The sequence below is a fragment of the Paenibacillus sp. LC231 genome (assembly GCF_001860525.1).
Lineage (GTDB): Bacteria > Bacillota > Bacilli > Paenibacillales > Paenibacillaceae > Paenibacillus_AQ.
Window position 1 is genome coordinate 288358 of record NZ_JFOM01000053.1, and the last position, 57671, is coordinate 346028.

The 57671-nt window shown below is 49.6% G+C and carries 43 protein-coding genes, 1 riboswitch and 1 other annotated feature (1 of these 45 running past the window's edge); of the genes, 8 read left to right on the forward strand and 35 right to left on the reverse strand.

Features of this window, described 5'->3' with window-relative positions; all coding sequences use genetic code 11:
• Positions 1 to 2079: the 5' portion of a winged helix-turn-helix domain-containing protein gene (locus tag AK95_RS28580; RefSeq protein WP_083397749.1), read on the reverse strand. It extends 759 nt beyond the left edge of the window; only the first 2079 of its 2838 coding nucleotides appear in the window; it begins with the start codon at positions 2077 to 2079; its stop codon lies beyond the left edge, outside the window.
• Between the two features lie 211 nt (positions 2080 to 2290).
• Here AK95_RS28580 and AK95_RS28585 point away from each other — a divergent pair, with 211 nt between their 5' ends.
• Positions 2291 to 3163 (forward strand): helix-turn-helix transcriptional regulator, encoded by an 873-nt coding sequence (locus AK95_RS28585; RefSeq protein WP_071223298.1) that lies wholly within the window; start codon positions 2291 to 2293, stop codon positions 3161 to 3163.
• A 164-nt stretch (positions 3164 to 3327) separates the two neighbouring features.
• Positions 3328 to 4398, forward strand: coding sequence for a right-handed parallel beta-helix repeat-containing protein (locus AK95_RS28590; protein ID WP_235613242.1), 1071 nt, complete (start codon positions 3328 to 3330; stop codon positions 4396 to 4398).
• 105 nt (positions 4399 to 4503) lie between these two features.
• On the opposite strand, the gene AK95_RS28595 is transcribed toward AK95_RS28590, so the two are convergent.
• From AK95_RS28595 to AK95_RS28745, 31 genes are all read right to left on the reverse strand, one after another.
• Positions 4504 to 5589, reverse strand: coding sequence for an NAD(P)H-dependent flavin oxidoreductase (locus AK95_RS28595; RefSeq protein ID WP_071223300.1), 1086 nt, complete (start codon positions 5587 to 5589; stop codon positions 4504 to 4506).
• A 207-nt stretch (positions 5590 to 5796) separates the two neighbouring features.
• A complete protein-coding gene (gene tyrS, locus AK95_RS28600) occupies positions 5797 to 7056 on the reverse strand; it encodes a tyrosine--tRNA ligase (RefSeq protein WP_071223301.1) in 1260 nt (419 codons plus the stop codon).
• 90 nt (positions 7057 to 7146) lie between these two features.
• Positions 7147 to 7377: a binding site (T-box leader), on the reverse strand.
• 117 nt (positions 7378 to 7494) lie between these two features.
• Positions 7495 to 8310 carry a tetracycline efflux ABC transporter Tet(58) subunit B gene (gene tetB(58) / locus AK95_RS28605; RefSeq protein WP_071223302.1) on the reverse strand — a complete coding sequence of 272 codons (816 nt, stop codon included), beginning with the start codon at positions 8308 to 8310 and terminating at the stop codon, positions 7495 to 7497.
• Positions 8307 to 9338, reverse strand: coding sequence for a tetracycline efflux ABC transporter Tet(58) subunit A (tetA(58), locus tag AK95_RS28610; protein ID WP_071223303.1), 1032 nt, complete (start codon positions 9336 to 9338; stop codon positions 8307 to 8309). Before tetA(58) ends, tetB(58) begins: the two co-directional genes overlap by 4 nt.
• A gap of 290 nt (positions 9339 to 9628) precedes the next feature.
• Positions 9629 to 10576 carry an ArsR/SmtB family transcription factor gene (locus tag AK95_RS28615; RefSeq protein ID WP_071223304.1) on the reverse strand — a complete coding sequence of 316 codons (948 nt, stop codon included), beginning with the start codon at positions 10574 to 10576 and terminating at the stop codon, positions 9629 to 9631.
• A 240-nt stretch (positions 10577 to 10816) separates the two neighbouring features.
• On the reverse strand, positions 10817 to 12214 hold the full coding sequence (locus AK95_RS28620; RefSeq protein WP_071223305.1) for a family 43 glycosylhydrolase: 1398 nt from the start codon (positions 12212 to 12214) through the stop codon (positions 10817 to 10819).
• An 89-nt stretch (positions 12215 to 12303) separates the two neighbouring features.
• Positions 12304 to 14046 (reverse strand): glycoside hydrolase family 2 protein, encoded by a 1743-nt coding sequence (locus AK95_RS28625; protein ID WP_071223306.1) that lies wholly within the window; start codon positions 14044 to 14046, stop codon positions 12304 to 12306.
• Positions 14047 to 14113: 67 nt separating this feature from the next.
• Positions 14114 to 15118 carry an aldose 1-epimerase gene (locus AK95_RS28630; protein WP_071223307.1) on the reverse strand — a complete coding sequence of 335 codons (1005 nt, stop codon included), beginning with the start codon at positions 15116 to 15118 and terminating at the stop codon, positions 14114 to 14116.
• A gap of 11 nt (positions 15119 to 15129) precedes the next feature.
• Complete coding sequence (locus AK95_RS28635; protein ID WP_071223308.1) at positions 15130 to 16908, reverse strand: glycoside hydrolase family 2 protein; 1779 nt, start codon at positions 16906 to 16908, stop codon at positions 15130 to 15132.
• Positions 16909 to 16959: 51 nt separating this feature from the next.
• Positions 16960 to 17895 (reverse strand): carbohydrate ABC transporter permease, encoded by a 936-nt coding sequence (locus tag AK95_RS28640; RefSeq protein WP_071223309.1) that lies wholly within the window; start codon positions 17893 to 17895, stop codon positions 16960 to 16962.
• Between the two features lie 15 nt (positions 17896 to 17910).
• On the reverse strand, positions 17911 to 18882 hold the full coding sequence (locus AK95_RS28645) for an ABC transporter permease (protein ID WP_071223310.1): 972 nt from the start codon (positions 18880 to 18882) through the stop codon (positions 17911 to 17913).
• Between the two features lie 29 nt (positions 18883 to 18911).
• Positions 18912 to 20645, reverse strand: coding sequence for an extracellular solute-binding protein (locus AK95_RS28650; protein ID WP_071223311.1), 1734 nt, complete (start codon positions 20643 to 20645; stop codon positions 18912 to 18914).
• A gap of 611 nt (positions 20646 to 21256) precedes the next feature.
• Positions 21257 to 22210 (reverse strand): glycoside hydrolase family 43 protein, encoded by a 954-nt coding sequence (locus AK95_RS28655; protein ID WP_071223312.1) that lies wholly within the window; start codon positions 22208 to 22210, stop codon positions 21257 to 21259.
• A 314-nt stretch (positions 22211 to 22524) separates the two neighbouring features.
• Positions 22525 to 23175 (reverse strand): formylglycine-generating enzyme family protein, encoded by a 651-nt coding sequence (locus AK95_RS28660; protein WP_071223385.1) that lies wholly within the window; start codon positions 23173 to 23175, stop codon positions 22525 to 22527.
• Between the two features lie 61 nt (positions 23176 to 23236).
• Positions 23237 to 23605 (reverse strand): DUF4180 domain-containing protein, encoded by a 369-nt coding sequence (locus AK95_RS28665; protein ID WP_071223313.1) that lies wholly within the window; start codon positions 23603 to 23605, stop codon positions 23237 to 23239.
• Positions 23606 to 23607: 2 nt separating this feature from the next.
• The gene (locus tag AK95_RS28670) at positions 23608 to 24267 is read right to left on the reverse strand and encodes a TetR/AcrR family transcriptional regulator (RefSeq protein WP_071223314.1); all 660 of its coding nucleotides are present in this window, start codon (positions 24265 to 24267) and stop codon (positions 23608 to 23610) included.
• 228 nt (positions 24268 to 24495) lie between these two features.
• The gene (locus tag AK95_RS28675) at positions 24496 to 25920 is read right to left on the reverse strand and encodes a glycoside hydrolase family 32 protein (protein ID WP_071223315.1); all 1425 of its coding nucleotides are present in this window, start codon (positions 25918 to 25920) and stop codon (positions 24496 to 24498) included.
• 2 nt (positions 25921 to 25922) lie between these two features.
• Positions 25923 to 27578, reverse strand: a complete 1656-nt coding sequence (locus AK95_RS28680) for a glycoside hydrolase family 172 protein (RefSeq protein ID WP_071223316.1) — start codon at positions 27576 to 27578, stop codon at positions 25923 to 25925.
• Positions 27579 to 27660: 82 nt separating this feature from the next.
• Positions 27661 to 29910 (reverse strand): GH32 C-terminal domain-containing protein, encoded by a 2250-nt coding sequence (locus AK95_RS28685; RefSeq protein ID WP_481855867.1) that lies wholly within the window; start codon positions 29908 to 29910, stop codon positions 27661 to 27663.
• 26 nt (positions 29911 to 29936) lie between these two features.
• The gene (locus AK95_RS33700; RefSeq protein WP_074961968.1) at positions 29937 to 32402 is read right to left on the reverse strand and encodes a PfkB family carbohydrate kinase; all 2466 of its coding nucleotides are present in this window, start codon (positions 32400 to 32402) and stop codon (positions 29937 to 29939) included.
• A gap of 29 nt (positions 32403 to 32431) precedes the next feature.
• Positions 32432 to 34048, reverse strand: a complete 1617-nt coding sequence (locus AK95_RS28695; RefSeq protein WP_071223318.1) for an ABC transporter substrate-binding protein — start codon at positions 34046 to 34048, stop codon at positions 32432 to 32434.
• A gap of 121 nt (positions 34049 to 34169) precedes the next feature.
• Positions 34170 to 35066, reverse strand: a complete 897-nt coding sequence (locus AK95_RS28700) for a carbohydrate ABC transporter permease (RefSeq protein WP_036663520.1) — start codon at positions 35064 to 35066, stop codon at positions 34170 to 34172.
• Between the two features lie 12 nt (positions 35067 to 35078).
• A complete protein-coding gene (locus AK95_RS28705; RefSeq protein ID WP_071223319.1) occupies positions 35079 to 36035 on the reverse strand; it encodes an ABC transporter permease in 957 nt (318 codons plus the stop codon).
• Between the two features lie 177 nt (positions 36036 to 36212).
• A complete protein-coding gene (locus tag AK95_RS28710; protein WP_071223320.1) occupies positions 36213 to 37181 on the reverse strand; it encodes a LacI family DNA-binding transcriptional regulator in 969 nt (322 codons plus the stop codon).
• 267 nt (positions 37182 to 37448) lie between these two features.
• Positions 37449 to 38906 carry an ABC transporter substrate-binding protein gene (locus AK95_RS28715; RefSeq protein WP_071223321.1) on the reverse strand — a complete coding sequence of 486 codons (1458 nt, stop codon included), beginning with the start codon at positions 38904 to 38906 and terminating at the stop codon, positions 37449 to 37451.
• Between the two features lie 70 nt (positions 38907 to 38976).
• The gene (locus AK95_RS28720; RefSeq protein ID WP_071223322.1) at positions 38977 to 39873 is read right to left on the reverse strand and encodes a carbohydrate ABC transporter permease; all 897 of its coding nucleotides are present in this window, start codon (positions 39871 to 39873) and stop codon (positions 38977 to 38979) included.
• Positions 39873 to 40799, reverse strand: a complete 927-nt coding sequence (locus AK95_RS28725; RefSeq protein ID WP_071223323.1) for an ABC transporter permease — start codon at positions 40797 to 40799, stop codon at positions 39873 to 39875. The genes AK95_RS28720 and AK95_RS28725 overlap by 1 nt, the downstream gene beginning before the upstream one ends.
• Before the next feature lie 32 nt (positions 40800 to 40831).
• A complete protein-coding gene (locus AK95_RS28730; protein ID WP_235613243.1) occupies positions 40832 to 42097 on the reverse strand; it encodes a Gfo/Idh/MocA family protein in 1266 nt (421 codons plus the stop codon).
• Positions 42098 to 42144: 47 nt separating this feature from the next.
• A complete protein-coding gene (locus tag AK95_RS28735; RefSeq protein WP_071223325.1) occupies positions 42145 to 43236 on the reverse strand; it encodes a DUF4832 domain-containing protein in 1092 nt (363 codons plus the stop codon).
• Complete coding sequence (locus AK95_RS28740) at positions 43217 to 44542, reverse strand: acyltransferase domain-containing protein (protein ID WP_071223326.1); 1326 nt, start codon at positions 44540 to 44542, stop codon at positions 43217 to 43219. The genes AK95_RS28735 and AK95_RS28740 overlap by 20 nt, the downstream gene beginning before the upstream one ends.
• Positions 44520 to 45884 carry a DUF4832 domain-containing protein gene (locus AK95_RS28745; RefSeq protein ID WP_071223327.1) on the reverse strand — a complete coding sequence of 455 codons (1365 nt, stop codon included), beginning with the start codon at positions 45882 to 45884 and terminating at the stop codon, positions 44520 to 44522. Before AK95_RS28745 ends, AK95_RS28740 begins: the two co-directional genes overlap by 23 nt.
• 355 nt (positions 45885 to 46239) lie before the next feature.
• On the opposite strand from AK95_RS28745, the gene AK95_RS28750 reads away from it, so the two are divergent.
• The 6 genes from AK95_RS28750 (at position 46240) to AK95_RS28775 (ending at position 55128) form a co-directional block, all read left to right on the forward strand.
• Entirely contained in the window at positions 46240 to 47262 is a 1023-nt protein-coding gene (locus AK95_RS28750; protein WP_071223328.1) for a LacI family DNA-binding transcriptional regulator, read from the forward strand.
• 215 nt (positions 47263 to 47477) lie between these two features.
• Positions 47478 to 49463 (forward strand): DUF4832 domain-containing protein, encoded by a 1986-nt coding sequence (locus AK95_RS28755; protein ID WP_071223329.1) that lies wholly within the window; start codon positions 47478 to 47480, stop codon positions 49461 to 49463.
• Between the two features lie 258 nt (positions 49464 to 49721).
• The gene (locus AK95_RS28760) at positions 49722 to 50429 is read left to right on the forward strand and encodes a response regulator transcription factor (protein WP_071223330.1); all 708 of its coding nucleotides are present in this window, start codon (positions 49722 to 49724) and stop codon (positions 50427 to 50429) included.
• A 5-nt stretch (positions 50430 to 50434) separates the two neighbouring features.
• Entirely contained in the window at positions 50435 to 51880 is a 1446-nt protein-coding gene (locus tag AK95_RS28765; protein WP_071223331.1) for a HAMP domain-containing sensor histidine kinase, read from the forward strand.
• Between the two features lie 95 nt (positions 51881 to 51975).
• On the forward strand, positions 51976 to 52740 hold the full coding sequence (locus AK95_RS28770; protein ID WP_071223332.1) for an ABC transporter ATP-binding protein: 765 nt from the start codon (positions 51976 to 51978) through the stop codon (positions 52738 to 52740).
• Positions 52741 to 52746: 6 nt separating this feature from the next.
• Positions 52747 to 55128, forward strand: a complete 2382-nt coding sequence (locus tag AK95_RS28775) for an ABC transporter permease (RefSeq protein WP_071223333.1) — start codon at positions 52747 to 52749, stop codon at positions 55126 to 55128.
• 322 nt (positions 55129 to 55450) lie between these two features.
• Here the strand turns inward: AK95_RS28775 and AK95_RS28785 are convergent, their stop codons facing one another.
• From AK95_RS28785 to AK95_RS28790, 3 genes are all read right to left on the reverse strand, one after another.
• The gene (locus tag AK95_RS28785; RefSeq protein WP_071223335.1) at positions 55451 to 55642 is read right to left on the reverse strand and encodes a Spo0E family sporulation regulatory protein-aspartic acid phosphatase; all 192 of its coding nucleotides are present in this window, start codon (positions 55640 to 55642) and stop codon (positions 55451 to 55453) included.
• Between the two features lie 164 nt (positions 55643 to 55806).
• On the reverse strand, positions 55807 to 56535 hold the full coding sequence (locus tag AK95_RS33940) for a helix-turn-helix transcriptional regulator (protein WP_162487663.1): 729 nt from the start codon (positions 56533 to 56535) through the stop codon (positions 55807 to 55809).
• Between the two features lie 147 nt (positions 56536 to 56682).
• Positions 56683 to 56778, reverse strand: a riboswitch (cyclic di-GMP riboswitch).
• A gap of 145 nt (positions 56779 to 56923) precedes the next feature.
• Positions 56924 to 57568 carry a YitT family protein gene (locus AK95_RS28790; RefSeq protein WP_074961973.1) on the reverse strand — a complete coding sequence of 215 codons (645 nt, stop codon included), beginning with the start codon at positions 57566 to 57568 and terminating at the stop codon, positions 56924 to 56926.
• Positions 57569 to 57671: the final 103 nt, after the last annotated feature.

Sequence of the window (57671 nt, forward strand, 5' to 3'; positions counted from 1 at the left end):
AAGCTGCAACGCTGAACTGACATCCCCTTGCTGCAGCAGGGCAAGCACCTGTGCCTCGGCAATATGGGGCAGCTGATGCGTGAAATGATGCTGACGGGCGAAGTGATCCGCCTTGGCTAACATGGCAGCCGCTTCGCTCACCGCTCCCCGTGTAAGCTTCAGCCTTGCGAGAAACACCTCGCAGGCCACGCCCCTGTCGATATGCTCGAACTGCCCGGCCAAGCGGAGGGCCTGCTGCCCATGCTGTTCCGCGGCATCCAGATCATTCCACTCGCTGCGTATTCGGGCCAGTCCCAGATACGCTTCGCATGCTGCCGGCAGCGGAGGATCACCCGCCAAATCCAGAACGCGGCGATACGTCTCGGCCGCTGCATATAATTGATTCTCCGCTTCCTGAATCATTCCGAGTCCGAGCGTCGCCATCATGTTAATCATGATGTGCCCAATCTTCTGACTGATGGTCACGGCTTCCTGATACGCCTTGCCAGCCGCGGCCCGATCCCCCTGCAGCTGGTAGGCGTATCCCAGCGTCCATATCGTGGCAGTACGGACGGGCAGATTATGCGGACTCAAGAATTCCAAGGCCCGGCGCGATTCCGCCATGATGGTTTCCGTCTGATGTTTACTGACAGCAATCGTGGCACGAATGGAGGCGATATGCCCTGTAAGATCCCGGGTATAATCGTCCTCCGCAGTTTGCAGATAGGTTTCGGCGGCTTGAAGTTTAGGTTCGATACCGGTCATTTGACCGACCATTAACATGGCGGAAGCATGCATGACATGTAGCGCGGGCCTTGCATCCATCTCCTCCTTAGGCAAGGAATCCAGCCAATGGAGCACAGGTCCAATGGCTCCACGGAAGATCAAAGGTATCCCCTCCCCTTCAATGAGGCGTGCGGCGCGATCCACATCCTGAGCGGCAATCGCATGCTGGAAAGCTTCCAGTAGAAGAGATTGATGTTCATGCCATTCGCTGGCACGACGATGCAATTCGGACACATCCCTCTCTCCGCCAACCGCAGAAGAACCCGTTCGGGTTAGACGCTGCCGAAGCGCATCCGAGAACAAATGGTGATATCGGTACCAGTGCCTCTCCTTGTCCAGCGGAACGATGAACAGGTTGACGCGCTCCAGGTACTCCAGGGTTTCTTGCCCGGAGATGGCGTTCAACGGAGAATCACGAGCTTCGCTCCGCAGAACGTATTCACACAATGGACCACACAACCGCTCAAGAATGGAGGTGTTTAGCAAAAAATCCTGAATACCCTCGGGCAGCTGCTGCAGCACTTCTTCAACCAGATAGTCCAGTACGTCACGGTGCTTGCCGCCGAAGGATCGGATAAAGGTGGCAGCGTCGTGATGGCCCTGCAAGGACAGCGCCGCTAATTGCAGGCCGGCAATCCAGCCCTCCGTGCGCGACTCGAGGAGCGCTGCATCCTCTGCTGACAAATCCAGTCCCATGGAGCGGCGCAGAAATTCAGAGGTTTCATCGGATGTGAAGCGCAAGTCTGATGTCCGCACTTCCGTCAACTGGTCCCGGACACGCAGCCGGGCCAAGGGCAGAGCGAGATCCTGGCGGCTGGCGATAACCACATGCATCTGCGGCGGCATGTGCTCGATGAGAAAATCAAGAGCGCTGTCTATCGGTTTGGAATCCAACACGTGGTAATCGTCAAGAACCAGAATGAACCGATTCGGCAGGGCCGCTATGTGGTTAAGGATGGCCGTGACGATGCCTTCGAGCGGCAGAGAAAGAGGGGACAGCGCTTGGAGTTTGCTCATGACGCCCTCTCCGATTTCAACTCCGACGGTTTGCAGGGCGGCCACAAGATAAGCCAGGAATCTTGCTGGCTCACGATCGCCCTCCTCCAAAGACAGCCAGGCGACGGGCAGCAGGGAGTCTTTGATCCATTGGCTGAGCAGCGTAGTTTTACCGCAGCCTGCAGAGGCGGAAATCATAGTGAGCCTGCGCTGCAGACGCAGCCCCTCGTTCAAACGCTCGATCAGGCGGGGGCGAAGAACAGCCCTCGATCGGGGAGAAGGTATATACAGTTTTGTAGACAAAATAGGCGTGGACATCATAACCCCCGTTATGCCGTCATTGCAGCATTTTTCAACATATATATTATGATAAAGTGTTCGACAGCCTCCCGGTTTTCCCTCTTGTGCGCAATATTCGCTCGCTGAAGTCAATCGCAGAAGCATGTTCTGCAGGGTTAGGCATACGATGTATCCGAAATGCTGGAAGCCCTGTAATTGAACCCATCATTCATATAAAAGGAGGTTTCAGATGAAAATTCACCATTCGATTCCCTGGCGTGACAATCTGTATCTGTTCAACTATCGAAGCGTACATACCGAGCCGGTGGAATATTTTCATTATCATGAAGGGTTGGAGATTCTGTACATTCACGAAGGCGCCGGAAGATATATCGTCGATAATCAAACGTACTCGCTGAAGCCCGGCACCTTGGTGTTGATTAAACCTTTTCAAATTCACCACATTAAAGTCATCGTACCGCCGAATTACATTCGCAGCCTGCTGAAAATCAAAGCCTCCGTCATCGAGCGTTTCCTCACCGCACTACCACAGCTGACAACCGCTGTTTCGCAATTGCTGGAGCATCCGTGGTCCAATCAGGTATTTCATCTGTCGTCCAAGGATGCCTTATATTTGGAAAATCAGTTTCTGCAATTGCATGAAATGCTGGCCAGCGTTCCGCCCAAGGTTCAGAAGGAAGTAGTTGCCTTGTTTTTATTTCATTTCTTCACCTACTTCAATAGCCATATTTACCCGCCGGATCGTAGCGGGGGCTTCAAGTATCCTGCTCCCGCTGCTTCGATCGAGCCTGTCGGCGCCATGGTAAGGTGGATCGGCAAGCACTATCATCTATCCTTCACGATTAACGAAATGGCTGCGGAGCTTCATTTCTCTCCCAGTTATTTGTCCAAGCTGTTCAAAGAGCAGATGGGCATGACCATCATCGAATATACGAACAACAAGCGCTTGGAGGAAGCCAGAACGCTTCTTGGCTTGCCGTCTCTAACAATCGAAGACGTCAGTAAACAGACCGGATTCAACTACCCCTCGTATTTTATCGCCATGTTCAAAAAAAAGTACGGTTTGACGCCTCTTCAGTATCGAATGCAGACGAAATTATGATATTTTCAAGCAGCAATGTGGTATGGGGATTGGATTATAATTAGAGCGCTTAAACAATGATTCTGATCCTTGTTAAGTGAGGTGATGTGTTTCGCACAGAAAGATTTGTAAGGCAATTCATGCGACAGTACGGTGAATCGTGTCCAAAATAGCGAGGAGGTTTCATGATGATCAAGCCATCCATGAAGTTTGGCATCGTATCCTTATTTTGCTTCATGCTTGTATTTGCATTCTACCCTGGTCATATTGTAAAGGCGGCAACCAAAACGGTCCCGGCCGGTGACGTCGCGACGCTGCGGAGCTACCTAGCCAGCGCGAATCCCGGTGACATCATTGAAGTATCCGGGACCTACTCGGTGTCGGATGGAACCATTGCAACCTCCCGGAACGGATCGTCAGGCAATTACATTACGATTCGCGGCACGGGCAGCGGAGCCACCTTTCATTTCACCGCATCGGCAGGCAATGCGGCTTTCCATATCAAGAACAGCTATTATAAGCTGGAGAATGTGACGATCAACTCCAACTCCAAATCAAACAAAGGCCTGCTGATTGAGGCCTCTCACGGCTACGTTACCAATGTAACGGTCAAAAATACGACGGCAGAAGCGTTCAAGATTCGGAAAAACAGCCAGTACTGGCTTGTCTCGAACAGTACCGCCCATAGCGCGGGGCAAGGCGGAAAGTTCGGCGAGGGCTTCTATGTGGGGGATGCCGATCAGAACTGGACCACACTGCCGAATCCGGATCGAAGCGGATATATTACATTCCTGAATTGCAGCGCCATACAGACCAAAAACGACGGCTTTGATTTTAAAGAGGGCACGCATCATATCAAAGTGATCGGCAGCACGGTTGACTTTCAGAATACGGTGCCGGAGTCGACCGTGGGCAACAACGGAATATTCATGCGGGCCAATGACGTACAGATCATCAACACCACCATCAAAAACAATGCGGCCACGGGTCAGGCATTCAGAACAAGCAAAACCACGGCCTCGGACGGAGTGTCCTACGGAAGCAATCTGGAGCTTAAGAACGTAACCGCATCGAATATTTCGGGAGCGATGATTTACACGAACTATACTTCGAACAAATTGTATACCGACTATACCATGACCGGTGTTGCCGGAGGACTCTACGCTTCCGGCTCCAAAACAGCAACTTCTTCCAATCCGTCCTCCTTCGTGGAGATGACGTGGAGCGGCGAAGGCGGAGATACTTACGGCTTCTAGCCAAAAGATATGCAGGCCACCTTAAGGGTTTACTTCAGGTGGCCTGCTGCTTCATGTTTTTCAAAGCGAAATAGCATAATCCGCTCTCATCTCCAATGATCGGATTCACGAAGAAAATGGGCAGATCAACAGCGCTTCCCGGATCGTCTCTGCTACAATATCCGCTGCCGTTTGTCCTGCAGTCAGCCCTCTGGTGCCTTGCCCCGCCCACAATGACATATACTCCGGATTGTCTTGGCGATTAGCCGCGTTTCGGATGTCGCGGGTCACCGTATTCTGCGTAGGAAAAGGCAGCGGCTCTATGCCGCTCTCGTCCCATTGCCGGATGAATGCATTGCGGATTCCCCTTGCAGGCCGTCCCGAGAACGCTTTGGTGATCACCGTGCTCTCTTCCGTACTCTGAAGCAGCGCTTGCTTGTAAACCTCATGCGCTCCCGATTCGACTGCGGTCAGGAATCGCGTCCCCATCTGAACGCCTTGGGCTCCAAGAACAAGCGAAGCTGCGAGCCCGCGTCCATCCATCACGCCTCCGGCGGCAATAACGGGGATCTTGACGCGATCCACGATTTGCGGTACCAAGGCAAACGTTCCGATCTGGGCCCCCATCGGGTGCTCCGAAATATCAAACGTTCCACGGTGTCCGCCCGCTTCGCTACCTTGGGCAACGACGGCATCATACCCTGCCTGCTCAGCCAGCATGGCTTCGCGGACTGTGGTAGCCATCGCAACAACCCGAAGCCTAGCCGCTTTTGCTTGCTGCATATGAGGCTCATCCAGAATCCCGAATGCCGTACTGATGACAGGCACCTTCTCTTCGATCAGAACCGCGAATTGCTGCTCGAACCAATCCGGGGTTGCTACGTGGTCCTTGCCCGCATGGGGAATGCCAAGATCATCGCGCATCCGGTTTAACTCCTGTTGAACCTCTCCGATTCGCTCATGACGATCCCGGGCACCGGGCACAAAAAGGTTGACGGCAAAAGGCTGATCCGTCCGCTTGCGGATTTCCTGAATGCTGTCGCGAATGGCAGCCGGCTCCATATAAGCTGCACCCAACGTGCCAAGTCCGCCTGCGTTGGATACGGCGGCGACCAGTTCTACTGTTGTCGGTCCCCCGGCCATCCCTGCCTGCAAGAGCGGATAACGGATTTGGAACAGCTCGCACAGCTCGGTCTGCAGTTGAATGTTCATGATATCATCTACCTCCTTTAACACTACAGATATTATCCTATTAAATGAGAGAAACTTTCAAATAAAAGAAAAACGTCAATAGGCCAACCAAAAGATTCTGGATAACCTGGTAACATGAAAGCCGCTAAGCACATGAAACGTGTTTAGCGGCTTTTTATGGGTGTTTTCGTCCGGGGAGACCGTTCTCCCCGATGGTTACAACGTCTTCTAGGACATTTTCACCAAGCTGTAGTTTTTCTTGCCTTTGCGAATGATGATGAACCGGCCGCCAATCGCTTGGTCGGCTGTCACCTCGTGACCGACGTCGCTGATACGCTCGCCGTTCATCGAGATGGCGCCTTTGGTAATATCCTCACGAGCTTGCCGCTTGGAAGGCTCGATGCCCAGATCCACGAGCCAGTCCACGATATTCTTCGTTTCCGGCGTAGCTTCAAATGTCGGCATCTCCTTAAATCCCTGCTCGATCTCATCGGCCGTAAGGGATTTAATATCGCCGCTGAACAAAGCCGCCGTAATGCGCTTGGCCTGCTCCAGCATCTCTTCGCCGTGCACAAATCTCGTCATTTCTTCAGCCAGCATTTTTTGCGCTTCGCGTTTATGCGGCTCGCTCTGCACCTTTTCGGCCAATTCGTCAATTTGCTCTTTGGTCAAGAAGGTGAAGTACTTCAGGTATTTCACAACGTCGCGGTCGTCGGTGTTCGCCCAGAACTGGTAGAACTCGAACGGTGTTGTTTTGTTCGGGTCGAGCCAGATCGCGCCGCCGGCCGTTTTGCCGAACTTCGTGCCGTCGGCCTTCAGCATGAGCGGTATGGTCAGGCCGAATGCTTTTGCTTCGGGCCCTTCTTTCTTCCGGATCAGATCCAGGCCGCTTGTAATGTTGCCCCATTGGTCCGATCCGCCGATTTGCAGCTGCACGTCCTCATGCTGGTACAGATGCAGGTAGTCGACCGACTGCAGGATTTGGTATGAGAATTCCGTAAACGAAATCCCGCTGTCAAGCCGGCTCGCAACCACGTCCTTCGCCAGCATCGAGTTAATGCTGAAGTTCTTGCCGTAATCGCGCAGGAATTCGATAATGTTGATTTTATGCGTCCAGTCGTAGTTGTTAACCATGCGGATTTGATTGTCACCCTCGGTTACGAAGAGCTTTTTCATTTGTCCGGTCAGCGCGTCAACGTTAGCCTGAACCTGCTCCAGCGTCTGCAGGGAACGCTCGGTTTGACGTCCGCTTGGATCCCCGATGGTGCCTGTCGCGCCCCCGATCAGAATGACCGGACGATGGCCGGCAAGCTGGAAGCGTTTGAGCATGATGAAGGGAATCAGGTGACCGATATGCATGCTGTCGCCCGTTGGGTCCACGCCGCAGTACAGCGAGATGGATTTTTCATCCGTAAGCTCCCGGAGGCCTTCGGCATCCGTCTGTTGGTTGATCGCATCGCGCCATTCCAGTTCGTCGATAATATTCACAGTGTTAACACTCCTTTTAGTTCAGTAATTTCCTTATAACGAAACGTCCAACTCGTTGAAAAACAAAAAATCGCCCCTTGTCTGTATAGACATAGGGACGATTGTTAACCGTGTTACCACCCTGATTGCACGAATGATCTGCACGCTGCCGCGCGTCATTCATGCCGCTCATTAGACGAGATATCGTTCGTCGTTTCCGCTCGGCATTACCCGAGATACTCCAGAGTGTAATTCGCCGCCTTGGTGTGTACCGGGTTCCATCATCCCCCGGCTTTCTAGAACAGGGACCAAGCTGCTACTGGGCTCTTTCAACGTATGTCGCTTATAAGATTACAGACAGTATAGTGAATTCATAAATCAATGTCAACCTGCGTTTCGGACGGAAGTCCTGCTTTCCCCGACAGGATGGGTAACGCCGTTAGGCGAGCCCCCTTGGTATCAAGTGCGGCGCATGTACGCACGAACCGTAATGGGAGCAAAGATCGCCACGATAACCGCGGCGCCAACCAAGGATATCGTGAGATCCCAGCCCACGGTGCCAGCGTTGGTGAGATCCCGAACGGCTGTCACAAGATGCGAGATCGGATTCATATTGACGAACCACTGCAGCCAGCCCGGCATCGTATCCACCGGCACGAACGCGTTGGAGAGAAACGTGAGCGGAAACAGCACGATCATCGATATCCCCTGCACGCCGGAGGCAGATCTTGCAATCACGCCGCAGAAAGCAAAAATCCAGCTAATGGCCCATGAGCACAAAATGACGACCAACCCCGCAAGAGCAACATAACCCAAGCCGCCCTCGGGCCGATACCCCATAATATATCCCATCGTAAAGGTAAGCACTGTCGCAATGGTATACCGAATCGTGTCTGCCAGCAGGGCACCCGCCAGCGGTGCGATGCGTGCAATCGGCAGCGATTTGAATCGGTCGAATACGCCTTTATCCATATCCTCGCGCAGCTGAACGCCTGTGACGACGGAGGTCGTAATCACGGTCTGGACGAGGATGCCGGGAATGATGACGGGCAAATAACTCGCCACGTCACCCGAGATGGCGCCCCCAAAAATATAGGTGAACATCAGCGTAAAAATAATGGGCTGAAACGTGACGTCAAACAACTGCTCGGGCGTGCGCCGGAGCTTCAGCAGCCCGCGGTAAGCCATCGTCAACGAATTTCGGACCGTCTGACCCAAACTCGTGCGGTTCTTAAGCTGACGTTCCGTCCCAGGCTGAATCATGGAGCTGCTCATACCCGTGCCACCTCCCGATCATTGGATTCATAAGACTCTTGGGCAGCGTCTTCCTTCACGCCGTGGCCGGTGATCGTTAGGAACACCTCATCCAGGGTCGGCTTCTGCACGCTCATCTCGGACAAGCCGATTCCTGCTGTTCGCAGCTCGATCAGCAGGTCTGTAACAAGACCCGCATTAGCCATCGGCGCCGTTATCTTTCCGGCTTCCGGCGATACATTGGCATGGACGCCTAACACTTGTTCCACGGTATGGCAGGCGCGATCCATGTCAACCGAATCCTCGACAGTCAAATGCAGCGAGGAAGTGCCCACCGACATCTTCAGTTCATCGGCCGTCCCCTCGGCCACAACCCGGCCGTAATCGATAACGGCGATGCGGTCTGCCAGCTGGTCGGCCTCCTCGAGATACTGCGTGGTCAGCAATACCGTTGAACCGGTATTCACCAATCGGCGGATCGTATCCCACATCTGGGAACGCGTCCTTGGATCCAGCCCCGTCGTCGGTTCATCCAGGAAGATAAGCGGCGGCTGGGCAATCAGGCTTGCCGCCAGATCCAGCCTTCTCCGCATGCCGCCCGAGAAATTTTTTAGCGGCCGCTTCGCGGCTTCCGACAAACCGAATTCCTCGAGCAGCTCTTCCGCCTTGCGCCTTGCCTCCTTACGCCCCAAACCAAGCAAACGTGAGAATATAATCAGATTCTCCGTAGCGCTGAGCGATTCGTCCACCGACGCGTATTGGCCGGTTACCCCGATCAACTGACGGACAATCTGCGATTCCGCCTGCACATCATGTCCGAAGATTCGGGCCGAACCCGCATCCGGTCTTAGCAAGGTCGCCAGCATTCGGATGGTGGTCGTCTTGCCTGCCCCATTCGGGCCAAGTACACCGTAGATCGTTCCGGTACGTACGTTCAGATCCACCCCATCCACGGCGCGGTTATCTCCGAATGTTTTGATCAGTCCGTAAGCCTCAACGGCCAAGTCGCCAGGTTTTGGTTCTATTTTCTTTTTGTATGCATGCTCCATTATGATTTCCTCCTCTTCGCTAATGGATGATGATTGAATCGTAGCACCCCTATTTAAACGGAATGTAAACCGGGAAAAGAATGGGCTCTTTTTATGAAAATGATCCCCATTCGATAAGGATTCGCGTGTTACTCCGAATACTTCTGACGGCAAACAAAAAAAAGCGACAGCACAGAAACACCTTCTGCACTGCCACTTTATCCTTTATCTAAACGGGAAACCTCTCCGCCAACAAGCTGCCGTTGGAATTTCGTCAACAGCTAAGCCTTCAGCCACTTATACAAGCGTGATTAAAGGTCTTCCCCATCCTGATCCATCGTATATTTCAACTGCATGATGATATTCTGTTCGTGATCTCCAAACTGGCGACCGAACAGATTCAGCCCTCCTTGATTGACGGCATCGGGCTTAATGCCGATACGCAACCGCAATTTGGGACTCTCGGAAAGATTTAGCTCAGCCAATGTAACACCCGACACTTTCTCCATATCCAGCGTCGTCTTCTCATGATCGACCCGCCAAGTCTTGAGAAACCCGTACTGCGTTGCCCAATCATACCACCAATTCGGGTTCAGCTTGCCGCGCCGATCCCCGAAATCGCCGGGGCTTGTCCACATGCCGATTTCCACGCCATTGACCCACACGGAAATATTCGAAGGCCAGTTATGATCATAATTGGGCGCCTCGGAACACATCTCCATGGACAATTCAAGCGATTCGATGCGAGCTCCGGCCGGAATATCCATCGGCATCAAATATTCCAGATATCCCTTGCGCAGCCAGATGATCTGGGCATTAACATGCTTGGGATGGTAAAAGCTCGCCGGCTCGTCTTCCTTTATGATATACCCGTCGGCATTCGCCATTCCGCATGTCGGCGATACTTCGCAATCGCTGTAATGGCCAATCGGCATCTCTACTTCATAGACATGCGTTACTCCTTTGGGTACCGAGTTTCTCAAATTCAACGCAATATGAATATCATCATAATTCCGGCTGCAGACCTTCATGGCCCCACGTGACGCCGGAAGCAATTCCGTATTAATTAACTCAGCCGCTTCCAACACTTTGATATTGCTCGCTACCGTCGAAACGGGGAGTTTGAGCTTCTCGGCAATTTCAATGATATTCAAGTTCTTGGAATTCAAGAGCCTTAGAATATCAACCCGAGAACGTGTTGACAAGGCATGGGCTACCGTGACCAATCTTTCCGGGTCGTTAAAACCAAGTTCCAGCACAAATCTGCTCTCCTTTAAACATATTCATTACAATAATTTTACTTCTTAATGAAATGAAAAACAATCACACTGGAAAGGCTTACACCAGCCATTTTCCTGCCTCTTGCCATAAGGCATCATCTAGCCGGACATAGCAAACCATGACTTTCATAGCCAGAAATGGCCTCCGGGAGAACCGGAAGCCATCCATGATCAAGCTAACAACTCTTTATTTATCGGCCCACTTGCCATCGGTGTGTCCTAATTCGCAGGCTTGATGTCAAAAAAGTCGATTTCTCCGTATCCCTCGCCTTTTGAAAAACGTATCGTGTTCACGCCGGCCTTCAACTGAATCCGCGCCGTGGACAGTCCCCAGTTCTCCCATCCTTTATTCGTGATATGGAACTTGCTTGCCGTACCGGCATTTACGCTGAGCATGAGATGGGACCAATTCCCCCCGGCTGTTCCGTTCGCCGTGCGGGCGAGCAGAATGTATTCGCCTGCCGACGCGGCATGAACCGTGAATTCCACATAACTCTCCGGCGTATCAATATGCCCGGCCTTCATGCCTCCCGAGCCGTTAGGGCTCTGAGATGCATAGGCGATACCGCCGAATGTCCCTTCCTCACCTTCGTAACGGATATGCGCTGCATCGCCGGAAGGCAAGGTTATCGGGGAATTCGGATTCACCGGGACGCCGAGATTTGGCGTGTTGTCGGCATGCCACGTGAATTTCTGCATTCGAACCTCGCGGTTCCACCCGGCATTATTATATTTGGCGACATGATAGAGTATCCAGTCCTCCGAACCGTCGGGCGACTTGGTGAACGAATGATGACCCGGTCCGTACAAACCGTTACCGGACTTGAATATAGGCTGGCTGCGTTTGCTCCATGATGCCGGATTCAGCAGATCGCTGGTTGCGCTGGCCGTGATGAGGCCCAGGCAATAGTCGTTCGTCCAGCTCCCGCTTGCCGAGTATACCAGATTGATGAGACCGTTTCGCACAATCACCTGAGGCCCTTCGTTTACGTGCGGGGAATGGTTCGTTTCCCAGCTGTGGGTTGGCCTTGCGATTTCAACGCGATTCGAATCGATCGTCCAGGGATTGCTCATGCGGGCGATATACAAATTCTGCCGGACATTGGTGTCGCCTTCCCAGCCGGACCATATAAAATACAGCTGACCGCCTGTTTGCAGCACCGTGCCGTCAATGGCCCATTTGTTCGTCGGGTCCGTAATCTGACCTTTGTACTGCCAGGTTCCCTGCGTCGGGTCCGCCGACGTGTTCTCCATGACATACATGCGGTGGTTGACGTTATCCCCGTCATCCTTGGCATAGTAGATATACCAGGCGCCATTGATGTAATGCAATTCCGGAGCCCAGATGCTGCAGCAGCCCGTTTCCACGACCCTCGTCGGAGCTGCATCAATGGTCGTAAGCTGTGCGGACTTCCATATGGTCACATTTCCGCCGGTCGTTTTTGTGAAGTAGTAAAAGCCGTCGGTGTGTTTATATACCCATGGATCCGCGCCCTCCTGCATGACCACGTTGTAGAAGTTATTTTGAAGCGTAGCCGCATGTGTCGCCTGGCCCATAGGAAGAATAAGGAATGCGCATATCGTGAGCAATAATTTATTCCGGTAATTCACCTTCATCCTTCGTCACGTTCCTTTCGGATAATATGCAATCATACACCATGCAGAAATGAAACACCGCCTACTTCGATAACGGTCATGATAACGGCTCAATCTTCAATCGCGGCCTTACGGGAATTGATGCGGCGAATCACGGCGGGATCGAATTTCGGACGTCTGTCATAGGTATACAATCCGTTCACTTCCTGCTCCACGTCGTACAGCTGGGTATAACAAAAACCGAACATCATGTGATGATCCAGCAGCACATTCGTTAAGCCCGCATAACGCGTTAGAAATGCTTCTTCGGAGGTCGGCCTGTCGCCGTAACCCCAGGACTTCTCGTCTTTTTGGTCCGGATTCCACCATATGCCGCCATATTCGCTGATGAAGTAAGGCTGGCCTTCATACTGCTGCCGATTCGGGAAGCTATTGTACACCTCTCCACCGTTCTTCATCGGCTCATATCGCTGCTTGAACGTCTCCGGGTTCTGGTCGTAATCATGGATATCGAAAATATCCGTCACGACATGGAAGTTGCCGCTCGTATCAATCACAGGACGCGTCGGGTCCATTTTCTTGGTGACCTCGTATACAATGCGCAGTACGTCGTTATTTTGCTTGGCGCCGTCCCGGTCCCACGTCTCGTTGAAGGGACACCAGCCGATGAGGGCCGGATGATTGAAATCGCGCGCCATCCCTTCCAGCCATTCCGGCAGGAAATGGGACAATCCCTCGGCCGTGGTAATGTCAAGCCCCCAATTCGCATGCTCTCCCCATACCAGATACCCTAACCGGTCAGCCCAATACAGAAAGCGCGGTTCGAACATCTTCTCGTGAAGCCTTGCGCCGTTAAAGCCGAGTCCCATCGAAATTTCGATATCTTTGCGGAGATCCTCATCGCTTGGCGCGGTGTAGACCCCATCCGGATAGAAGCCTTGATCCAGCACAAGTCGTTGAAATACGGATTTGCCGTTGATGCGGAAGGCCATTCCGTCCAGCATGACGGTTCGGAGCCCAAAATAGGATTGGACGGTGTCGCACACCTGATCCTGTCCTTGCAGGGATAATTCCAGATCGTATAGCCTGGCCTGACCCACCTCCCACAAGTGAACCTCCGATAATGGAATGGTAAGTTTGACGTACGGCCCGGATACGACGGCACTCGCATTCCCTACCGCTTTCCCTTCATACAGGGCGGATGCGGTCAGTTTATGACCTGCTGCGTTCCCGTTGATCTTAATCTCGAGGTGGGCAGAGCCATTATCCGGGTCACCCACCAGCTTCATGTCGGACATATAGACCTGCGGCACTTGCTCCAGCCATACCGTCTGCCAAATCCCCGTCGTACGGGTATAATCGCAGCCATGCGAGTGGAAGCGTCCGCTTTGTTTCCCGCGCGGCTGGCGTCCGGAACGGACGTCATCCTCCGCACAGACGGTAATTACGTTCTTGCCCGGTATCACATGCGAGGTGATATCCAAGCTAAAGGGCGTATATCCCCCGCGATGCGATCCTACGGATACACCGTTAACCCATACTTCCGCCTCGTAATCCACAGCCCCGAAGTGAAACAGGATACTGCCTTCCCATGCTTCAGGCACGGTAAAATCCCGCTTATACCATACGGCTGCCATGAAATCCTTATATTCAACACCGGACAGCTTGCTTTCGGGGCAGAAAGGAACGGTGATCGTTCCGGACAGATCATGTCCCGGCTCATGGAATCCGCGCTCCTTCCCGCTTTTCCCATGATCGATTTCGAATTGCCAAGAACCGTTCAGATTGATCCAGTCGGGTCTTACCCATTGCGGACGGGGGTACTCCGGACGCGGCAGTGTTAATTCAGTCATGTTTAACTCCTTCTTATATGTTTAATTTGTCGGCATTTATCTTTCTGCCGACTGTCACCTGCGGCTTTTAGCCTTGGCTTTCCTTCACATACAGCCTGCTGGTCTCTTCCCAGATTTCATTCGGTTCAAGGCTGAAACATCCGATCTCTTCAGCTTCCAAGTCCATATTGGGTGCATTGACCAGATTGATCTGCGGCTCAGGGCAAAAGAAACCCTCGGTCGCTTCGTTGTTCCAGATCATCCATTGCTTATAGGAGGTGCCTACGTCATAGACCAGCCTCAGTTTCTTCGCCCCATCGGTAAGCTCCATCCGGTTTCTTCCGTTTTGGGGCTCGGCGGTATAATGATTGTCCATCCTTTCAAAGAAAGGATAAACACCTGCTCCTTGCATGGCCTGCTCGTTCGCCGACAGCTCCTGGTGGGAGCCGGTGGGCAGCATTCGACCATCCAGCTCCCATCGCTTCCCGACGGTCAGCTTTAAACGGTAATCCCGGGCGTCGCCTCCCTCGGTAAATGGCGCATTAACGGACGTATGAAACGCCAGCAGACACGGCATGGCTTCTTGGCCTGTATTGGTGATCGTTACCCGCTGGGATAACCCCTGCCGGCTTAAGCCGTACCGAAGCTGAATATGGAAACGGAACGGGAAGTTCCGGAATACCGGATGCCGTTCATCCACGCGGACAGACACGGTCACATAAGCCTCCTGCCCGGAATGCCCGTATTCATCGACCTCCCATGGAATATTGTACAGAAATCCATGCAGATGATGACCGGTTGCCTCTTCATTCACCGGCAGCTGATGGACTTTGCCGTTCCAACGGAACCGGCCATCTTGATACCGGTTCGGGGGAAACAACACCGGAATGCCATGAATCATCGGCCTTGCTTTGAACGCCGGCATTTCGTCAAGTGTCGGTTCATGCAGAAACCGGCAGCCCTTATCGAGATCCCGGAACGATATCAAATTCCCGCCGATATCCGGAAGCATGATAGCCTCATAACTCCCGGCTCTTAAATAAACTGCTTTCTCGTTATGGTATACTCCTTCATAAGCATTCGTCCCGTCCATTTCTCCACCTCCTATTGTCCCGTCATGATGCTGCGTATGGTTTCAAGCGGCGCTTTGGGCTTGCGGTCATACGTCAGCAAGCCGTTGATCTCCTGCTCGACATCCGTCAACTGCGTGTAGCAGTATCCCTGGATCACCGGGGAAGAGAACATGGGATCCACTACGGCCTTAAGCCGGATCAGGAAGTCCTCCTCGTTCTCGGCTCCGGAATATCCCCAGCCTTCCCAATCGCTCTTCTTGAAGGCAATGCCGCCAAACTCCGACACCAGAATGGGTTGGCCTTCATAGGAAGCACCGCCAACGAATATCCTCCGGTTGGCCGGCATGGCTTCCACCGCCGACGCGGCTGATGCATACCGTTCTTCCAGCACTTCCTGGCGGCTCTCATAGTCGTGAATGGTGACCAAGTCCGTGGTCATATGCTCCCATCCATCGTTATAAACAACCGGCCTGCTATCGTCCAAAGACTTCGTTAAATGATACATCGCAAGCCCATGCTGCTGCTGACGCTTATCCAGCTGAACATTCGGAACTCCCCAGCTCTCATTGAGCGGAACCCAGGTTATGATGCAAGGATGGTTATAGTCCCGCTCGATGATCTCCTGCCATTCCGCTGTGAAGCGGCGAACATACGACTCGGAATATTCATATGCGTTGGCCGCCTCGCTCCATAACAGCAGGCCGAGCTTGTCGCACCAGTACAGGAACCTGGGGTCCTCCGTCTTCTGGTGCTTTCTCACGCCGTTGAATCCCATTTCCTTCGCCAGCTCCACATCGCGCTTCAAAGCCTCGTCCGACGGCGCCGTCAAAATTCCCTCAGGGAAATATCCCTGATCCAGCACCAGCCTTTGGAAATACGGTCGATTATTCAGGCATAGCTTGCCGTTCTCGATCGATACCTTCCGCATCCCGAAATAGCTGGATACTTGATCGACGACGTTCTCATCTTGTACAAGACGGAAGTCAATATCATACAAGTTCGGATGCTCAGGGCTCCACAGGCGTCCCAGACCATGATCCGTAAAATCACTCAAACCGATGGTCCGCAGCTGCTCCGCGTTTCGGATTGCATATTGATCTTCGGCAACCCGTTCACCCTTATACGATACGGTGATCTGCAGCTTGAGATTCTCCATCGACTTGTAACCCTCAAGGAAGGTCCGGATGCGAATTTCGTTCCGGTCAATGTCGGGTGTCATCCTTATTTTGCTCAGATGTACCGGGGATACCGGCTCCAGCCACACGCTCTGCCAAATGCCGGTCGTACGGGTATAGAAAATGCTTGCCGGATGCTCAAGCCAGTACTGTTTGCCTCGCGGCAGGGTGACGTCCTGGCTGAAATCCTCCGCCCGCAGCACGATCGTGTTGCTTCCTTCCCCGAGCGCGGCCGTAATGTCCCCCTGGAACGGCGTATGCCCGCCTTCATGAATGGCCACCAAATGCCCGTTTACCCACACTTTGGCCAAATAATCCACGGCGCCGAAATGAAGCACAATCCGCTTCCCGTTCCAGTCCTGCGGCACGTCGAACGTTCTGCGGTACCATACCACGTCATGAAAGGAAGGGTCGCCGATGCCGCTCAGCTTGCTTTGGAACGTAAAGGGCACGTTGATTTTCCGCGTGAAGGAAGCCTTCGCTTCCACCCGATGCCACCCTGTATCCTCGCCGATGGCTTCATCATCAAAACTGAAATCCCATTCGCCATTGAGGGTTAACCACTCTTTGCGCTGAAACTGGGGTCTCGGATATTCATTGCGAATCGTTTGTGTCTTGCTAACTTCTGTCGTCAAGATGCAACTCACTCCTAATGATTCAGTCTCTCTATGTGCTCGTTTGAACGTCTAGCCTTTGATCGAACCCACATAAACGCCTTTCACGAAATACTTTTGCAGGAACGGATACACCATTAATATAGGCACCGTCGAAACCACGATCGCGCAATATTTAACCAGCTCCCGGAACGCGGTCGAGCTCTGGGCGCTGTTAATTACGACTCCGCCCGCGCTGCCGATCGTGGTGGCCGTCGAATCATTGGCAACCAGGATTTCCTTCATTAATAGCTGTAACGGGAACAATTCCCTGTCCTTCAGCAGAACCATCGCGTTAAACCAGGAGTTCCAATTCCCGACCAGATAATACAGGAAGATAACGGCCAGCGTGGCTTTCGACAGCGGCAGGATCACCGTGATCAGAATGTTGGCCTGGCTTGCGCCGTCAATCAATGCCGCTTCTTCCAGCTCTCTCGGAATCGATTGGAATCCGGTTCTTAAAATGATGATGTTCCAAGTGCTTAAAGCGGTCGGCAGAATCATCGCCCACAGATTGTTGTACAAGCCTATGTCCTTCATTAACAGGAACCAGGGAATCAGCCCTCCGCCAAAGAACATCGTGATCGTAATCAGAACCATGATAAAATTCTTGAAATACAAATCCCGTCTGGAGAGCACGTATGCCCCCAATATCGTCATGACCATATTGACCAAGGTGCCCAGTCCAACATAAATGATTGTATTCATGTACCCCTTCAGCAGGCTGTTGTCTTTGAACACCAGCTTGTAACCGTCGAGCGTGAATCCCAGCGGCTTTAACAAAACCCCTTTATGTGCCATCAAGGCGCTGGGATCGCTGACGGAGGCGAACAAAATATGCAGTATGGGATAAAAACATACCAACGTTAAGGCGGTTAACAGCGTATAGTTCGTGAAGTCGAATACGCGGTCTCCTATGCTTTTATGCTTCCTTCTTCGTTTCACTTTGAGTTGCTTGATATCCTCCATAACCTTCCCTCTCTCTTACCATAAGCTGGATTCAGATCTGCGTTTCACGATGGTATTTGTCATCCATAACAGCCCGAAGTTCACGATGGAGCTTATTAATCCGACGGCTGTGGAATAACTCAGGCTCGCTTCCCTCAAGCCCCTCCGGTAAACATAGGAAGCGATGACATCCGCCGTATCGTAGATCAAAGGATTATAGAGCAGAATAATTTTCTCATAGCCGGAAGCCATCAATCCGCCGATCGCAAAGATAAACAGGATGATGATGACCGGACTGATCTGGGGCAGCGTAATGTACCACATTTTTTTCACCCTGCCGACCCCGTCGATATCGGCCGCTTCATATAATGAAGGATCAATGGAGCTCATCGCAGCCAGGTAAATGATGCTGTCCCAGCCGATGCTCTGCCAGATTCCGGAGAAGGTATAAATCGGGCGGAACAAATTGGAGTACCCGAGAAGGGATGAGTAATCTTTTCCCGTTATGAACGAAAGCAGCTGCGTAACGACCCCTTCATTGGCCGTAAAGATGTGAATGATCCCGCATACAACAACCAGAGAAATAAAATGCGGCATATACGTAATGGTTTGAACGGTCCGCTTAAACTTGGAAGAACGAACCTCATTCAGCAGCAAAGCCAGGATGATCGGTGCCGTAAATCCAAACACGATGCCCCACACATTCAGCAGGAGCGTATTCTTGACGACTCTCCAAAAATAGGGTCCGGAGAAAAAATCGATGAAATGCTTGAAGCCCACCCAATCACTGTCCGCGAAGCCCAGCAAAGGCTTGAAATCCTTGAATGCGATCATGACGCCCCACATCGGTCCATAGCAGAAGATCAAGAACCACGCCACGACGGGAAGGGCCATCAGATAGACAAACCAATTCTTTCTGAGATCTTTTTGAATTAACCGTTTGGTATTCTTGGGCTCCGAGGGCGTCCGAACATGGCCTAGTTCCTTGTTTTTCTGTAATATCTCCATGAATCAACCACCTGTTCTTATTATGAAAACTATCGTTGGTTATACCGATCCAAGGCTGCCTGATGGAGACTTAAGAATTCGTCCAGCCCCATGCTCTGCGCTTCCTTCAAAAATTTATCGTAAGCATCGACCGGCAATTCGCCCATAATGATCTTGGCAAAGTATTCTCCGCGCAGCGTGGATAATTGGTTTCCAAGCTCGGCTTCGCGTGAGGCTTCCTCTTTCGTGAACGTGATCGGCGGCATCGCCATGCTGGTATCCATGTTTTCCGTCCAATCCTTTCGGATATCTCCGGAATAGCTTCCTTTCGCCGAGATCAACGGGTTGGCATTATGCTCATCGCGAATGTTCGGCCAACTGTGCCAGCGGTATTTCCAAAGTGTGACGTCTACCGGCTGACCGTCCGGGTCATTGTAGATGTAACTGTTTTCCGGATAATAAGGCATTCCTTGTTCATCCACTAAATGAACCGTGCCGTACTCGCCGAAGTTAATGAGCTCCCAGCCTTTTTTGCTGAAGTTGAAATCCAGCCATGCCATTGCAGCTTCGACATTTTTGCTCTGAGTCGTGATGGCTGCACCGGTTCCGGTTCTTTTGAAGTTTTTATAGGTGGTTGCGGATTTGTCCCCTTCATTCAGAACAGGATTCAGCGCCCCCACGAAATCAATATCGTTCTGCACCTTCCAATAGCTCCACATCGTATCCGGGGAGTCCATCATGACGGCCGTATCATCGGATATCGCGCTAGCCATCCGTTGATTAAAATCGGCGGTAGCCCAATCCCGATTCAGCAAGCCTTCCTTATTCCACTGCTGCATGGTCGCGAGATATTCCTTGGCTTTCGGTTGTGCAGGCCCCCATGCGACTTTGCCGTTCTCATCCAGGAAGGTCCAGTCCCAGACGCCATATGCGCCATTAATGATGCCGGTAAAAATTTGGCCGTACGTCGATCCGTAATTCAGCGGTGCTTTATATCCGACTTCCTTGGATTTCTTTAGAAATTCATACCATTCGTCTATCGTCGTCGGGACTGGAAGTCCCGTCTTATCCAGCGCTTCCTGCTTGATTAATGTGCCGAACCAGATCCATTCGGAATATGGAGCGATCCCGTAGAAGCCCAGCAGCCTGCCATCATCGGTCACGGTCGTTTTTCTTCTCGTTTCGTCCGAGTTGCGCCATGCCGAATAGTTCGGGGCATGCTTTTCCATCAGGTCGGTCAAATCAAGGTAAGCGCCGTCGTTTACCCCCGCTTCCAAGCCTCCCGGATAACGGCCCGGGTCAATGATGATATCCGGCAGCTCGCCAGAGGAGATCATCAAGGTGAAGGCATCCGCTTCCTGCCCGACGGGCGGCGTAATGAAGTTCACTTTAATGCCGGTGAGCTTCTCCACCTGCTTCTGAACCAAGTGATTATTCATATCCGGGATGTTGGAGTTGGCAGGCATCCATACATCCAGCACCACATCGCCTTTGACGGGATAAGCGGAATAATCGCTAGGAATGACTTCGTCAAATACATCACCGAGGTATGTATCATTGAGTGTGCCGTTGACTTCATCGATTTGTTCCTGTGTCGGTGCTTTATTGCCCCGTATGTCCCCGCTGATATCTTCGAATGTCACTTCATTCTTCTCTGCGCTTTCCTCTTGGGTTACGGTATTGTCTGGCTCGTCACTTGCCTTGCCGCTGCAAGCGGTTACCGTCGAAATGATCAATATGGATATGAATAACAGGGTGAAATAACGTTTCATCGTTCTGTTCATGCTTAACCTCCCATGATATGAATAATTACGAGCACCCTCCGCATTAGCGCCCCAGAGGATCTATATTCCGTAGTTTTTCAGAGGTGCCAGTTTAAAACTTGCTATCTATCATCCTTCATCTTCGCAGTGTCTAAGCACCCCCAGTCTGAAATGCAAATCTTCCTCATGGTCATTCCAATGGATCCCCTTTTTCACATGGTAATTGACGGCATTGCCAACCCCTACACACTCATTTAATACAATTATCCTGTATCTTTAACCGAAGTATAAGTTTATAACATCATTCTGTCAACGCTTTCATACACAAATTCCGTAACTTAATTTATTCATTTTTTAAAATCCGAACTTTTAATTTCGGATATTGGAAACAATCCATAGACTTATAACCCTTATGTAAAAAGGAATATCCGTTTTAAACCCACGATTTTCGTTATGGATATGTGTGTCTTACACGTTTTACTCTCATTCGTAATAAACCCCCATTCATTACAGATAATCTGTAATGAATGGGGGTTTATCGAATTCTATGAATATTCACTTACACCCTTGCAGCATTTACCGCCCCTTGCCACTATCATCTACTCTTGGATCTTGTTATGAATCCGCATACATTATTCACCGGACGGTTTGGCCAGAGCCTCAGACTCGCCGGCGGGTACGCCGAAATCCGGAGTTCCATCCGGCTTCCAGCCGAATTTCTGGATGCGGGTTGATCGCAAGACCGTATCTACTCCAGGCGCTGGAAGCGCATGGTAGACAATCCAGTCCTCCTTGCCATCCGGAGATTGCGTGAAGCTGTTATGGCCGGTAGCATACACCCCGTTTTCCACGCTTTTGCAAAATACAGGCTCCATGGACTTAGTCCAGGAAAGCGGGTCCATCGGATCCGCAGTTTCATCCATCGTGAGCATCCCCAGCGCATAATCCTCAGACCAGGTGGTGCTGGCCGAGTATACCAGGAAGATGCGGCCGTTTCGCTGAAGGACGACAGGTCCTTCGTTAATGGCCATTCCGCCTTGTTTTTCCCAGGATAGGGTCGGGGCAGTAAGTAATACATGATCTCCCGTCAATCTCCAAGGGTTTGTCATGCGCATGATGTATATAGCAGACCCATAATCCGGGAAGTGACCGTACCCGGCATACAGGAAATAAAGCTGATCCCCTATGGACATAACCGTACCATCCAGGCCGGGGACGGGAGTCGGCAGCGCACCTTTCCATTCCCACTCGCCTTCCATCGGATCAGGCTCCCCGTTCTCCAGCACGCATATTTGCCGCGACTCGTCGCCTCCCCCATCATTTGCCGTGAAATAAATGTACCATTTGTTGTCCACATAATGAATTTCCGGCGCCCACAGGTTATGACTATGACGTCCGCCGGCTTCCGGAGTCCAGATCGTTTTCTTGCGGCCCTCCGCAAGGCCTGTTAAGGTAGCAGATTGCGTCAGCTCCAGATATCCGCGTCTCGTCGACATAAAGTAATAATATCCGTCCGTATGCTTCCATACCCAAGGATCGGCTGCTTGCTCTACAATCGGATTGTTGAATGTTGGTCCATGCACCATCTTCTTATCCCCCTTATCCCTTGAATTTCCTGGTTTTTGATCAACACTACGCCATTCAACCCTTGACTCCCTTTAGCTCCCCACACCTCCCGCGAAAAGTTAAACCCAATCTTACTGATGTCTTCCAGCCTTGTCTATACGCAATTTAACGAATATTCATCGCGTTAGATTATATGACATGTCTAGTTGTAGTGAAGTATTGATGGCCTAGCATCTATTACCATCTGGAGAAAATTGACGGCGTTTCGATGCGTTTATTGGAAATTCGCTAGGTGCTGCACGATCAAAAAAAAGCTGGTCCCGAAGGATCAGCTTTATCGTGAAATCGATCTTGCCAAACGAAACCCGAGATCCTCAATCCGAAACGTCGGATGGCTTCGGCGGCGGCATGTCGCCCCGCAGCCCCTGGCCTCTTCCGCCCAGCTTCCGCCGCGGAATACTCTGTACGAGCCGTATACATCCGGATCGTATACATCCCAGCACCACTCCCACACATTTCCGAGCATATCGTAAAGGCCCCACGCATTCGGACGCTTTGTGCCTACCTCATGCAGGGCTCCCCCGGAATTCCCTTCATACCAAGCGATGTCATCAAGTTCTCCGTAACGATAGCCATCACTCCCGGCTCTGCACGCATATTGCCATTCCGCTTCCGTCGGAAGGCGGTATCCATCCGCCTCCCAGTTACATATAACACACTCACCATCCTTCATGACCGAATAACATTCGTCCAGACCTGAGTGTAGAGATAGCACATTACAGAAGTGAATCGCATCATTCCATGATACATTGACGACCGGAGCCTGCATGACCTCAGTGAATCTGGTTGACTGTGGCATGAGCGAGTAATATAAAGCCTCTGTAACAGGAACCGGTGCAAGCTGAAAAGCGTTCACTTCAACCGCCCACGAAGATTGGATACGGTCGTCCCTTAATTGAATTTCGCCTGCTGGAATGCTCACCATCGGGTATTCTTTTGGATTAAATCCAGGTGCTGACAATGATCTTCCTCCCGGTTTTCATCTCTTAGTTCACCCTGCTTAACCGTTCAATCCCTTGCTGTTCAGTCGGCAAGAAAAAGAAGTCGTTCCCCTTATTGCATTCATATATGAAATCTTGCAAGCTTTGGCTCGGGTACACAGAAAAATCACCGATGATCGCAACCTTCACATGATAATTGATATACTTCTGAAGGATTTCACCTGCAAGGCGGGTCTTCAAATCGAAGAAGGCTTGACTGAATATCGATTGATTCATTACCATACGATGGCTGCCCGTTTCATATTGCACGGTTGCTATAAGATCCAATGCAGACTGAACATCCTCAATTAATATTTCATTACTGCTAACAACCGCTATCGTTCCTCCATCTGTTTCAATCTTCTCTATATTCATAGTCACCCTCCTGTTTTGGTAAGTCTTCTCACATAATCCTCACATATGTACCGATTGTCGTCGCCGTTGGCTGGCGGAACGTTAGCCACTCGAAAAAAACTCAGACCTATAGCCATCGCCAGCACACCATAGGCAGCACTTTGTGGATCCTCAACGGACATCTGTCCCGCCCGATTACCATAATCCATGATCTTGGCGATGCCTTGGAGATCCGTCTCGTAGCTCTTCGATACAACTTCCTGCAAATTGCGATCCAGCATGGCCTTTGAGTAAAACTGGACAAAGAGCTTGGCTTGATCCGCAAGCGGAATATACATCTTGTCGACCCCGTCCAGCTGCGACACATTAATCGTGCGATCCGCGTCATCGCTGAGCGGGGGAAGTATAAACTTCAGGGTAAGATCCATCATTTCACCCGGTGTCATCGTATGCTCAATGCCTGATTCGATCTTCAGTCCATAGTACGCCAAGAACGATTTGAAGGCTTCGATCGTCAGATGATCCTTGTTCTTGAAATAATATGTGACAACTCCCTTGGAACAGTTCGCATGATCGGCAACCTTATCCAGCGTCATCCCGTCAATCCCATACATGCTGATGCAGGTTAACGTGGCATTAATGACCTCTGCCCTGCGCTTCGGTCCCATTCCTAATTTGGGCATGATTTCTTCACCTGTATCTTTGTATTTTATTTATACTGAACAGTCGGAATAAATAGAGTGTACACAAGGATGGCACATATTGTCAAATTTCTCCCGAAAGCGATTCGGTGAAGCAACCGGTTCTCACCAATCCTCTTGTAATCCAGTAGATTATGAATGTATCCAATGCAAAAACCCCGGTCTTTTTCAAAGACTGGGGTTTTCTTTTGGTTGTTTCATTAGGGAATCTTATCCTCTGGTCTTGATTTTTACATCGCTGAATTGAGCACTGCCCTGACTGACAAACAAACCAAGCTTGCCCCGAGGGATATTGTACATTCTCGCACTCATCGCAACTTCATCATTTAAGTAAATTTCGCAAATCGATCCGTCCATAAACACTTTGATTTCGTAAGGACGATCGGAAATAAGCTCAATCGGACGTTCCAGCTCTACCTCATAAGGGAACGTCTTCCCTCCCTCTTCCGACTGCATAATCGCCCCCCGGAAGGTAAGGCGATTTCGTTGCGGTTCGAGCGTGACATAATAGGCCGTATCCAAGGAGTCTTCTGTTCGCAGCATGAACCCAAGTCCTTGTGTATGCTCGGAGAATGAAACACGCGCGGATATCTTGCATTGATCTGGGAGATCCTCCCGGGTCGTGCAGCCAGCAAACCCATACGGTGTCTCGCAGGAGAGCGAGCGATCTGAATCGATCCACGCTCCCTCAACGCGGTTAAAACTCACGGGCACCGGTTCTTTAAATGCAGCATCGACTGTTTCAGGCACTTTGACACTAAGGGTACCATCCGGACGCTGCACGATTTCATGCACGATCAGGTTCCCGCCCCAATCCCAAGTATTGTAATCCTTGCCTCGGGAGTTCGGTGGATTCCAACCAAATAAATCGTCGTTTTTCGTTGGGTTCCACCCGAAAAGATAGCGTTTTCGCCCATCTGAGGCGGATTTCGCCGCATAGAAGGCTCGTCCGTCGAATGTATCTTCCTTTGGAGTAATCCAAGGGCCATTCAGGCTACGGCTCATTCGATAAAATGTTGCAAATCTTCCCGTATAAGAAGAGTAGATCAAATACCACCAATCCCCGATCCGGAACAAATCGGGGCATTCGTGTGCTCCCACGTGCAGATTTGGCGCGTACAGAGGCTCGCGATACTCCCAAGTTTTAAGATCTTTGGAAGACAGCAGCGCCGTGCATCCTTTTCGATTGGTCGGCCCTTTCGCCATGGCTGCGAGCAACATCCAGTATTGACCTTCCTCCTCATTCCAAAATACGAAGGGGTCGCGCCAATCAGAAAGTTCATAAATGCTGTCGTCAGCAGCAAAGGTATCCTCAGGGATCGCCTCCCAAGTCTTGAAATCCCTACTGATTGCATGGCAAACCAACTGCTTGCATTCAGGGAATATACAATAGAACATATGGTAGATGCCGTCCACTTTCAGAATGTGACCAGTACCGCCTTCAATCTTGCAGGCTCCTTCTTCCCGATAGTTGACGAAATCCTTCGTTCCAACAAGATACCAGCCGTGATCAAGGCCCTCTCGATAATTATCCCGCCAACCGTGCAGGTAGAACAGCTTAAACTCCCCGTCTTCATAATAGGGAATTACATCCCCTACCCAGGCGTTCTCCGGCCGATAGAAAAACTCCTTCATCTTCATCCCTCCCGATGGTTTAAGTGGCTTAATCGTTCATCTAAGGAAACGGGCATGTACGCATCGCTTGTGCCCCGCTCCTGATACCAATAAACGGTGGCGGCATACACACATTGGTTATTGGCGCTCCAATGATTCCCCTTGTATTTCTCAATAAATCCCTCAAAGGAGTTCATGAAGGGAACGTTGTCGCAAATATGAAATCGGTTGACTGAGGTATGTCCGTTCGCATCCAGTTCGATGAACGGCTGGCTGGCGAAAGCACTGTCAAACATCGGGAAAGGCGGCTCGGCCGCCCAGGCATAGCCAATATAATCCTCGCTGCCCGTTCCGAACGTCGACGGAAAGGATTCGCCATCCACAAAAAACTTCTCGTCTCCTTCTCCCCACCACCAGTCGATCGTTTTTCGATCCCAAAGTCCGTACCACCAGGTTTCGGCTTCCTCATCCGGCTTCTCCCAGGTATTGTACACATGCAGATGAACGCCGCAGAACCTTCCCCGGCCTTTCGTCAGCAGCAGAGGCCAATCCGGCCAGCGATCTCCGTCTTCCTTGAAGCGCTCCGTATCCAAATCCAGATAATCATCCCGATGCCATTTGGAATGAAAACGCAGGAGGTTCTCCGCATGAGACTTGGATATAGGAGTATACCAAATCTCAGCCGAAATCTCGCATGCCTCCGTACCGTCATTTTCAATTTCAATCCTAGCCCCTTCCGAGAATGGCAAGTACCAATAACTGTACATTTCATGTTCATTCATGCCGAGGGGCAGAGAGCGGTACGGCTTGATCCCGGGCGCCCTGCCAAAAAAATCACCCAGCGGAGCCCATACGGATGGGGTTTCTTCATTGTCCCATTTCATCGAGATAGCTAATTGCCTAGCCATGATGCGCTGCTGTTCTTCGCTTTTTCGTCCAATGTCTGTCCTCATCCGGATCATGGAAATAGCACCGGCCCCTTGTTTATTCAAAAGCAACCCTTTGCCGCCTGCAGGTACGGATACCGTAACGCTTTCGGCAGAGAACTCTTCAGTTTTCATAAACGAGTGCATCCCCCTTTGCTGTAAAATCCGGTCTGCTTCAGCCAGTGCAATAGCCGATTTCTTGTCGATCCTACCGTTGAAGGACGGCAGTTGGACCTCAGCAGGGAAGGTGGTGTAAGTTATGTGATAATAAGCGCCCCAACCTTTATCCAGCAGCACCTTGCAGTGTCTTTGAAACGGGATGGGGATAAAGCAGTTTCTTCCGCGGGACAAAATAGGAGACAGATTCGGAAAATTGGATGGCGGCCCTTCCTGATTGAATTTTTCAAAATAATCCCGGAAGGGCTGATCAATCACGGGGGTATCGGCATGATCAATATAAATCCGGATATGTCCATCCTCGGGAAGCGCGGACCAGAATCTCCAGATGACGCCGGGACCATCCAGTTCCATGGCGACAATGCTGTCCCCTTCCTTGCGAATGAAGCCTCCTCCGTCATCATTGGCGCCCCAATTCTCGTATAAGCCTGTCTCGGCATTATAAATGGAGCTCCGGTCAAAGCTTGAGAAACACCCCGATTTCTCACCGGCCTGCGGTGGTACAGCCAGAGCTTCCAGATCATATAATCGCTTTACGAGGTCTTGATACGTATAAACCTGCCCAGCTTGATTCATGTTAGTCTCTCCTTTGTACCTGCATGATTTCTTGGTCATCTGTCCCTTTGCCCAAATACTAAGGAGCGCCTAAGCGCTCACCTTACCAAATGGCCTGCATATCCCATATATCCAATGATTTAACCACTAGTTCACCGTCTCCCCAAATCTCAAGTCCCAAAGCATCCTTACGGCTCGGATACACGCGGGTCGTCAGGCTTTTCAACCCGTTGGCATAGGCTTCGACCATGGAGCGGTCCAAATAAATGTGCAGCTTTAGATTTTCCCCTAAGAGATCCAACCTGCCGCCCTGAATTCCTCCGCACCTTTCTCCCGGGTGAAGCGTCGTTTTTGTTCGGTCGACAGAGAACGTGGAGTGGTTCATATCATAAAACAACAGGGTCTCCTCTTCTCCGTCCGGCGTACGCCGGATCTTGATTCCGAATTGTTGGGCGCTGCCCGGTTCCATTTCCAATTGGATCTCAAGCATATCTCCTTGAACATCCTGAAGCCGTTGATTAGCCTCAGCCATTGATTGGTCCCGGAGCGATAGCCTTCTGGAGCCGCGCAGCGATTGAAGCTCCTGAATCGGCTCAATCCCCAGCCGTCCATCCTCCCTCAAGTACACGCTGAGCGGCAAACCGGCGTTGTGAGCCCAACCCGATCGATATTCCAGTTCGAGCGTCCGGTCGCCTTGGGCTATTGTAAATATGATCTTTCTGCCCGTCTTCGGATCAACCATTCCGCTCGGACCGGTAAAATGAAAATCACCAACATCAATCAATTGCGGTTCCTCTTGATCCGGTGTAAAGGATAGACTTTGCTTGTCAAGCTGTCCGATCCAATAGAATACCTCAACATCCGCTCCCTGTCCCACAGGGCTGACCAGTAAAAGATGCTTGTCCACTCCCTGTTTGTCGCTGCCAAGGGAAAGAAGCACGGGAAGCTCCCAGATGGGGCCTAGATAAGGAAACTTCTGAACATCCGCTTTAAACAATTGCCCTTTGTAAGTCCAATTCAGCATATCCTGAGACGCAAAAGCCAGAGCTGCTCCACCTTCGCCTTCAATCCCGGATCCGACCAAAGCATACCATCCGTCCTCGTCCTTCCACACGAACGGATCCCGGAAATCGCCGAATTTGCCCATGCCCTTATTCTGTACAATCAACGGTACCGGATGCTTGACCCAATGAACCAAATCCGGATCTCCATCCCGGGTATAAGTACTTCGTGCAAGCGCCACGCTCTGATTCGGCGAAGCACTGTCATTGCCCGCCGTGAAGAACAAGACAGGCAGGCCGTCTGCATCGTAGGTCGCGCTTCCCGACCAAATCCCATCCGGTGCGAGCTGATCTTTTTCAGGGGCTAATGCCACAGGAAGATCACGCCAATGCACCAGGTCCTCACTTACCCAATGTCCCCAATGAATGTGATAAAAAAAGGGTCCAAGAGGGTTATGCTGATAGAATAGGTGGTATTGGCCATCAAAATAGATCGGCGCGTGGGGTTCGTTCATCCAATGCGCAGGCGGGCTGGCATGATACTGCGGTCTGTGTCGATCCATAAGCAAAGGCGTCCGATCCAGCTTGATCTCATCATATGCTAATTGTGGATGGACTCCTCCGCAGGCATTATTCAACACTTCCCGATAAATTTCGGATATCTCCTCCGCGCTCAAAGCGCGATTATAAATCTTGAGTTCATCCATGATACCGGTAAACATATGTAGGCTAAACACGCCTGCCCATTTGCTGCTGTGATTATTTTTGCCAATGAGTAATTCCGTGCCTACCGCTTCCGCCAAACGGGAATTTCTAGGCAGCTCAGCCGAAACAATTTCGCTGCCGTTTAAGTACAATTTCATTTCCCCTTGATTCCCGTCGAACACAGCATTTACATAAGACCATTTGTTTTTAGGCAGTTCAAGGCCGTCCGGAGACCAAAGCTCCTTCCATTCTCCACCTTCCAGCCCGACTTGAAAGGACCAGGAACCATGACGAAACATGCCCAGCAGATACCCCTGCTTTCGATCCAAGTTGTAGCGGTTCACGATGGCTGACAGCTTACCTTCAAACCCCCATTCATAGGAACGGGGAGCTACCCATACTCCGATACTCAGTTCCGATCGATATTCTGTCTTTCGGTTCACTTCTCCCTCTTTAACCCGATGGGAAATGTATGTCGAGTAACCATCGAACAACAGCCCGTTTCCCATGACCCCCGGTCTCCACTGCGGATTCCGGGATTCCGTAAACTCAGCTTGATTAAGCACGTACTGAATATCATCCCGTACTTGAGATAAACTCTCCACAGCAATGGCTCCGGTTCCTTCATCGAAGGGCCAATACATCATCAGGCCCTGATTTCCGGATGTCTGGCTCACGCTTCATCCCTCCTCAATGTCTGTTCCATGTTGTTATTGGAAGCATGAATAGACTGAAGTGCATGGACATGGAGCGAGTTCAGCACAACCTGCCCTGATTCCGTACTTATGGAAATCTCATTAACCGGGGCATCGGGGAAAATTTGATCCGTGAGAACAACCAGGCCTTCATTCGCATACACTTCAACTGCATTGCGATCCTGCCAGATACGCAGCTTGATTTTCCCGTTATCCGGAACCAATCTGGCGCCATGCTTACACGCAAACGACGCGTGAAAATCCGTCATGCCTGATTTGGAACGGTCGATGAATAGCCATTGGCTCTCAGGATTATATCCGATGATCGTTTCGCTCTGCCCGGACGACTGTATTTTGATCTGAACCTCGCCAGCGGATCGAATATCGATGTTCGCTTCAATCTCAAGCAAGTCCTCCTTCGTCTTCAGCATGTAAGGGGAATCAGGCGTGACCGTGAGTATATTCCAGTTCCTCGACTCTTTCCGCAGTTGCTCGATTTCCACGACAGGCATTTGAGTTAGCACGATCCCCTCATCCCGATTGGCCAAAGACAATACGCGCGGCAGCGTCATTGCGCCTCTCCAGGCGCCGGTAGGCGTCTCGTTGGCATATTTCCAGTTGCTCATCCATCCGATGATCACTCGCCGTCCGTCTTGCTTAGGTATATCCGACCAGGTGACCCCTGCATAGTTGTCCCGACCATAGTCCAGCCACATGATATGATCAGGCGAATTATCGTTGATGAATGTATTTCCGTCAAACTCTCCGATAAAATATTGCGTGCGTGATCCTTCCGGATAGGACGGGTTATCCCCAATGCTGATGACAAGCACCCATTTAGAACGCCCGCTGTCATCGATCGGCAATTCAAAGAGATCCGGGCATTCCCAAACACCATCATGTGAGCCTTCCTCATGACCGAATTCCCCCGTAAGCAACCAATCACGCAAGTTTTCTGACCCATAAAACCGAACATGGTCTCCCGCGACGATCGCCATCACCCACCGCTCACTCTGTGCATGCCAGAACACTTTCGGGTCCCGGAAGTCCACCAGATCAGGCTCGGTAAGAACCGGGTTCCCCTCATATTTGTGCCAGGTTCTGCCTTTATCGCTGCTGTAAGCTAAGCTTTGCCGCTGGCGTGGCTGCCCGGTCTCTGGACATGTGTCCGCATGGGTAAAAATCGCAACCAATCCACGGGTCCCCGCAAAAAATCCGCTGCTGTTATTAAAGTCAACGACACAGCAACCGGAAAAAATGGCACCATGCTCGTCCGGGTACAGAGCGATAGGCTCATGCTGCCAATGGATCAGATCCTGAGTTATGGCATGGCCCCAGTGCATCGGCCCCCATTGATTACTAAAGGGATGGTGTTGATAAAACAGATGATACTCTCCCTCGAAATAGACTAATCCGTTCGGATCGTTCATCCAATGGGATGGAGGGGAAAAATGAATTCCCGGTCTAAATCTCTCATCCATCTCTTTATTTGACTCCATGATCTGATTGATTTCATCTATTGTCGGCATTGACTGAAGAGCCCCTTTCCGTGTTGTCACTAACGCACCGCCAGCATTGGCAAAAGTCAATATGCTGAAGATTTGTTGTTTTTCTAATTGATTCAGAGGAATTTTGCATTCCAGTATTTGATATAATAAGCAGCCTAGAAAAGCGTCGCCGGCTCCCGTTGTATCGATTGCCTTCACTTGGAAACCCGGGACATAACCTTCATGAGCAGCCAACCGGTAATAGCAGCCTTGCTCGGCTAACGTAACAACAATGAAGGCGATGCCGAATTGTTGCTGTAGCATGAGCGAGCCTTTCTCGACATCGGTTATACCCGTGATAAAGCAAAGCTCTTCCTCAGATATTTTCAAAATATCGGTATGCTTCATACCCCACAGGATATTCTGCTTCGCTTCCTCCTTACTCTCCCATAACGAAAACCGGATGTTCGGATCGAATGAAAGCAGAGCTCCGGCCTCCTGGGCCTTAACGACTGCCGTTCTTGTTGCTGAACGTGCCGGCTCATGGGTCATCGACAATGAACCAAAGTGCAGCACCTGGCAGTTCCCAATTTTGTCGAGTGGGACATCCTCTGATCGCAACAAGGTATCCGCTCCCGGCTGGCGGTAAAAGCTGAATGATCGGTCTCCGCTGTCATCCAAATGGACAAATGCCAGCGTTGTTTGGGCTTCATCCGTAAACGAAAGCGCGCTCACGTCGACACCGCAGCTAATCAACGTGTTATGCAGCAATGAACCGAAATGATCCCTACCAACCTTGCTGATTAGTGCAGCTCTGGATCCTAAACGGGATAGCGCGGCTGCTACGTTAGCGGGAGCCCCTCCGGGATTGCATTCTAACTGCTCGTTGCCCCCGTCTGAGCGCCCTGCCTGAGTAAAATCTATCAATAATTCCCCAATGGCTATAACATCAAGCACAGTTTCTCCCCACCTGTCGTTTGATTATTTTATCTATTTAGATTTGCGTTATAACGATCGAGCCCATTTTGATAGATCTCCATCAATTCGTTTAAGCCCATCTTCTCCAGCGTCTTCACATAGCTGTCCCACTGCTCATCGACGCCGCCATCCACAATGAATTTTCCTCGTTGGGTATTGACATATTTAATCAATTCAGGCTCAATTCGATTGATTTTGTCCAGCTCCTCCGGCTCAAAAAAGATACTCGGGTAGTTTTCCTTTTCCATATAAGGATCATAATATTTCTCTAAGTCTTTAACGCGCTGCTGGGCTCTAGGCTCCAGATCAACGACTTTTCCCAAATCTTCGATGGTAATAACACCTGGTCCTCCAGCGCCTGGAGCCACTTTTTGACGGAATTCGCCTGCGGAAGTTCCCTCAGGAAGCGGCAGGTTTACCAATTTCCCATTCTCGTCCTTCTCGAATACGATATCCAGTGGACCCCAGTGGATTTGAGCAGCCATGTAGGGCTCATACTGCTGATCGATCCAACGCATTGTAATTTCCGGATTCTTGTTCTCTTTTGTAATCACGAAAGCGCCGCGTCCTGGACCGCCACCGTTGCCGCGACCGATCAATTGATCTCCGTTCGGGCCTTTGAGAGGGGACAGTAAAGCATAATCCTTGCTTCGCTCCGGTCCGACCACCTCATCGACTTCCCACCAGATATAGGAGCCGAGTGTTTCGACTGTTGTTTTCCCTTTGGCCAGATACTGAGCTGCGTCCTGGGTGAACGATTCAGGATCAATCAAGCCCTGCTTATACCATTTTTCATGAAAATATTTCAAAGCTTCCTTATACTCAGGCTGCGTAGCGGTAAAAATCACCTTACCGTCACGGACGATGCGATGTTCCATGTTATCCGGAAGTCCGAAAGCTCCGAATATGCCAGCAATGTCCATACACCACTGCATGTGCATAAAGCTTAACGGAATTTCGTCAGGCTTGCCGTTACCATTAGGATCCTGCGTTTTAAAGGCAACTAATGCTTCCGTATATTCATCCAATGTTTGCGGCATTTTCAGGCCCAGTTTGTCGAGCCATTTTTTGTTGATGACGTGGAAGAAGGGGTTGGTTCCAAGGTTGTTCTCTTCCCACGAAGGCAGCCCGTAAATATGCCCATCCGGTGCCGTGATCGAGGACTTGATGTCCGGCCTGCGATCTAAGAGCGCTTTCAGATTAGGCGCATATTGATCAATTAAATCTTCCAGCGGGAGGATGGTACCGTCTTCACCGTAATTAACCAGCTCGTAATCGGAAAGCCCGGCTCCGTAAAAAGCATCCGGTAAGTTGCCGCTGGCCAGCAGCAAATTTTTCTTCTCTGCAAAGTCGGTGTCCGGAATGTTCTCCCACTCGATCTTGACGTTCGTTTCCGCTTCTAATCGCTTGAAAATTTCCATTTCCGAATACTCCGGCGCCAATGCGGCTTTCGGGGATACCATCTTTAACGATACCGGTTCATTCACAATCGGAAGACCCGTTTTGTTAAAATTCGCAGCCTGATCAGGACTTTCCGACTGATTCTTGGCGTCTCCTGAACATCCACTCAGCGCAAAAGCTCCGGCCAGCATAAGAATTCCCGCTCTTTTGAATACAGATTTCATCGTACATAACCTCCCTCAAGATCATTACGCAAGTTTGATACCTTACTTGTCTTTCTGTATAGTGGTCTGGATATAGATATAGATTCTGCTGCACATCCCCCCCTTCAGTACCATGACCTCATCAACCTTTGATCGAGCCGATCATAACGCCTTTGACGAAGTACTTCTGCAAGAAAGGATAGAGAATCAGCAGCGGCAGACTGGATACGATGATAACGCCGTATTTGATCAGCTCCGTTACGCGCATCTTCGCCGCGTAGGATTCCACGTCCACCATCATGCCGGAGTTTACCTGATTCTGGACGAGAATGTTGCGAAGCACCAGCTGCAGCGGATATTTACTTTCGTCGTTCAAATAGATCAGAGCATCAAAGAAACCGTTCCAGAAGCCGACGACATGATACAGCACCATGACGGCTATAATGGACTTGGATAAAGGCAATACAATGCTCCAGAAGAATCGGGTGTTGGAACAACCGTCGATCGAAGCGGCTTCCCACATTTCATCCGGGATGGAGGACTGAAAAAAAGTTCTTACTATAATGACATTCATGATGCCGCCGGCGCCGGGGATCACAAGTGCCCAGATCGTGTTCAGCATGTGAAGATCCTTGATTAACAAATACGTAGGGATCAACCCGCCGCTAAAAAACATGGTGATTAATAAAAACCACATGATAACAGGTCTTCCAACCAGATCCTTACGGGCTAACGGGTACGCAGCAAACACGGTGACTGCTACTCCGATCAAGGTTCCAATACCCGCGTATAGCAAGGAGTTGGCATACCCTATCCAAATGGAGGAGTCATTGAATATTCGTTCATAGCCGTCGAGCGTGAAGCCCTTAGGAAATAACCATACTTCCCCCGAATAGATGAGATTGGGATCACTGAATGAAGCAATCAGCACAAAATACAGCGGAAATAATACGATCAGCATTACTACGGTCAAGAAGAAATAGTTGATGGCGTCGAACCATGCGTCTCCTCTGCTTTTTCTCTTCAATAACTGGTTCAAAGTGAATCCCCCCTACCAAAGACTGGTTTCCGTTAATTTTTTGGCGACCCGGTTGACGGTGACAATCAGGATGATATTGATGACGGAGTTAAACAGTCCGACTGCCGTAGAAAAGCTGTACTGGGCCTTCTGAATCCCCAATTCGTATACATAGGTCGGAATAATATTGGAAGTCGCGTAGTTCAGATCGCTTTGCATTAGAAATGCTTTCTCGAAACCGATGCTCATGACGTTTCCGAGTGCGAGAATCAGCAGAATGACAATGGTTGGCAAGATCGAGGGAATGTCCACGTACCATACTCGCTTCCATTTACTTGCTCCATCCATAATCGCGGCTTCATGCAGTTCCGGATTGACCCCGGCAAGCGCAGCCAGGTAAATAATCGTGGCGAAGCCGGTCTCTTGCCATATGCCTGACAAAATGTACAATGGACGAAACCATCCTTCGTCAGCCATGAATAGAATGGGTTCACCACCGAACCAGGTAATGATGAGGTTCACGAGTCCGCTGTTTGGCGATAAAAAAACATGGAGCATACCGACGAGCACAACGGTAGAAATAAAGTGCGGTGCATAAATGACGGTCTGGATAAATTTCTTGTATCGTTTGCCCAGCATCTGATTCAGCATGATTGCGATAACAATTGGAGCCGGGAAGCTAAATACAAGCGATAGAAAACTGAGTGTTAGCGTATTTTTCATGATGGTCCAGAAGTTATAAGAATTAAAAAAATCAATAAAATGTTGGAAACCCACCCATTCACTGCCCCAAATGCCCTGGCTCGGTGAAAAATCCTTAAATGCAATTTGTACTCCGTACATCGGATAGTACTTGAACAGGAGGTAAACCAGAATAATCGGCAGCAGGAACAAATACAGCTCATAGTTGCGCTTGACTCGACTCCAAGTTTTACGATTTTCTTTGATCAGGGGTTGTTGTCCCCCGGAATCTCGTGAAATCACCGTCATACTCCCTTTCTTCGTAAATGATTGTATGATATTGAAACGTTTCCAATTTAATTGAAACGTTTCCAATTTTGTATGAGAAAAACGTCACCCGGTGAGCCCACCAGTGAAACAGCCGTGGCAGCTGATGTTTTTCCAATACTAATTCATAAGGTACGGCATTTTATTCTACGGAAACAATCAAGTCGTTTCACCTTGCCTGAACATGACCGGAAGACGATAAACTTCTCGATCCAATGTTTCGCCATCGATCTTTTGGAAGAGCAGCCTGATCGTCGTACGTGCCATCTCCTCTACAGGCTGTCTGATCGTTGACAATATCGGATGGAAATACGGATGGTCCTGAATCCCGTCATATCCAATGACCTTTACATCCTCCGGAACGCGAATGCCCCGCCTACCTGCTCTTTCGATATACTTGGCGGCGAACATATCCGTAATGGCAAAAATGCCGTCCACATCCCGATACTCATTAAGAAACTCACCATAATAGGCATCGTCGTCCACAACGGGGTCTGTCTTCTCGTATATAACATAATCGACTCCCATTGTTCTGGCCTCCTGAATGAAGCCTTCTTTCCGATTCATGGTTTCACTGAAAACGGAAGTGACACTCCCCAAAAAGGCAGGCTTTCGGGACCCAGCTTTGACAAGTTCTCTTAGCGCCAGACGCCCACCTTCATAATTATCCGAAGTGACGCATGTGATTTTCTTGTTGAAATGCCTGTCGATACTGACAATCGGAATGTCATTGCTAACGTAATTTTCAATATCGTTGTACGTAATGCCGACAATACCTGCCACTTTGTTTTGCTGAAGCATATCAAGATAATACAATTCTTTTTCAGGTTTGCCGCCGCTATTGCACAGCATGAGCTTAAAACCTTCCCGATCCAACTCATCTTCAATATAATAAGCCAGTTCGGAGAAAAAGGGATGCCAGATACTCGGGAGCAGCAAGGCTACCATCTTGGACTTCCGCATTTTAAAATTTCGGGCAATCTCATTAGGAATATAATTCAACTCTTGTATGGCCTGCTCGACTTTTCTGCGCGTTGCCGGTTTAACGGCGCCCGAGTTGTTAATGACGCGGGACACAGTTCCCACAGCTACGCCAGCTAAATTGGCAACATCTTTAATACTAGACATCTAACCCCCCACTTATTCTCTCTATTATGGAAATCATCATAGCATCAAATTGGAAACGTTTCAATATCTTTTTTGGAAACGCTGTCGTCACTCTTACAGGGGGAACATTAGCAATATTCTTAACATGTTGATTAAGTTAAAAAAACTAGAGCGACAGGGTCAAATTAAACCCTGCCGCTCTCTTATAGGTTCCGGGTAGCATTTCTACATCCGCATACTCCGGTACTCCTAAGGCTCGAAGGTTCCGGATAGCGGTTCACAATCCTGTTACTTCCCCGCCAAAAACTCATCCAGCTGACGCTGGATCTCAGCGACATAGTCATCAATGCCCGCCGCTTTCAGCTTCTCGATGGCTTTGGGGTACTCCGTCTCAAAATCGACGAAACCGGAACGTATAGCGGCTAAATCCTTGCCTGCGACTTCTTTCAGGGCCGTCTCGATTAACTTGACCTTTTCATTGTTAAACCGGAAGCCCAATGAATCGGATCGGATAGCCGTCTCATCCCAGCTCTTGTACTTATCGATGGACTCTTGCGCCACACTCGGCCCGAACAATTGGTAATTTTGGTTTCTAAACATCCATTCATAGAAGAATTCGCTAGCGGTGAGCTTATTGATTCTTCCATCCACAATCTCGTAATCCTTGCCTTCGACGCCATAGAGAGCAAACAGATAATTCTCCTGGGATTTATAAATCCAGTTCACGAACTTCATGGCGCCTTCCGGATTAGGAGCATTGACAGGTATGCCCAACACTTCTCCGCCTGCGGCTGTCACATAACGCGGTTTATCCTCGGCTAACAGATACGTCTTCACCTCGGCATCCGGCGCATTGGCTTTGATGGCATCAACGATTTCCATTTCCTTGCCCAAAGATCCTTCAACCCATAAGTATAAGCCTGTCTGCATGCGGGAGTCTCTCTCGTTATATTTGATGGTCAAATCCTCTGTATACAACCCTGCATCATACATGGAGTTATTAAACTTCGCGACTTCCTGAAACGCTTCCGTTTCATAGTAGCTGTATGCTTTTTTGCTCTCTTCCCCGAATACGACCAAATCTTCTACGGCGATCCAGTTATATTGCTCATCGGTAAAATATCGGGTCAACGGTTTAAAGATAATATCGGCGGGTCCCTTCATTTCAGGAAATTTCCCTTTCGCCCTTGTTGCGAATTCCTTTAAGTCGTCTGCTGTCTTCAAGTCCGTCATCCCTACCGCTTCGAGGATATCCTGACGAACGGCCACCAGCTGGTACATGGCAGAGGAAGGTGCATAAGCGGATGGAATGCCATGAATCTTCCCGTCGATCGTTGCCCCCTGAAGCTGCTCCATCGGCAGGACCTTTAGCATATCCTGACCATATTCCTCGATTAAATCATCCAATACCATGGCTTGTTTCTTGTTGACGATGGTCGAAAGGTCCGGGAGACCGTCCCAATATAAATCGATCGGTTCATTTGCGGCCAGCATGATATCTTTTTGTTCCCAATACTGGGCCCACGGCACAAATGTAACTTCGACCTTCAAACCAAGATCGGCTGCCATCTTCTCGGCAAACTCGTTGTCCAGAAATTCGCTCATGCGATCGCTTCGCTCCCCCGGATACAGAATCGTGACGGTTTCGAGCTTGGCTGCCCCCTCTTTTTTGTCGCTGCATCCTGTCATAACCGAAACGGACGCCATCAATAAGACCAACAAGATCAGCATTGTCCTTGCTTTCATGAAAGACCCTCCCTAATAAAATAGTTTATCTATGTTAAAAGCCGATATCGGCCAGTAACCATGCAGGCGTCTATTCTTTGACGGCACCAGCCATAATCCCGTGCACGAAGTATTTTTGAATGTAAGGGTAGAGGAAAATGATCGGGCCGATCGTAATGACCGTAATGGCCATCTTCACGGTCTCCGCAGGCAGTGTAATGTTGCCTGATGCCCCTGATGGAATTCGTCCGGAGCTTATCGCATTGACGTTCGACAAGATGTTGTAGAGGAAATACTGGAGCGGAAATAAATCGCGATCATTAATAAAAATCAGAGCATGCCACCAATCATTCCAATATTGAAGCGCATACATTAATCCAACGGTCAACAGTGCGGTCTTGCTTAATGGAAGAGCGATTTTTACATAGATCGTAAAATAATTGGCGCCGTCCATCTCGGCCGCTTCATATAAAGATGGAGAGATGCTTGCAAAGTACGTTCGCATCAGAAACATGTTCCATACGCTGAATATAGACGGCAGGATCAAAGCCAGAATGCTGTTTTTCAGTCCATAATAATTGACGCTGACCATGTACCACGGAATGAGGCCAGCCGAGAAAATAATCGTAAAATTGCTAATGAAGGCGAGTACGTTACGGTATTTCAGCTTTTTAATCGATAGGGAAAAGGCAATCATGCTGGTAATCAGCAGCGCCCCCATCGTCCCCACGGTCGTTACAAGCAGGGTCACGCCATAGGATTTGAGTAATTTCATTCCACTATTAACAAAGATATATTTATAGGTATCCAAGCTGGGGCTTAGTGGGATGATCGAATACCCGTTTCTTGCAACGGCCTGTTCCGAAGAAAAGGACACGCTTAAGGTTAAAACAAGGGGATACAGACACACGAGCGCGAATAAGCCAATGAAACCATAGGCAAAGGCTATCACCAATTGATCGCCAAGCAATCTATTCTTTTGTTTCATCAAAATAGACCCTCTCCGTCATTTATTTTCTTAGCCGATTGGTTTGCAGCCGTAATCAGAATCAATCCCATCAAGGACTGAAATAACCCGATTGCCGTAGAGTAAGAAAAGCCCAGCGTACGCATCGACTGGTAAACATAAGTATCGATAACCGTGACTTCTTCAGCCAGGACCGGGTTGTTGCCGACAATACCGTAAATCATCCCAAAGTCCCCGTAGAAGATTCGTCCGACGCTCAGCAAGCTCAAAACGATGATCGTCGGCTTCAGCATAGGCACGGTCAAGTAAAATATCCGCTGCAATTTGTTAGCGCCATCCACCTTGGCCGCTTCGATTAAGCTTCCATCAAAATTGGACATCGCCGCCATATAGATAATGGAACTGTACCCGCTCCATTTCCAGACGCTCGACAGAATGATGATCCATTTCCAATATTTCGGCTCCGAGTACCATCTGATCGGCTCTGCTCCGAAGAACTCCAGAATATGATTGGCAACGCCCACATCGGTAGAGAAGATCCCATACAGTATCGCCCCAACGACGACCCACGAGATGAAATAGGGAAAAAACATCATGCTCTGAGCGACCTTTTTGTAGGTTTTATGCCGGATTTCGTTGATCAGAATGGCTATGCTGACTGGTATGATAATGCCTAAGATGAGACCAAAAAAGTTGATGTACAGCGTGTTATAGGTAACCTTCCATCCCATGCTGTTTTCCGAGAAAAAGTATTTGAAATTGTCCAGACCCACAAATTCACTGCCGAAGATGCCATCAACCACATTAAAATCGGTAAATGCCATCCATATTCCGGCAAACGGGATATAGGAGAACATGATCAGCACGATCAGAGCAGGCACGCACATCAGATATAGTATTCTGTTTTTCGTTATTTCATATAGAAACCCCTTAACCACGGAACCCATTCCATCACTACCTTTGCAATGTGATTAAACGATTATGCCAAAATGCTCTGCTGCAGCCTCTCCTTAAGTTGATCCAGATCGATCACGGTACCAGTAATTCTCGCCTCTTCCGCGGCATAGGCCATGATATGGCTTTCGACGGACATGTCGATGGAGGATCTGCTGCTGAAGTCGGCATTCCCCAGATTCTCCAAAAAGTCGTTCATCAGACCGGTATCGCCGCCGTTATGTCCGCCGCTCACCGTTGAAGGCCGAATGACGGTTTGCTGAACGGGTTCTGCCATATTGGAGTTAAAGCGGGTGACTTCGATAATGTTCATGTTATCGTCGCCTCGAATCTCCCCGTGCTCGCACATGATTTTGAGCGTACGGTACATTTTGTTGGTGAATCCGCTTAAATTAAACGTTGCCGTTACTCCGTTCTTGAACTCGATCACGGTGACCTGATGGTCGCACACATCATTGTCGAGCCGATAAACACAGCGTCCGTAAGGACTCGTTGCGAGCGCTTGGAGCAGTCCCTCTTCGCTCTGATCCGCCGAAATGACGGTAGCGGGCCATTGGCCCCTTATAGGCAAATAGGCTTTTCTGGCATCGAATCGGCAGTTTGCCGCTACCTTACAGTCGAGGCATCGTTCCGCACTGCCTGCCGGAGCATTCTCCGCCTTAAAATAAGTCAGGCTGCCATAGGAAGAGATCCGTTTCGCTTGACTGTCCACCAGCCAGGCCAGAATATCCATGTCATGGCAGGACTTCTGCATGATAATTGGACTGGCCAGGTCGCTTCTCCTCCAGTTGCCTCGTACAAAGGAGTGTGCCATATGGAAATTGCCGATGTTCTCGTTATGCTGTATGGTCACGATCTTGCCGAGCTCTTGGCTATCGATGATTTTCTTGATTTCCGCAAAGAAGTTCGTATATCTGAGCACATGGCATACAATCACTTTCCGGCCTGTTTCATTGGCTTTTCGTTGTATTCTCAAGCTTTCTTCCGGACTTGGCGAAATGGGCTTTTCCAGCAAAATATCATAGCCAAGATCAAGCGCTCTCATCGTTTGCGCGTAATGATCGCGGTCCATGGAAGAAACAATGACGGCATCGCAAATTTTGCCGAGCCGATAAAATTCATCTACGGATTCAAATTGTTTCTCCAAAGGAATCTGAAACTCGTCCGCTGCCGCATTTCTTCTGCTGTCATCCGGTTCAACGACCGCAACGATGTCCTCGCTTGGGTATGCATGCCTTGCGTAGATCATGCCTCTTTGTCCTGCGCCGATTAATGCTAACTTCAAATCCATAACCTCCAGCAAACTCGTATTTGTCCTAACCATCTTGTTCGAAACATCTAGTCCTGTTCTGGAATCACGGGATCTTCCAAGGGATAATATCCTTCCGGATCATAGTCATCCCAAATATTCCTAAGCGGATCCTCATCGGATATTTCGACTTGGATCATGCCTGCCTCATAATATCCATCCTGCTGCGGGTTCTGTATATGCAGGGGGATATACGACCGGTCTTCGAAAAAGAGTGCTATACTCAGCGTATATTCTCCCGGTAACATATCCTTCAAGGGGACCATCTCATTATGGACAAGGTCCCCGGTTAACCAGGAATGCGTGGCGGCGTGCAGGGGATATTCATAGGAAACCTCCCCCTGCTGTAACTGCACCCATAACTGAAAATCCCGGTATATTCTCGAACTGCCCTCGTTGACAAACCAGAAACGCAGCGGCAAGCTTCCACGACTATATACCGTTTCCGGATACGTCAGTCTGCGTAAAGTTAGATGATATCCAAGTCCTATATTCAGATTGGAGAGGGCGGCGTGCCAGCGATATGCCTCGCGTCTGGTATGAGGACCGCAAACGGTATCGGTCACATCAAGGACTACCTGGTAACGCTTCCATACCTTCTGCAGCCTATGTATGGCAAAAGCCTCACAGCATTCGATCCAATTCTCCTCACCGCACTTCACCAGCAGGCCAAATCCGCGGCCGCGGTCTCTTACATGTTGAATCAATCTGTCATTCTGCAGTTCGGCTAGCAGCGTCTGCGTCTCAAACGACTCCCCATAAGCGTTCCATTCTTCCTTACTGTCAGCTAAGGTTGATATCAGAACGGCTGTTAAGCGTCTGTCGGAGTCGATATAACTCCCGACTTTTCGGACCAAGGCCGCAAAACAATCAGGTTCGTAACCCTGAACCCAGATTGGCAATTCCGGTACCAGGACAAGAATGGGATTATGGGCCTTACGCAGTGCTTCTTTGATCGCTTCAAGCCTGTATTCTCCTCGAACCGGCTCAAGCGCTCTCCAGGAAAAGGAGACGTATTCGAATGGACCCTGGCTTGCATCAAACTCCCGGTTCAATAAGGGCTGCGGTCGGATTTTTACGGTTTTATACTTCTCGTAATTTTCAAGCGAGTATTTCCCCATCCTCTTCTCTCCCTTGCAAATGGCTGTCAACGGTGCGATGGAATTGCTCGATGTCTGCATCGGTTATGTACGGCCGGCTGCCAATCTTGTCGATATCCTCCCGCAATACAATCATGCTTAATGTGTTAAAACGGGCTCCCGTCTCCATATACGCCGCAGCTGCTTTTTGCAGGGAGGTTGTATATTCGCCTGGGTTTCGGACCGGGTCTGCCTTCCTGTCCCCAAAGGCTTCATAACGCAGCATGCCGTCCCCTTCCATGGTCGGATAATTATAGAATTGTCGTTGAACGAGGACAATATTGCTTCTTTCATGATCCAGGATCAGCGACAGCCTGGTATCATAAAGCCAGCTTGAGCTCCAGAAGCCTTTGATGGGTAACTCCGGAAAGTACTGGTCATAGAATGCAGCAGCCATCTCCATGGAATTCTTCAACCTGTCCGGCGTGTACCCGGGGCCGGATGGAATGTGGAGCGCTAACAGCGTATCCCCTGTTTGAAGTACCGTCTCCCATTCCTTCTTCAGGATCGGCGTCGTTTCTCTTTCAACGAATCCCATGGGATTTATCCGATTAGCGATGACAAACTCGGCATTCTCGTGCCATTCTGAGGTGAAGTTTCCTTGAAGATCATATACATCATTGATTCCGTTCCGTTGTCCATCGCTGCGAAATTCTTCGCCTGCGTGCCGAAGCGCAATAACCTCCTGCGTGTTCACATGACGGAACATGGTGAAAGGATCCTCAAATCGGTAGGGGATAAAATAAAACCGGTCTAACAGAAAGATGGAGCAGGTATAAAAATTCATCACCCATGGAAAATCATGAACCTTGGCATCGCCGCGGAGCACCAGCTTTTCCAATTGAAGCTTCAGGGGCTGTTGAGGGATCTGCTCGTAGTAAGCTTTAGGTATGGCACGCGCCTCCAGTTTGTTCATGGAAGGAACAACGCAGGCCAGCAGCAAAAGAAAGGAGTATAATTCTCCGTATTGCGCCATGCATCCTGGCGTCATATTCGTATAATGGGTCTCATCACAGCGATTGCGCAAAGTGCACATATCCTCTACTAAGAATTGGGTAAAATGAAATAGTACGTCATCCTTTTCTATCGCCTCAACCCCATGAACGAGCCATTGGCGGATAGGTTCAGGAATTTGATACTGCTCGAAGATTCCGGACAAGAACTCCCGCGGGATAAGATGGGGCTTGCCATCCGGCTTATATCGATCATATTTAGCTTCCAACCCTTCTGGCAGGTAATCAAAGTTGCAGATTGCGATACACTCGTTAAACTTCAACAGACTCTCCATTTCCTTGTCTCCCCCGTTCAACTGTTAACTTGCCCATCGGGTAATAACCGTCCTTGTTCCCCTCGATGGCCAGCTGGATATTCCCGATTTCCTTAACCCCGGTTTCGATGCCAATCTCCAAATCATACTCGCCTTCGGACATATTACCAGGTAAACCGAAACACTCTTCCCACACAATATCTTCGTCTGGCAGCCACTCCCTAATATCCTCTCTGCTGCGCAGCGTATAGGTTTGATCATGGCCAGTAAGCCTCACAACCAGCGGATAAGGATTATAAATCGGCGCTACTCCTACATTAGCCCACAATGCACTGATTTTTAGCTGACCGCCTGCCTTCACCAACGAGTCGTACGTGAACTTTCTCAATTCAAAGCGGTATCCCATCTTGTTCAGCCAAGCCTTGACCTTCTCTTTCCACGGTTCGGGGACTACCGATCCTTTATTGTTAAAGGATGAAATATGCCACTTCAGCGTTTCTTGAATGATATAATCCATATCCCAGCCCTGAAGATACCAATCATTCATGTGCCAGCATGCTTCAAATAGAACCGGAGCCTTCTCCCAGGCATCGCCCATCTTGAAATTCTGAATATTCTGGGGATAGAAATCCGTCATATGTGACCACTCATTACCATGAAAGCCGCCCATATCACCCAAGCAATCGACGCGAAAGCCCACTTTGGCTTTGCGCTCCTTTATGATGCTGATCGACAAGGCATCATGCAGCAATGCTTGGAGAGGGGTTATCTTAAACCCATCCAGGTAGGCATCTGTAATCTGTTTAATGGCCTCCGGCTTTAAAAACTCCGTTCCGCCGCCTTCTCCCCAGGCCCCTACAATCGTCAAATCAACCGAGCTTATGACCGGATGTCCGTCAAACCGTGCGGCAAACGCTTTGATAAAGTCAGACCAATACAACACATAGGGTGTTGTCTCAGGATCTACTCTCCAGAACGGAAAGTCCGGCTCCTCCGGATGTTCCGCACGATACCAGGCGGGTATATCATCCTCTTCGCTTAACGCGTATGGGGAACAGCGAACCACGGCCGTACAGCCTATCGATTTGGCGTAGTCCAGCCTCTCCTCAAGAACCTCCCACCTGTACTCTCCTTGGCGAACTTCCAGATCCCGCCAGCGCACGCTGCAGAAATACACTTTGCTGTCGGGATGATTGTACGTTCTGCTGTCTTCCGTGAACTTATATTTCTTGTGCTCTTCCCCTCGATTGTCGCAGATCCGATCCAGGTCTCCCATTAACCCTGGTGCTGCCGTAAAACCTATGCCCGGGTTGTTTAGGATGTCTTCTAACATCATGGGGTAAACCGTTACTGCTTTGTTCATGTTCTAATCAACCCCCCGCCGCCTGATAAACAAACACCCTCGTTTTGTTACGTTAATATAACGTAACAAAACGACGTAAAACTTGTGATATTTCGTGATTTCATGTTATATCATCCCTGCGTATCCTTGCAATAATAATTTTGGTTTTTTTTAAAATTTGTAGTAACACAGCACAACAGAAACATGTTATGATTGATTTTAATCGTGAATATAGATACACTTGAATAACGTAACGTTATCACGCAACAAATTACGCAACAATACGTTTATCAAGTCCATCATTGTTTACCATGTAACATTCCTATAAACTCTAAATGGTGACTATTCGTAACTAAAAAGGAGAATGTGTTTATTTATGAGTACCATTCGGGATGTTGCTAAATTAGCAAATGTATCTACCGCCACCGTATCCAGAGTGTTAAACAATGATACGAAATATAAAATTACGGACGAAACCCGGGAACGGGTGTGGCAGGCTGTTACGCAGCTCAACTATAAAATCACTTCAAGTCCCAAGCGGAAAGTTGTAACCACGGATCATTCCGACAGCAAGTCGCACATCAAAATCGGGTGTGTACTAAGCGTTACAAAGGATAAATACAACGATCCTTATTTCATGTCGATTTTATCCGGCGTGGAAGAGCGATTGCTGAGTGCGGGATATAGCATTTCCTTTATTCGGACTGGAATTGAACTGAATGACAGCAAGATTTTATTCCATACATTCAGCGAACCGATTACCGGCCTGATTCTTATGGAATCGTTGAACGGTGAAACCTATGAGTATATACGCAAGCAGGTTCCTTATATCGTGGGGATTGATACCGAACGCGGGGATATCGATAATGTGGGCTATGATCATTACAATGTCGCTTCGATGGCCGTCAACCATCTCATTGACAAAGGTCACACCCGGATTGGATACATCGGGGGGAGCGGATTAACGAATAACCTGAAAGACAGCCGCCGTTATCGAGGCTACTACGCCAGCATGCATGCTGCCGGAATGTCGGTGAATCCCGATTGGGTTATTGATTGCATGTGGGATGAAGCGGTCTGCATTGAAAAAGTGAATCATTTATGCAAAACCAAAAATTGCCCGACCGCCTTCTTTGCAGGCAGCGATCTAATGGCTATGGCCGCCCTCAATGGCTTGTATAACAACGGCATTTCCGTTCCTAATGAAGTAGCCGTCATAGGCTTATCTAATATTGAGGTATCCAAATATTCCAATCCCCCCCTATCAACGATCGACGTACCGACAAAAGAAATCGGCATGGTTGCCGTCGACAACCTGATCGACAGAATAAACGGAAATCAACTGCTGCCTAAGAAAGTGATTTTACCTACCCGCTTGATCGTACGCAGTTCTACTTAATGACTGCAACAAAGACGAGATGAATATGTTCTTTGCCCATAGACCCACTGCACAAGAAGCACCCGACACGGTGCTCTTTTTTTCATGGTGGATGCGGGAACTTCAATTGGAAAGGGGGTGAAAGCTTCAGATTCGGTAGAATGATTTCTACCGTTAATAAAGAAGTTTGGATTTGCGGGCTTTATGACATCCATCATTTTGTGAGGAGGTTTGACATGAAAGCATGGGGTATCAAAATGAAGTTGACGCTTACTGTTTTTACGATGACGGCCATTCTTATTGCCTTATTCCCTTCTCCCCTCTTTATTTCGACTGCGGAAGCAGCCTCCATCGTTATCGATGGTAATCCGGGCGACTGGGAAGGGATTCCGGTTATTTCCACGAATTCGGGAACAGCTGGCGTCCTAAAGGCTGCCCACGATGACAGCAATCTGTATCTGCTTGTGGAAGGCGCCGGCCTTAGCACCAACATGGGGAGCTTCTGGCTGAATACGGACGGGAAAACTTCCACCGGATATCAAGCCTTCGGATGGGGTGCGTCGGGTATTGAATGGCTCCTCGAAAATCAATCGCTATATCGCTATGCAGGAAATGGAACCACCTGGAATTGGAATTTGTCTTCGACTCTTCCTTCTTCTCAATATGTACGTACCTCATCGACCATTGAAGCTGCACTCCCTCTCGCAACGCTTGGACTTGCAACAGGCAGCAGTGTGAACATCGGATATCTGGATAACAACTCGGATATAAACCGACTGCCAGCGCAGAACCAGTCCCTTCCCGTTTATACGCTTAAGGCAGGTAATCCCGGAGAAGACCGGATCGAATTTTACCCAAGCGAGCTGGATGATCCGCTTAATAACCCGTTTAAGGGCTGGGCACCTTCAGCGAAATCTACCCATTACCCTCAGGACCACCGTCTCGTGTATGCCGGTGTCACCTGGAAGGAGTTAGAGCCAACCAAAGGCAACTATGATTTCAATGCGATTGAAGCGTCCAACCATTTCGACTATTGGCAAAGCCGCGGAGTCAAGGTAGTCCTTCGCGTTATTCTTGACAGTCCTTCCGGCGTGCCTCACCGGGATATACCTGACTGGCTCTATCATGACATGGTAAGTCTGGGACAATCTCCAGGCAAGGCCTACCAGGATGCAACCGGAGGCATGGGAGCCGGCAACAACACGGGCTTCTCCCCCAATTACAGTTCCGAGTATCTGATCGCCAGACATAAGCTTGCCATTGAGGCGATTGCGGAGCATTACGACACGGCTGACAGCCCGATTGCTTTTGTACAAATCGGTTCGCTTGGCCATTGGGCGGAATTCCACACCTGGCCTTACATCGGACCGAACGGGGAAAGCAACTATACGGGCGCATTTCCTCCGAACGAAATATCCAATCAGTACATTCAGCATTATATCGATGCATTTGCCGATCAGGAGGATCTTACGCAGCTATTGATCAGACGAAGCGTGGAATTGGCCAAGAATAATAACAAGGGTCTGGTTCTTGGAATGTATAATGATATGTTCGGCGATCAGCCGAGCTTCGATTCCGAATGGGGATGGTATACCGGCACACAGAACGGTTATTGGGATGATATCGGCCAGCAGCAGCCAAACCATGCCAACTTCTGGGACACGCGCGTATCTGGCGGTGAATTTTACGGCGGTGCCTATGGCATGAATGCTGCACTTACAACTGGCAGCGGCTTCAATGAGACACTGCGGCAGACCGAGCTCAGCAAACCGAGCTGGCTGGGACCGAATGCTCCGGCTTCCTTGGCGCTGGGCAATCCTTTGCAGGGCAATATGGATACACTGAAGAAACGAATGGGCTATCACTTTGTCGTGAAGAAGGCGGCATATCCGAACGTGAATACCGGAGACTCATTAGATGTATCCATCGCTGTGGAAAATAAGGGGGTTCAGCACTTCCCGTTCAACTGGCCTGTTGAAATCCAGCTGCGCAGCGGCGGGAACATCGTGGCGCGTCAAACGACAACCGCAGACGTAACAACCTGGAGAACCGGCTTGCATACGGTCTCAGGCTCTATCTCCACCAACACGCTGGCAAACGGAACCTATGAGCTGGCAATAGCTATTCTTGATCCGTCTACAAACCACCAACCTGGGGTTGATTTTGCTAATACGGAACGTCTATCAGACGGAGCTTATAAGATCGGTACATGGACAAAATAACGAAAGCGGCAGACTGATATCCGAAACGATGAAAACAGCTATCGGGATATTCCCGATAGCTGTTGTTCGTCTCAGTTTCCAATAAAACCACTCTCTGGCTGCGCGCTCCACAGTTCAGGTAACCGTGTTCCTGATATGACTACACTTCACACCAAGCCTTTCAATTGGTAAGATTCCCCTTATTTTCCCTATGCTTCATTCCGGCCCATGCTATAATGGACTCACTATTTAAGCATACGGAACAGGGGCGACTATTTCATGAATTCTCCTAAAACAGTACTGATCATTGAAGATGAACAGGATATCTCGCGCATTGTGAATGATTATTTGCGTGTTCAGGGATTCAGCACATTCATCACGGAAAATGCCAGCGACGGATTGCAGGAAGTCCGCAACCGGCAGCCGGATTTTATCATTCTCGATCTGACATTGCCTGATGCTGACGGAATTGAAGTATGCCGCAAGCTCCGTACGTTGACGGCTGCGCCCATTCTTATTTTAAGTGCCCGCAGCAGCGATACGGACAAAGTGCTTGCCCTTGGTTTCGGCGCCGATGATTATATGACCAAGCCTTTCTCGCTCAGTGAACTGGTCGCCCGCGTTCAGGCACATTTGCGCAGAATTGCAGACCCGAAACTCCAGGCATCCCCACAGCAGCGACTGCAATTCGGCGCTCTATCGATTGATAAAAATGCCCGCAAGGTCATGGTCGGACAGCAGGAAATTTCGTTATCCGCTAAAGAATTTGATCTGCTTTACTTCCTGGCATCCAACCCGAATCAAGTGTTTACCAAGTCGCAGCTGCTGGATCAGGTCTGGGGGTATTCAGCATATGTCGAGGATAATACCATCACGGTCTACATTAGGCGGCTCCGCGAGAAGCTGGAGAGGGCCGAGATCAACTCCTCCTATATCAAAACGGTTTGGGGCGTCGGTTATAAATTCAACCCCGATGAGACGGCGTAGCCCCCATGTACTGGAAATCGTGGCATACAAGAAGGCTCTGGGCAGCCTGCCTATCTGTTATGGTTATTTTGCTATCCGTCGTCTGGCTCGCTTGGCCCTCAAACCAACCCGCTTCGTCATCCATTGTCAACCCAATTCGCGTGCTGACAAATACGGTTGTCCATAGCCTGGAGAATGAGCATGCTGACTTGCTGCTGGCCGATGCTCCGATTCGGCGGCAATTAACCAGCTGGAGTCAAGAGACAGGGATCGGCCTCAAGGTTGTATTTCCTGACGGAACGATGATCTATGACAGCGATGATTCATCCGTGCGCCATATTGATCCGCGCTTTGAACTCGACTACACGCTGCGTATTTCTGACGGCGAACCGCCCTATTATCATCTCGCTTTTCCGCTGCTGGACGCCGGCAGCAAGAGCTTTGTGGGCTACGCTCAGTTTGCTGTGCCTGCATCTGTCGTGACTGCAGTAATGCCCCCCTCCGACTCCTTTATCTATGTGCCATGGATCATGCTATCTCTGGCACTCTTGACGCTGCTTTATTTATTCTTCTCCATCGGACGTCGGGTGCAGCGTGATTGGGTTCAGCCTGTTGCCGGGCTCAAGCCTTATGCCGAAGCTATATTGAAAGGCAACTACGAGCAGCGTGCCGAATGGACCAGCGATAACGAGGTCGGGGAGCTCTATGCCGTATTTGATCTCATGCGTGAAGAGATTCGTAATTTGCATATGCAGCAAGCCGCGCACAGCCAGTCGCACAAAGAGCTGATTTCCAATCTGTCTCATGACTTAAAAACTCCGCTGGCAACGATCAAAGCCTATATCGATGCAATTCGGGAAGGTATATGCCCGGATCTGCCGAGTGTGATGGCATACCTTGAGGTGGTGCATGCGAATACGAGCAAGATGACCGTGCTCGTAGACGATTTGCTGCTGCACGCGCTGCGTGATCTGGAGCAGATTGCCGTACATCCGATTGAGCAATACAGCGCTCCAACGCTGGAGCCGATCTTGCGGGCGATGGCCCATTATATCCGTACGATGGGCGTACGCTGCCAAGAACCCTCTGCTATTCCCAACGTGCTTGTCGTTATCGATGCCATACGGATCGAGCAAGTTCTGTCCAATCTCGTCACGAACGCACTGAAGCATACGGAGCCCGGGGATACGATTCGACTCGCTGTTGAAGAACACTCGGAAACATCCTGCCTGCAGATCATCGTCTCCGATACAGGGAGCGGAATTCCCCCGCAGGATATGCCTTTTATTTTTGATCGGTACTACCAAGGCAGCGTTTCACAACGAACGGCCAGCCAACCGACCGAGCGCCACGGGGTCGGACTTGGGTTGTCGATTTGCAAGTATATTATGGAAGCGCATGGCGGCACGATCTCTTTTCACAGCCAACAGCAGCAGGGAACGACTTTCTACTTGACTCTGCCCCTCAGCTGACCCCTGTCATACTTTATTTATAATTTGATAACAACTGTGCAAGAATCGTTCTCTATAATTTGGTGGCATGGGAAGATAAGAGAGGAGATCAGAATATGCCTTCAAGCAAAACCATCATGCTGCAAGCTGCAAATTTATGTAAAACATACACCACCGGCAAGGAGCAGTATCATGCCATTCGGAATGTCGATCTGTCGATTTACGCGGGAGATTTTACGGTCATCATGGGGGACTCGGGGTCGGGAAAGTCCACCTTGCTGTACTTGCTCAGCGGACTTGATGAAGTGACAACCGGAGAAGTCTGTCTGCAGGGACAGCGCTTTGATCAATTTTCAGCCAAGGAGCTTGCACGCTTTCGGGCGAATCGGATCGGTTTTATCTATCAAAACAGCAACCTTGTACCCGATCTGTCGCTGTTCGATAACATTGCCCTCCCTGGATATATCGCAAATCAGGACAAGGAACAAGTACGGCAACGGGCAAATGACTTGATGGTCAATCTCTCCCTCGATAAACAGAGCAGCCGGTTGCCTTCCCAAGTATCCGGAGGGCAGCAGCAGCGGGCGGCAATCGCCAGGGCGCTCATCAATAACCCGGACATCATTTTCGCTGATGAACCTACCGGCAGTCTGAACTACGAGCAAGGCGTTACGGTGCTTGATATATTGAGCCGGATGCATGCGGACGGTCAATCGATTGTCATGGTCACCCACGACATGAAGGCAGCCTGCCGGGGCAATCGCCTTATCTACATTCGCGACGGCAAGATCGGTGGCACGCTGGATATGGGGCCCTACAGTCCGGAACAGGCCTCCGAGCGGGAAGCGATGATCTTCGCTTATGTCACCGGGAGGAGGTAGTCTGGGATGCGAGCCATATTAACACTCTGCTGGGGCAACCTGCGCAAAAGAACAATGCAAAACACGCTGATCGCATTGCTTATTGCCCTATCCGCTCTACTCGTCAGCACCGCATTCACGGTCTTGATGAATACGGAAAATGTATTCAATGATCGCCATACGGCTGCTCATGGTGCGCACGAAGTCATAAATATGACCCGTGGGCTGCATGACGAACAGTTGGTAGCCGACTGGTGGTCCAGCCAAGAAGGCGTAAACACGTCCAGCTTAATCCCTTACAAGCCATGGACCGGACTGGTCTTTAACGGGGAAGAATTGCCCAATCTTTATCTGTATATGATCAATACCCCGCCGATGCCGCATGGGGTCAACAATCCTCTTCCCGGTACAGGCCCTGAGCATCTGACGGTTCCGGAAGTCGGCGAAATCTGGATACCCACCTCGCTTGCCTACAAATACAACATGCATATCGGCGATGAATTGCTATTCACCTCAGGGTCTGCACCGGCACAATTCACGATCGGTGCGATTGTCATTGACATATCCCATGGCGGTCCTTTCTCGACCACTGCCCGCATCTGGATGAACGAAGCCGACTATCGGTCAACCATGGGTAGCTTGTCCACTCAGGAGCAATACATGTTGTCGCTTCGCTATGCGTATCCTGAACAAAGCGAGGAATACTGGCAGCGCTTTGAGCAGGCGCTCGGTTCGCCGTTTTTAGAGGAACGCGTTTCGTTTGCCGAATTGTCGGCCTTTTATTTTATCATGAACAAGGTGATCGGCTTTGTGATGAGTTTCCTCGGACTGGTCATGATCCTCGTCGCCTTGCTCACAATCGGCTTTACGATCACGGACACAATCCTTGCCAATTACCGCACGATCGGCATTCTCAAATCGATTGGCATGACCTCCGAACGCATCATCGGCACCTACTTGCTGCAGTACGGTTTAATGACGATTGTCGCCTTGGTCCCGGCACTGATTGCAAGCCACTTCCTTTCAGATGTCATCATCCAGAATTCCCTGTCTTTCCTCAAATCCGACACAGCTCCTGTTCCCGTTCAAGCGGCAGACGTTGCGATCTGGACTGGCTGCGGCCTGCTGCTCATCATCCTTCTATGCGTCCTTGTTTATGCTTCCAAGACACGCCATATCGAGCCCATTCAAGCGATCCGTTACGGCATGTCGGAGTCTTCACATAGTCGTATCCATCGGCATGGTGCCCGCAAAAAACTGCTGGATCGATGGTCCGTACCCACGGTTATCGGCTGGAAGCATGTGAGCGGCAACAAAAAAAGCGCAGCGCTGATCTTTCTGTTGATGAGCATCACAGTGGCTGTGCTCGTCTTTGGCGCCGTGCTGGTGACCAGCATCTATCGCATCAGTGAAACGTCGGCCCAGTGGGGTTATGACGATGCGGATATCGCGATTATGGTTATCCATGCGGAAGGTATGGATCGGGCGGAAATGCAATCTTATATCCAAAGCGACCCTCGGGTTCACAGTCTGAACTGGTCCGGATCAGCCACCGGCGTCATCGCCATGGCCGAAGTGGATGACAAGCCTCAACAGACATTCAGTCTCCCTTTGACGGTCGTAGAAGGCAGCATGGACGAGATCGGATTTGCCTCGCTTGCAGGCCGTAATCCTGCACTCCCTAATGAAATTTCTATCGGAATCAATATTGCCCGTAAATTGCAAAAAGGCATCGGCGACGTACTCACGATCTACATTGAAGGCGAACCGCATCCAGTGCTGATCACCGGCACTTTTCAGTCCATTTCCAATATGTCGAACGTCGCCAGGGTCACATCGGATCTTGTCGAGCAGTTGAATCCGGACGCCGGGTTTATTCAACTAAAGGACAATACGGACAGCGATGCGTTTGTGCAGCAGTTGAACGAACGTTACAGCCCTTCCATTCAAGCGCTGAAGCAGGAAGTGCTGCTCGATTCCGTATTCAAAGAAGCTGCGGCGGTTTTGCTCATTCCGATGAGTATGCTGGCCCTACTGTTCATGGCTGTCACTTGTCTTATTGTTTATACAACTTGCCGGCTGCATATTCGTAAGGAAACGAAAACATATGGCATTTATGCCTCGCTCGGCCTGACCGCAACCGACATTCGTCGTGCCTTGACAAGCGGCATTGCCGGACTGGCTGCGCTCGGTGCGCTGGCTGGCATCGCTTGCGGCGTCTACGCATTGCCGGCCGTGCTGCGCGGTCTGCTCTCTGCCTATGGGATTGTCAAGCTGCCGCTTATCATGGAATGGCCGCTCGTCATTGGGCTGACTCTGATCGCGCTTGTTATCGCCATCAGCGGCTGCTGGCTGGCTTCGCGAATCCTCCGCCGCACCTCCCTTCGCGTGCTGGTCATGGATTCATGAAGGCCGTCCATGAACAGAAGATGACCTCCGAATGTCGGAGGTCATCTTTTTACTTCTTGCCTTAATAAATCTTCTTATTTTAATTCACATCGTATTTGTTCTTTCCACTTGATAATATTTGCGATGGCATTTGTTTCACCGCCTAAATAGATATCTTCTATGGTCATTGACCAAAATTTGGGCTTGTGATCTCTTTCGTTATGCGGAAGAGGATTTGTTATTTTACCCACCTTGGTTACTGACTCTCGATTTTTCTTGAACGCTGGAAACACATAAGGCACAGAAGGTATCTTCTGTGCCTTGATTCAAATATGAAGAAGATCTACTTTTTTTTAATATATTCCTCTTGGTTTTTTAATTCCATGTAACGAATAATCAGCTTATCCAACGACTGTGAAATTGCGACAACATCTTGATGCACCAATTCGAAACTGCTGGCCACTCGCTCAAGTTCTCTTCGGAGAAGTTCGAGTTTTTTCGATACTTGTTTGAGTTCACTCTCGATAGAAATCACCTTGTTCACCCACCCCCGTCGTAACAAGTGATTGATGACAGTTGCCACAGTTATCGATAACGCGAATCAGTATATATAACTTACTTATCATTATAAATTTCGACGGTAACAAAAAAAATACCCATAATTGGGTAATCTTTATTTTAAGACAAGTTTTATGACGGTTATGTAAATTTTTTAAGAAATGCTCCTTTGTGGTTGACTCTCGTTTTTGCATAGATCTTTTTAATAAAAGTACGAACCGTGCTTTGGCTAATACCATAAATATCAGCAATTTCAGGGACATTTTTATTCTCAAGCCACCCATAGGCTATTTCTTTCTCGCGATTCGTTAATTCATATTGGTGAAAGTGAGAATAGATCAGCTCCCTTTGCAGAACGGGATCCTTTTGAGGTAATTTTTCTTCAATATTCTTGGCCAGGTGTTCAATGAGCGGTATGGCAAATGTAACTTCGTGCAAATAATGAAAACTAAGACCAAGGTAGCCTATGATCACATTTTTTATTCGAAGGGGAGTACAAACACACGCCAATTCTGAAAACACGCGATTACAATGCTCGGCCCCAATTACGACAGAAAGCGCTTGTTGTTCCATAGATAATGAAATAGCGTTGCTTCCTGCGTCTTTCATTGCCAACGAGGTCCCATTTTTTATATTATTCCTCTCGAGGAAACTTCTTAAAGAACCTGTTCCGCAATAATCGATAACGGCACCATCCGTATCTGTTATAACAAATAAATAAGGTATGGACAGCAAATTGTTCATATTCCTGGTTTCCTCTTGCAGCAAATAAAGAATTTCTTTCCGTTCAATCAACCTTTGTTTTATTTCAGTCATACTGAGGATATTAGGAAAATGATTGTTTACTTCTACCAGTGTTCTTTGACCCATTATTTCCCTTCTTCCCTTGTAAGAATAAGCGTTAAATAATGAAATCGATCTACTATTCATCGCTGCTGCATTCGACAGCTCACAGCAAAAAATAAAAAAACCATCCATTATGAACCATAGCAAAATAGGACGGAGGCTTCCGTCGTATTCGGCAGCTGGCTGGCATCGCGGTCTGAAGCAAGATCCACATTAGCCCCTGTAGCTTTGCGTCGCCGCTTTTCAGCGGGTTTGCTATTGTCGTACGAAGAGTATGAATTTGTCGAATATCCAAACATGTTATGACTTATTCAAACTATAACTTACATTGTTTTTCATTTAATATAGGTCGTACGACCCAAATTTCCATATTTTTGTTATATTTGTCAATCACTCTTACACGTATACATAATCACTTTTTGCGCCAAGCGGGTTGATAGACCGATTTCGGGGGAGGGAACTGGTGAATCCAGTTAATGATCCGGGTCGATATCCACTGGCATACAACTGCAAGGATAATAATTTTCCAATCGATCACATAGGCAGCGAAAGCGAATATGATTCCATTCATCCAGAACAATGAGGTGCCCGGGTTGATTCTTTTATACTTATAAATGGCTAAGGCAACATAACCGATTCCCCCATTCGATACCCTCTGCTTTATGAGGATGGCGACACCTGTTCCGAGAATAACCGAGCCGAATAGAAGATCGATCCATACGTTGCCGAACGGGGGTTCTAGAAACACCTCGAAGAAATTAACGGAAACGGACGTCACTGTTATAACAAATATGGTTCCAAAGGCACTGACACCATCAAGATAAGGGACTGTAAAGGCAAGGAAAATAAAATTAGCGAGCCACAGTCCGAGACTCATCGGGATCTCAAACGCATGGTTCAGAAGCACCGCGATTCCAGCTCCTCCCCCCGAAGGAATGGCGTGAGGAAACAAGAACATGGCCATGGCAAAACCTTGAATGATGGAGCCGGCGGTAATGTAGAAAAGTTTCTTGGAAGCATGACGATAGAAAAAGGGGCTCTTCCGCCCGGGTAGGATCTGTAAGTTCACACGGAATCATCCTTCATAGATTAGAGTAACAAGCTAGTCCTGCTTTTTTAAGTGTATGCTTGTTCTCTGGAGGGGATACCGGGATAGATCT

Coding starts and splice junctions, on each gene's coding strand:
- AK95_RS28585 (WP_071223298.1), top strand. CDS start 2,291: ATGAAAATTCACCATTCGATTCCCTGGCGTGACAATCTGTATCTGTTC.
- AK95_RS28590 (WP_235613242.1), top strand. CDS start 3,328: ATGATGATCAAGCCATCCATGAAGTTTGGCATCGTATCCTTATTTTGC.
- AK95_RS28595 (WP_071223300.1), bottom strand. CDS start 5,589: ATGAACATTCAACTGCAGACCGAGCTGTGCGAGCTGTTCCAAATCCGT.
- AK95_RS28620 (WP_071223305.1), bottom strand. CDS start 12,214: ATGAAGGTGAATTACCGGAATAAATTATTGCTCACGATATGCGCATTC.
- AK95_RS28625 (WP_071223306.1), bottom strand. CDS start 14,046: ATGACTGAATTAACACTGCCGCGTCCGGAGTACCCCCGTCCGCAATGG.
- AK95_RS28630 (WP_071223307.1), bottom strand. CDS start 15,118: ATGGACGGGACGAATGCTTATGAAGGAGTATACCATAACGAGAAAGCA.
- AK95_RS28640 (WP_071223309.1), bottom strand. CDS start 17,895: ATGGAGGATATCAAGCAACTCAAAGTGAAACGAAGAAGGAAGCATAAA.
- AK95_RS28645 (WP_071223310.1), bottom strand. CDS start 18,882: ATGGAGATATTACAGAAAAACAAGGAACTAGGCCATGTTCGGACGCCC.
- AK95_RS28650 (WP_071223311.1), bottom strand. CDS start 20,645: ATGAACAGAACGATGAAACGTTATTTCACCCTGTTATTCATATCCATA.
- AK95_RS28655 (WP_071223312.1), bottom strand. CDS start 22,210: ATGGTGCATGGACCAACATTCAACAATCCGATTGTAGAGCAAGCAGCC.
- AK95_RS28660 (WP_071223385.1), bottom strand. CDS start 23,175: ATGGTGAGCATTCCAGCAGGCGAAATTCAATTAAGGGACGACCGTATC.
- AK95_RS28665 (WP_071223313.1), bottom strand. CDS start 23,605: ATGAATATAGAGAAGATTGAAACAGATGGAGGAACGATAGCGGTTGTT.
- AK95_RS28670 (WP_071223314.1), bottom strand. CDS start 24,267: ATGCCCAAATTAGGAATGGGACCGAAGCGCAGGGCAGAGGTCATTAAT.
- AK95_RS28675 (WP_071223315.1), bottom strand. CDS start 25,920: ATGAAGGAGTTTTTCTATCGGCCGGAGAACGCCTGGGTAGGGGATGTA.
- AK95_RS28680 (WP_071223316.1), bottom strand. CDS start 27,578: ATGAATCAAGCTGGGCAGGTTTATACGTATCAAGACCTCGTAAAGCGA.
- AK95_RS28685 (WP_481855867.1), bottom strand. CDS start 29,910: ATGATGTATTGGCCCTTCGATGAAGGAACCGGAGCCATTGCTGTGGAG.
- AK95_RS28695 (WP_071223318.1), bottom strand. CDS start 34,048: ATGAAATCTGTATTCAAAAGAGCGGGAATTCTTATGCTGGCCGGAGCT.
- AK95_RS28705 (WP_071223319.1), bottom strand. CDS start 36,035: ATGACGGTGATTTCACGAGATTCCGGGGGACAACAACCCCTGATCAAA.
- AK95_RS28710 (WP_071223320.1), bottom strand. CDS start 37,181: ATGTCTAGTATTAAAGATGTTGCCAATTTAGCTGGCGTAGCTGTGGGA.
- AK95_RS28715 (WP_071223321.1), bottom strand. CDS start 38,906: ATGAAAGCAAGGACAATGCTGATCTTGTTGGTCTTATTGATGGCGTCC.
- AK95_RS28720 (WP_071223322.1), bottom strand. CDS start 39,873: ATGAAACAAAAGAATAGATTGCTTGGCGATCAATTGGTGATAGCCTTT.
- AK95_RS28725 (WP_071223323.1), bottom strand. CDS start 40,799: ATGGGTTCCGTGGTTAAGGGGTTTCTATATGAAATAACGAAAAACAGA.
- AK95_RS28730 (WP_235613243.1), bottom strand. CDS start 42,097: ATGGATTTGAAGTTAGCATTAATCGGCGCAGGACAAAGAGGCATGATC.
- AK95_RS28735 (WP_071223325.1), bottom strand. CDS start 43,236: ATGGGGAAATACTCGCTTGAAAATTACGAGAAGTATAAAACCGTAAAA.
- AK95_RS28740 (WP_071223326.1), bottom strand. CDS start 44,542: ATGGAGAGTCTGTTGAAGTTTAACGAGTGTATCGCAATCTGCAACTTT.
- AK95_RS28745 (WP_071223327.1), bottom strand. CDS start 45,884: ATGAACAAAGCAGTAACGGTTTACCCCATGATGTTAGAAGACATCCTA.
- AK95_RS28750 (WP_071223328.1), top strand. CDS start 46,240: ATGAGTACCATTCGGGATGTTGCTAAATTAGCAAATGTATCTACCGCC.
- AK95_RS28755 (WP_071223329.1), top strand. CDS start 47,478: ATGAAAGCATGGGGTATCAAAATGAAGTTGACGCTTACTGTTTTTACG.
- AK95_RS28760 (WP_071223330.1), top strand. CDS start 49,722: ATGAATTCTCCTAAAACAGTACTGATCATTGAAGATGAACAGGATATC.
- AK95_RS28765 (WP_071223331.1), top strand. CDS start 50,435: ATGTACTGGAAATCGTGGCATACAAGAAGGCTCTGGGCAGCCTGCCTA.
- AK95_RS28770 (WP_071223332.1), top strand. CDS start 51,976: ATGCCTTCAAGCAAAACCATCATGCTGCAAGCTGCAAATTTATGTAAA.
- AK95_RS28775 (WP_071223333.1), top strand. CDS start 52,747: ATGCGAGCCATATTAACACTCTGCTGGGGCAACCTGCGCAAAAGAACA.
- AK95_RS33940 (WP_162487663.1), bottom strand. CDS start 56,535: ATGGGTCAAAGAACACTGGTAGAAGTAAACAATCATTTTCCTAATATC.